Origin of the sequence: Moorena sp. SIO1G6, from assembly GCF_010672795.1 — a bacterium.
In the GTDB taxonomy this organism is placed as follows: Bacteria; Cyanobacteriota; Cyanobacteriia; order Cyanobacteriales; family Coleofasciculaceae; genus Moorena; species Moorena producens.
In genome coordinates, this window is the sequence record NZ_JAAHFZ010000048.1 from 1 (window position 1) to 45,731 (window position 45,731).

Genomic DNA, 45,731 nt, shown 5'->3' on the forward strand with positions numbered 1-45,731 from the left:
ATAAAAATGTCAAAAAAGTCTAACACCGGGATGTAACCGCAACTATTAAACCCTTGGTTTTCGGCTTTAATTTAAGTTACATAATAATCCCTGTCGGTGTTACCCTAATTTAAGTCTAACAAATAATCAGAGTTTTTGGTAGACTCTGCGACATTTTCTCTAGCTGTTTACTAACCTTTACCAGATTCACTGGCCTTCTGGCACCTTTGGAAGTGAGGTAGTGCCAATTGAGGAAACCATGAGTGCTCTCAATAGGTTGAAAGAGCAAGGCAAAATTCGGGCAATTGGAGTCTCCAATTTTTCCCGCAGCCAGTTAGCAGAAGCTTCTCAGTACGGACGAATTGATAGCTTGCAGCCTCCCTACTCTCTGTTTTGGCGTCAGGTGGAGCAAGATGCTATGCCTTACTGTGTAGAGCACAATATCTCGATTATTGCCTATTCTTCCTTAGCTCAGGGATTATTAACTGGCAAGTTTGGTCGAGAGCACAAGTTTCAGGAAGGGGATCATCGCAGCAAAAATAAGTTGTTCAACGGTGATAACTATCAACGAGCACAGCAAGCATTAGCTCAGCTACGACCAATTGCAGAGCGTCATCAGTGTACCCTGGCTCAGTTGTCTCTGGCATGGTTGATGTCTCAGCCACAAACTAATGCGATCGCAGGATTCCGAAATAGTGCCCAAGCTATTCAAAATGCTCAAGCTGTTGAGGTTAAGCTATCTGCTGATGAGCTACAAGACATTGATCAGATTGGACGGTTGGTTACAGACCATTTAGATGATAATCCAGTGATGTGGAATTTTTAAGGGACTGGTTAAACCTGACTTCTTGACGTCAGGTTTAACCAGTCATATGAGCAATTTTTTCTTGCGCTTACCCTGGGTGGGTTAGGCGGCGAGTATTTTAAACGCTCACTTTGTCTTGATGCAGTTAGCGACTGCATCAAGACGGGACAGTTGAAGCTGAGGTAACTCGTTTTTCGCTTCTATTTTCCCCACACCCCAAACCCCTTCACCCTAAAACCTGTCTGCTGTTTAGCCTTGTTGTCACCCCCTCAGGCGGCTTGGTCCAACTGAAACCTGGAGAAGGTGGAGAGAAAGAGTACCCTTTCGGGTACCGTCAAATTCCAGAGAGCTTTAGCAACATCGTAGTTAAGAGTTCAATCTGTATGAACTCCTTTTCTAAATTCATAGAGATTCACTATGGCAACTAACAACGAAGATTTAATGCGGGCTCTTCTGGGAAAGCTTTACCAGACGCTTACCGCAGGAGACAGTAATACACCAGTCAACGCGGGAGATGATTTTTTTGCCTGGTGTAGTCCTGGCATTCCTTGGGAAGAAGAAGATCTTGAATTCGCCTACAAAGGAGTACTAGGTGGTCAAGACATCAATGAGGTGTTAGACGAAGCTCAAGACTTTGCTAACTTGGTTAATTTTATTCCTGATGTTTCAGGGATTTATGACGGCGAGCAACAAGCTACCGCATTCAAGCAAGATGGAACTTTGTTGTGGGATGTTTACGATGAAGTTTTGCTGATGAGCCAGGTGGCGAGCTATCCTCTCACAGATAGTGAGAAAAGAAAGTTAGAAAATGCTCAAAAACTTTTGACCACCACAGAAAGGCAAATAGTTGGAGTTGATGATAATTTTGAACCCATTTACGAAGAAGTCACAGTGGACTCTCCTATGCTGGAAGCATACATGGAGAAAATGCAAGGCTACGATGAAGCTTTCATTGGGTATAATAATGCACGCATTAGTGCCCTCAACAGTGATAGCCGGGAAGATGTGCAGTCTTGGGCTCTAAATTCCTCAGTCTACCGCCGTCGAGTGAGCACAGCTTACAAAACCTGGGTTTCAAGAGGGTTTAAAAACACCATTGAGGCTGCCCAAAACCACATTGAGCAGATTACTCAGCGAGATGCCACATTTCTAAAAGATAGGTGGCAAGAGTTATTCCGAAATGCCAAAATGGAAAACCCCAGAAGTGGTAGCTCTTTCTACTTCACTTCCCTGATTCCTGGTGACTTTACTCAAAAGCGGTGGACAGAATTTAGCTTTGCTGAAAATAATGTATCCAGCTATGGAAAAAGTAAGGTAAATGGTTGGTCTGGGGGAGCCTCAGTCTCATTTGGCTTATTTGGTGCAGGTGCATCAACCAGTGGGCAAACCAAGGAGACTAAGCATCAAATTGACGTTTCCAACTTCAAGATGAAATGTGAGCTGATTGAGGTTCCGATCTCTCGACCATGGCTCTCACCAAGTTTTCTCAAGAGTAAAGGATGGCGATTCAGGAACAATGATTTTCTCTCTGATGGTAAGCGTCCCCCTAGTAAGGATAGTAAGCTACCAGCTTATACTACATCTGTTATTTTTGTGCGGAATCTGGAAGTGGATTTTGATGAACTTCACCAAGCTGGAAGCACTTACACTAAGACAATAAAAGCTGGTGGAGGAGTTCGCTTCGGTCCTTTCCGCCTAGGTGGAAGTTATACTCGCCGAGTAGGTGAGCGTAAATTTGAGTCTAAACCTACAGTTGAAGAATTGCGAGTTTCTGGTATGCAAATTATTGGCTTCCGGTGTGCCCTTCTACCAAAAGCACCAAATCCTGACCCCAGCATTCCAGACTGGACATAAGCCGTTTTAACCTAATAGACAACACTCTGACGAACGTCGATTTGAGAGTGTTCTCTTAAGTCCATAGATTTCACAAGTTATGGTGTGGGGCTTTTGACACAATGCTTATCAGCACTAGTCCAGGGTCATAATTGACAATACTAGTGCTATAAGCAGTTTAAAAAACCTATTTGTCCAAAGTCCAATATGGTAGGAAAATTTTTATATGAATAAAAATCCGAGCGTAGCTGCGCTCCTAGCAAAAATTGAAGCTTTTCTCACTCAAACAGATTCGCGATTAAGTCCTACCGGAAAAACTTTTGTAGCATTCCTCATGCCCGGGTTGCCGATTTCACTACAGGATTTAGAGTTTAATCTTGCACCCAACAAGTCAAACCTTACTCGCGATGAAGCCATCATGATGGCCTCTAACTATGCTCACTTGGTTAACCGTATCCCTGACCTTAGAAGTTGTTGGTCATCAGATGGAGGCTTACTTTGGCAAGAGTATCAAACTATCCTAGACCAAGCAGTCCTAGCCTCTTCCGAACCCAGCCCAAATGAAATTAATAAATTTGAAAACGCCAGCAATTTCATCCATCAAAAGCAAGAAATAACAGACTTGCTGGGAACACGTACCACCATCGTTGATTCTTCTTTTTTGGCAGCTTATAAGCAATATCAGCAAGCATTCATGCAGGCTGAATCTGAGTATCACGCCTTGCAACAAGCAGCTAGGAATTCAACAGATCCAGAAGCACAGCAAAAATGGGAATTGAATAAACAATTTTACCAGCGACGAGTCGAAACAGCTCGCAAAAAATGGATTACTAAAGGGTATAAAAATCAAGTTGATAAAGCATTAGCTTTTATTGAGCAAATTGGTAAACGTAATCCTCAACTTTTGTGGGAAAAATGGATAGAAAAATTTGAGATATCGAAGTTAACGGATTTAGAAAATAAAGATTTTTATTGGACTTATTTTTATCCCCCTTCTTTTGATAAACTTGGTGCTCAAGAGTATTGGCAGCAACTGAGCTTGGACTTTAGGGAACTCGAAACATCAGATTTTGGTAAAACAGTTGCCACTGAGGAATTATGCTCTAGTGATGAATCTCCAACTGACCCACTCAAAGTAAATCTGCTAATTTCACAGCTGACAGTAGAATTAATCCAAGTGCAGGTAGTGCGCCCCTGGATGAGTTCAAGCATTTTTGACAGTCGATTTTGGCAATGGTCTGATCAAAGAGAGCCACTTTCTGATGGTGACGAGTCCCCGAAGGGAAGCCTACCAGCTTATGTAACCTCTCTCGTGGTTGCTCGTAATCTGAACATTGAGTTAGTTGACTCGGAACAAAATGCAGCAGTGATGCAGGACATCGAAGCAGGGAAACCAGTTTATTGGGGACCATTCTCTCTAAAGAATGCCATTCTCTCTGGTTCCAATTTAATTCAATTTGATGGAATGCAGATAGTTGCTTTTGTATGTCAAAAACTACCGAAGTCCCCTAACCCCAACCCCACATTGACATGGCCAACTGACGTGTCCGAAGAGATAGTAGTTAACTGGCTTGACGGTGAATATAAGTTCAATTTTAATGCCAGTATCACTCAAGTTAGAGTCATTATTCATACTGGGGAAGGACTATCAACAGGTACTGATACCAATTTAGGAATCAGGATTAACGATGTTACCTATGAGGTTAGTAGTCACATTCAGTTCAAAATTAATCAAGGAAATTGGTGGAGTCTGGAAAATCCTCAATACCCCAATCCTGAAAACCTTGATACAGCTACATACGGTCCTTTTGATACCGAAGGTTTAACAGTTAAAAATATATCCCAGGTTCCGATTGAATTCCAGCCTGAAACTACTCTTCCCTTGTGGGCTTCGCAGATAGAGTGGCTCCGCCTAGAAGTTAAGGTCGAAGAGTATGGGTGGCTCGCTTATAAACAGTGGCAACCTGGCTGGTCAGATTCAAGCAAAGGAACAAATTATTGCCAACTTCAATAACAGGATATTTCGGATAGTTCTTATTTGTGAAGCACTCACTGTCCGATAGGTTGGTCAGGGGTGTTGTAGAACAAGCAGGACAATCACCTTGGATTTAAGTTGAGAGAAGATATTCCAATGAACAATAATGCAGTAATAGCACTGATGACTAAGCTGGAACTCCTTTATAGTGAGAGCGAAGACACTTTCTTAACGTTCCAGAATCCTACACTGCCAGTCTCTCCCCGTGATCTGAGCTTTAGACTAACTCAAAGTGAATCAGACTTAACACCTCAAGAAGCATTGAATGCCTCTGCTGACTTTGCACGTTTGGTTAACCTGATTCCCGCATATAGCAGTATTTGGTCATCGGACGGTCGTATGTTGTGGGATGAATACAAAATTCTTCTTAACCAGGCTTTGGTTGCATCGCAAACTCTTACGGAAGCTCAAAAGGCTGAGTTGCAAGCAGCTAGAGATTTACTTTACGACAAGAAACAAGTAACAGACGTACTAGGGACACGGGAAGAGTTAATCGATTCTCCGAAGCTGGCTGCTTATAAGCAGTATCAAAATGCATACTTAGATGCTCAAATAGAGTATAACGAGCAAAAACTCACTGCAGAAAACTCAACAGATCCTCAGGTAAAGCAAGACTGGTTGTTGAATGAACCAACATACAAGATTAGGGTAAACCATGCTTATTCAGATTGGATAGCTAAAGGATATAAAGAGGAAGTTGAAGAGGCATTTGCAGATATTGAACGACTTACGGGAAACAACCCTCAGATCGCATGGGCGGATTGGAAGCAAGCTTTTCGGCAGTCTCTTCTCACTGATTTGAATAATCAAGATTTCTATGAGACACACTTCTGGCCAGGGGATTTTTTCCAACCAAACTCCCAAACTCAGTGGACAACAGTCAACTTAGATGCCAGTGAAATTGCTGCTTTGACTGCCAAAGCTCCGGATTCCATTCGCCGAATGATTAGTCGTTCTGGCTCTACAACGGATGATTCTCAGGCATTAGACCTTGACATTTCCCATCTCTCGGTAGAACTAACTCGGGTTGAGATTATACGTCCTTGGTTCACCCCAAGCATTTTCAGAAGTAGATGTTGGAAGTGGCCTGATGCCAGGGAACCACTTAGTGATGGGCAAGAACCTCCCCAGGGAAGTTTACTTGGATATACCGTTTCAATGATATTTGCTCGTAATCTCGACATCAAGTTGAAGCCAAACTCAGAATCAAATAAACAGATTGTTAGGAAACTTCAAGTTGATCAACCTCTCTATATGGGACCGTTGCGTCTACAGCCAGTTAATTCAAATATTGATCTACAATCTGTATCAACACTTAAATCAGCTCATCTGGCTCCCCTATCTTTGAAGGAAGCTACTAACTCTAATGTAAATAGGAAAGTTCAGTCAAAAACTGAGGAAAAAATTACCTTTGATAAATTTCCTGACGGTACACCTATTCCTACTGAGAGTTTTCTGCGTGGTGATGAATTTCTTGCTAAAGGTATTCGCGTGGCAGGAGCTCCTGAGACTTCCTATTGTGCCAATGCGACTGTAACTGCAGTACGACGTGCCGGGACTTATGGTGTCCAATTTCCATTTTTAACTTCCGCAAGTCCAGGCCAGATAAATCGTTGTAACACCATTCCCATTGCGATCACTTTTACTCGTCCTGTTCGCCAAGTAACTCTAAACTTCGCTGGGGCTAGTGTGGCATACACCATGAAGGCCTATAACATTGAAGGGAGATTGCTAGGAACTGCTAAAAAAGAGGCAGTTTTCAGAGGAGGTACTTTTGATGTTACATTTAGTTCGTCAGACGCTAATATTAGCCGAGTTCTCTTTGGCTATCAAGCAGCAATTACTGCTATTAAGGAAATTCGTTACGAACCATCGCTGAAGGGCTCAGAAGAAGAGCCAAAGATAGAAGGGCTACAGCTAATAGCATTTCTCTGTAAAAAACTTCCAAAATCTCCCAATCCAGATCCAAGATTAAACTATTCTTGAATAATATATCCCTCTTTTGTCAGTCTTCGAGAAGCCAGTATCCAAAAGGTTGATCAGTCAGTCGATACAGGCAAAGGTAGTTCAAAAATCAGGTTTTATTTATCGTGATCAAACGATTGCTCTATCCCTTATCAATAAAAAATTAAAGAATTCTGTAACTTTGGTCATCGTTATGGCAACGAACACAAAAGGATCAGCAACGGGCTGATGAACTGGCTGCATTGCTACGGCAGCAAGGCATTGACCCGGAAGAATTCGAGAGAATTAACATTTTCATCAATTAGATAGTTAATACTCATTCCCTTGTTGCCTAGCTTTTATTATTGCTCTTAATTGGCGCAGTTTTTCCGAAACAGGAGGCGGATTGAGTCGTTGCTGCTCCCTCATGGTATGACAATGAAAGAGCCAGTTTTTCATATATTCGCTGACAGCGTTTTGATTTTGCAGGTAATAGAGGATAGTAGCGTAGACTTGTTCTAGGGTTAATGATGTATAAGCTTGAGCAATTTCTTCTGGGGTTTTATGACAGTCTAGATAGTCATATAATATGGTTTCAATACCAATTCTTGTTCCTTTGAGGCGAATATCAGTAGGAGCAAGAAAGTTGAAATAATCTGTTAAAGCTTGATTTGACATGATCATTAGGTAAATAAACTAGTAAGTTTTATTGTAAACAGAAGTCTTTAGGTTATTGATGTGTAAACCCCGACAGTTACGTAGGGTGCGTTAGGGAAGGGCGAGCCCTCATTTTATCGATAGCCAGGGTTAGGTTGCTGCCCGTAACGCACCACGGTGTCTACCTGTTTACCACTATCCCTAGGGCGAATAACCTTCACGATTATTACCACATAATCGCTCCAACAACTCTCTCGGAATAGCATCGAAATTTTCCAACAAAAAATCCATCAGAGCAAGATGTCGTAAAACCTCAGCAGCAGGAGCCTTATAGCGCTTAGTTCCAGCAAACCAGCTGTTAACTGTACTGATGGAGCGGGAGCAGATTAATGCTATGTCTTCTCGACTAACCTCCCATTTCGAGATGAACTCCTTTGGTGTCATGGCCAGTTGCCAGTGACTGTACATTTGGATCAGGATACGGTCTAGGTCAGTTAGGGGACGAGGATAGGATTTTGGGCGAGGGGGTTTCTTCCCTGCTAGTTGTGCCAGGCGGTCTAAGTACCGCTGGTAATAGATAGCATGATCAGTTGAGCGTTTATTTGGCATGATGTAATTAGCTCCAATGTCCTTGGGGAATAAGCCGCGCTGTTGGAATGATGGTCTCAAGAAGCGCGGCTTTTTGTCCGATAATCATATCGAAACACCAGACATTTTTATTATTACTAATAAACCCCAAGGTGTCAAGATAATTTTTGACATTTTTAACAATTTTTAACAAATAAAATATTTTACTATTGGCAATTTTAACGATTAGCTATTAATGGAATTTATGGAGCAGTAATTTAATCAAGTAATATAGATTTTTTTAAAATAGGTAAGGTAAGCATATGCGCTACGCGCACGCTGCTTGAGGTGCCGTCAGCTTTCAGCCGTCAGCCATTCGCGAGCTGATAGCTGATAGCTGATAGCTGATAGCTGATAGCTGATAGCTGATAGCTGATAGCTGATAGCTGATAGCTGATAGCTTAGCTATCAACAATACATTTCGCCTCCAAAACCACCAATCCCTTAGTTTCAAACACCGAACAGGATGCCATCACTTGTTCCAAAGCAGGTTTTATCCCTTGTTCAAGTTGTTGAATAGCACGATTAGCGGCTGGCTGATACTGCTTCAACCACTTACGATCCTTAATAGCATCAGCCTTTAACTCGATTGGGTTTAGTACCCAAAAATCAATATCATAGGTTTTAATAAATTCCTTAACAACGGAGAGATTAGCACTATATTGGGCATCAATTAAATCTAGAGTTCGTTGTCGAAATTTCTGATAATATCCGACGTGGTAAGGAATAGCATATTCACTGGCTACCAAAACCGAACGCTGAGCAAAGGTGGGGATATTATTCATCTCTGGAGACAGAGAAGCAATTAAGCTATCTTTCGGTTGTTGTTGAAAAAAATTATATAAGGATGGAGTATTTCCGACTTTATAGGCAGTAATGGGAAAATCATTCACAAAACTAGGATATAATAGTAATGCTGCTGCAATTATGGTAGTAGTTGCAATAGCAATTATTTTAGGTATAGAAAAAATTTGCGAAAAACCAGAGCTAGAGAAACCGTTTTGGCTAGACTGGCTTGCCCATTTAACTACGCTATCAATCAGAATGATAAAAACTATACCAGCACTTAGCACCATGATCACTCTCAGACTATGTTGAGTATAACGACTAGGAAGATGTAATTTAAATAGCAAAACATGAGCAGCAACAAACATCCCGAGAGAGGCTAGTAGCATCTGGAGCAAAAGGGTAATTTCTTTACTGATCTGCTTGAATAACGGAAATTTATTGGGAAATAAGGGCAAGAGCAGCAGTAAAAATCCCGCGCCATTAGTAGCTGGAGTAAGAATCGAAGTCAGACGAATTCCGCTTCTACCTTTTAACCAAAACTTAGCGGGATCATCGTCATAAAAAAAACGCGATCGCCCCCCTGGAAAAAACTCTGGTAACTGTCTGGCTTCAGCGACAGAAATCACTGGACCAAACTCATTGGTTTTCAGGGCATAGGGTAACATAACCAAAAAGGCTACTATCAATCCCGCCAGACACAACCAACGTCGCTCTTGGGATAAGCCTAACTTACCATTGCGCCATTCAAATAGTCGTAAAACTAAGGTACCGGAAGAAATAAATACTAACTGGGGATAGAATAGACCTTGGAGTGCGATCGCACCCAAACAAAACCACAATGACCCCCGCACTAGGTAATACATAAACCCCAACAACAGGGGATAGACAAACGCCTTCGGTGTTCCAGACACCACTGTATCAGTCATGCCCAAGGCTTGAGACAGCAACAAAGTAGCACTAAAGGCAGCTGCTGGTACTGGCAATAATTCCAGACACACCCAAAAGCAATAGCTAGCGCTAACCAGATTCAACACTACCGGTAAGAGTTTGTTAAATAGCAATGGATTAACACCCAATGCTGCTATGACTCGATAAACTGTAGTGTAGCCAGCTGGAGCAACCGTTTGAAAGTAATCAGCAATTAAATCCTTAGGAAACAGCTCTGGATCAAGAAATCGCATCATCCAAAATATATGTTGTCGTGCATCATCTTGGACAATATACTCACCGCTAAAAGCTTCTCGTAGTGCTAGCAAGCTATACACTACGGTAAAGGTTAGGCTGAGGCTAAACCAAAAGATAACTTGAGGAGTAAATCGTTTGTTACAAGGAGTTGTGAGTAATCTCTCAATAGGGGCAATCATTTAGTCAAGGGAATAGGGAGTCGGGAATCGGGAATCGGGAGTCGGGAGTCGGGAGTCGGGAGTCGGGAATCGGGAATCGGGAATCGGGAATCGGGCAAAAATCTGGTGTATCTGATTACTATGAGAATTCTTATTCTAGTTCATTAATATCACCTTCAACCGGCTAACCTTGGCCAAAAGGCCACGCGATCGCGTTCAACCTTCAACCGGCTAACCTTGGCCAAAAGGCCACGCGATCGCGTTCAACCTTAAACCAAATAATCCTGATTGAGTGAAAAAAGGTAGGAAGAACAGTAGTGGTACGTTTATAGTTGGAATTCAAGGGGATAACGACGTTTGTGATGCTGTTTCTTCACGCTCCTTGTTTCGTAAGCATTCAGCTATCAGCGTGTCGCGTATCAGCTAATAGCTAATAGCTATCAGCTATTAGCTAATAGCTATTAGCTATTGGCCGTAGGCCAATGGCTTTTCCCCAGACTTTCAATTTTATTTTAAGCTGACGGCTGACAGCTGACAGCTGACGGCTGAATGCTTACCTTGTTTCTATCAGGGCTATCATTATGCCAATACAGGTGGTCAGATGTCCAAAATGGCTCCAATTAACCACTTGACATCAGCTATCCCACAGGGCTTTCTGGATGGGGAAGTTAATTCTTGGCATGTTGATAACCGATGAGTGGTTTCTGTTTTCAAGCTTGCCCAGTCCCTCTGTTTTTGTCAATCCTCTCTATGCCATTGGTATGAAACGATTATAGTATATTACCTACCGAGCCAATGAACATCAAGAATACCAATTCCAAAAATGAATCTTTCAATCTAATTCTTTGTGGATTAGCTTTCCAGTTTATTCCGTTATTCACGTTTGGATTAATTTTAGCAGCTTTTGAAGATTGGTCATCACCATTCCCTGGAGTTTTATTTCATTTAATTATCTCAACATTTATATATGGATATATACCTCTTCTCAAAGGATGCCGTCTATATAGTTACGACAAGGGATATGCAAGTAAGTGGGGATGGTTCGGATTATTAAGTATTTTGGGATTATCATTCCTATTACTTTTTCCGGAAAAGAGAACAAATTTTTATTCAGAAGGGTCATTGGGTAATGACTCAATAAATTTCCCCTTTAATAAGCTTAATATTCCTGAATTTTTATTATATTACTCGATAGCTTTCCCAATTTTAATTTTAACAATATTTATAATTATATTGTTAAGTATTGGATTATTATCCTTGGTAAAGGGCAGTGATTTTATTGATTTAAATGCTACCTGGGATATATTACCTGAATTATATGTCACCATTACATACTTATTTATAGGATTATTTTTATTTAGATATATCCGAATACTAGGATTCGATGTTGAAAAATTTGGGATTTTGAATTTTGGTAGTTTAAAGCCAATAATTAATTGGAAATTAATTATTTTAATAGTTTTTTAAAACTATGCTTTTGCTTGGGGCTTTAATTCCTTAATTTCATATTATATTTCATTTATTTACCCAGATTTTATTGAAAACTCGATTAATGAATTAGAATTTACAAATGTTATAGGGCTAATATCTTGGAGCTTTTCGGCGATTGTTTGTGCTCCATTGTTGGAAGAGGTTATTTGTCGTGGGATAATCTTGCAGAAGTGGGCAATGAAATGGGGGATAAAAGCGGGAATATTTACCTCATCTTTATTATTCGCCCTTTACCATTTTCGATTCGATATTGTATATTTGTTCATTGCCGGAACTATATATTGTGTTCTATACTTTAAAACTGGCAACTTAATACTCCCAATCCTTTGTCATAGTCTTCACAATACTATTGTGACAATTTTTATGATTGGACGCTACTATAGTAGCTCAAACGTTGACTTCGTTTCGGTAAACGATTATCGAGTTTCCATGGAACCATTATTAGGTCAAAAAGCAGTTGTAGCAGCTATATCCTTTGCCGTTATCATGTTTTTTTTATATCGAAATTTTCCTAAACAAGATGACATCCTTCCCTACTATAGAAATTCTAAGTGATTGATTAAAATTGTAAGGAATCCAACGGGTTAAATTCACCTGTCCTGTTTGGATTAGCGCTACCACCATCCATAAACAGGCATCTTGGTGGAACGGGCATCTTGCCCGTTTCATTTCCGGACGGACTATCCTAACTAGGCGCGACAAAGCGGAAAATGAGTGGGAGCCCAAAGCTGGTGCGTTACGGGGCGGACTATCCCAACCCTGGCCACGAGGCGAAAAATAAGGGCAAGTCCGCCCCTAACACACCCTACGCACCCTACGTAACTTCAACCTTGGCCTATTGGCCACGCGATCGCGTCAACCTTCAACCAAATAACCTTGGCCTATTGGCCACGCGATCGCGTTCAACCTTCAACCTGTTAACCTTCAACCTGTTAACCTTCAACCGCTTAACCTCCAACCGCTTAACCTTCAACCTTCAACCTTCAACCTTCAAACTTCAACCTTCAAACTTCAAACCTTCAAACCTTCAACCGCTTAACCTCCAAAAAAAAACCCCCAATCGGGGGTAGTGCATCAAAACTTTGTTAACCAAACTGTGGCGGAAACTAATTAATCAAATACACGATTACAAACAGAACAATCCACACCACATCAACGAAGTGCCAGTAGAGTTCTGCGGCTTCTACACCAAAATGCTCTTCACTGGAGTAGTGCTTTGAATTTAGCGATCTCAATAATACTAACACAATTAACCCGAGTCCGCAAGTAACATGAAGACCATGGAAACCAGTTAAGGCAAAGAAAGAACTGGTAAATAAGTTAGTAGTCAGACCAAAGTCTACATGAGTGTACTCATAGACTTGTCCTCCTAAGAACATCGCACCCATCAGAGCAGTGATTCCAAACCAGAGTCGCAAACCAGATACATCATTCTTCTTAATAGCACTCTGGCCCCGGTGCATGACGAAACTACTAGTAATCAGGATGATGGTGTTGATTGTTGGCACCAATAACTCTAATTCTGTACCCTCTGGAGGCCAAGCTGGCATAGTCGCTTTATAAATTAAAAAAGCGGCAAACATCCCCAAGAAGGTCATACTATCAGCAGCCAGAAACACCACCAAACCAAACATCCTAAAATCCGGATGCTCCTCGTGATGTACCTCTGCCGCCTCAACCTCATGATGATAGTTGAGGCTAGTTTTAGACGGATCTATCGTTGAGCCTTGCATAAATTCCTTTGAATTAATCTTGAGCTGACATTTGTGCCTGTTGAGCTTCGATTAGGGTAGGTTAGGAGGTTAAATTAAGAATTAAGAATTAAGAATTAAGAATTAAGAATGTAGAATGTAGAATTCTACATTCTTAATTCTACATTCTACATTCTACATTCTACATTCTGACAGACAACCTTGGCCAAAGGCCACGCTACGCGAACAACCTTGGCCAAAGGCCACGCTACGCGAACAACCTTGGCCAAAGGCCACGCTACGCGAACAACCTTGGCCAAAGGCCACGCTACGCGAACAACCTTGGCCAAAGGCCACGCTACGCGAACAACCTTGGCCAAAGGCCACGCTACGCGAACAACCTTGGCCAAAGGCCACGCTACGCGAACAACCTTCAACCTGCTAACCTACCCAACATCTCCTTTAACTTCAACCAGCAACTCCTCGACCTGTTTATCGGTGTCAACACTATAACTGTCGATACCGTATTCGTAAGGACCGGACCACAAAATTGGTTCCTCGTCAAAGTTCTCAATGGCAGGAGGAGAGGTAGTTTGCCACTCTAATGTCAGAGCTCTCCAAGGATTGCGACCAGCAATCTTACCACGGTTCAAACTCCAGATGATATTAATCACAAAGGGTATGGTAGAAACGGCAAGAAGATAGGAGCCAATAGTGCAGATCATGTTGAGGCTTTGAAACTGGGGGTCATACATAGCAACCCTACGGTTCATACCCAATAGACCAAGCTCATGCATCGGCAAGAAGGTCATGTTTAGACCAATGAAGGTCAACACAAAGTGAATGCGTCCTAAAGTTTCGTTGACCATTCGCCCGGTCATTTTGGGGAACCAGTGATAAACCGCGCCAAATAACCCTAGCACACTACCACCAAACAGAACGTAGTGGAAGTGAGCCACAATGAAATAAGTGTCATGGACATGGACATCAAAGGGAACGGAAGCGAGCATGACACCGCTAAGACCCCCAATCAAAAATGCCGAGATAAAGCCCATACCAAAGAGCATGGCACTATTTAAGTTGATTTTTCCGCCCCAAATCGTTGCCACCCAGCTAAACACCTTAATCCCTGTGGGCACAGCAATCAGCATGGTGGCAGCCATAAAGAACATCCGCAACCAACCAGGAGTACCACTAGTGAACATATGGTGCGCCCAGACAATTAATCCTAGGAAACAAATCAACATACTGGAGTATGCGATCGCACGATAGCCAAAAACCGGCTTACGGGCATGTACCGGTAGGATTTCCGAGATTACCCCAAAGAACGGTAGCACCATGATGTACACCGCCGGGTGGGAGTAAAACCAAAACATGTGCTGGTAAACAATTGGGTCTCCTCCCCCAGCCGGGTTAAAGAAATTGGTGCCAGCAATTAAATCAAAGGACAGGAAAATTAACGCTGCTGCTAGGACTGGAGTACCAATCAAAACTAGGATTGAGGTTCCTAACATTGCCCAGCAAAACAGAGGCATATCATGAATAGTCATGCTAGGTGTGCGCATCTTCACAATAGTAGTGAAGAAGTTAAGCGCCCCTAGCACTGAGGAAGTCCCGATCACCAGGATGCTCAAAATCCAAATTTCTTCACCCACCTGAGAACTAATCAAGCTCAAAGGGGGGTAAGAGGTCCAACCGGCTTCGGGAGCACCTACGAAAAAACTACTCATTAACAGCAAACCTCCCACAGCATTCATCCAGAATGCCACCGCATTCAGCTTGGGGAATGCCATATCCTTTGCCCCAATCATCAAGGGAATCAGATAGTTAGCAAAAGCAGCACCAGCTGGAATAATCCATAGGAACAACATAATTGTTCCGTGCATGGTGAACACTCGGTTGTAGGTTAACGGACTCAATAAATCCGGGTCTGGTGTTGCCAACTCAGTGCGAATTAATCCAGCTAATGCGCCACCGATGAAATAGAACACAAATGAGGTGACCAGGTATTGAATCCCAATAACTTTATGGTCGGTATTGAAGGTAAAGTAATCTTGCCAACGCCGCTCATGTTCTTCAACATGACCAGCATCCTTGACAGATTCCGGTTTTTCTACTTGCGTCGTCATGGGATAGTGGAGGTGTGATTGACTAAAAGGATAGGCAACAGCCAAAATTAAGAATTAAGAATGTAGAATTTAGAATTTAGAATTTAGAATTTAGAATTTAGAATTTAGAATTTAGAATTAAGAATGTAGAATTTAGAATTTAGAATTTAGAATTTAGAATTTAGAAGGTCGAATCAATAATTAAGAAGGTCTAAGGTCTAAGGTCTAAGGTCTAAGGTCTAAGGTCGAATGAATAATTAAGACTGTAGACTGTAGACTGTAGACTGAACTAATTCTTCATTCTTCATTCTTCATTCTTCATTCTTCATTCTTCATTCTTCATTCTTCATTCTTCATTCTTCATTCTTCATTCTTCATTCTTCATTCTTCATTCTTCATTCTTCATTCTTCATTCTTCATTCTTAAATGAACTTATTGGATAATTCCAGGATGATGGTGAGAGTGGTCTAGGTGTTGGAGAGTTTGGGAATCAATACCCATTTCAGAGGCATAGGGAGCCAAGAACTCACCCTCTGACATGGTAGTAGGATTAACAGCCACGGCTTTTTCCATGGTGTCTGCACTAGCGAATTGATTTTCCTGAACCCAGGCTTGATACTCTTCGGGTGTTTCAACGATCAACCGGGTTTTCATTCCTCCATGGTAGGACCCGCAGAGTTCAGCACAGATGATCGGGTAATCACCCACTCTAGTGGCTGTAAACCCTAGTTGACTAGTCCGACCTGGGATAGCATCTTGCTTAATCCGAAACTCTGGCAACCAAAAGGCGTGGATCACATCGTTAGCTTCGATATTCAGCTTAACCGGTTGTCCAACTGGGACATGCATCTCGCCAGAGATAACACCGGTTTGAGGGTAGGTGAAAATCCAGGCATACTGCATACCGGCCACATTAACCTCTAGGGGTTCACCTTGACCTTCTTGCCCTGGAGGCGTTCCAATACCTAGGGCAACTGTTCCTTGACCCGGAGCCATGGCAATCAGACTTTCATTCCCCTCTTGCCCAGATGGTGACATCTGATGATTGTGGGCAATTTCCTGGTGGTGGTGGTCATGAGAAGCCATGGGATCGAGACCTCCCATCGCGTTGTATACCTCAAAGCTATAGACAGCTAAGACAAAGACAATCACCGTCGGGATTGCGGTCCAAAGCATCTCTAGGGGGATGTTGCCATGGGTCGATGGCCCATCGGTTTGGTCATTTTTTTGTCTACGAAATTTGATGACTATTAGGATAAGTGCCCCTTGGATGAGGATAAATAGACCAGTGGAAATGGTCATCATCAGGTTGAACAGACCATCTACATCACCGGCTTCTGAGGAGGCGGCTACTGGCATAAGTCCATGATTCTGACCGTACCAGAGACTAATCAGGGTTATGAAAATGCCAGCAATAAGGGTTGAAATTTGGCTTGGAATGTTCACGAGGTTAGGGTTGAATACTTATATCAACAAAACTAACAGGGATTATCAAGGCAGGCGAGGCACCAACATACTTAGTGTCCTAAAATGTCAGGGCATGGCTATATTTTTAAGGAAAATCAGCCTTCTGGTGAGCTACTCCCCCCCATAGTTCCCACATTAGAGACAACAAAGACAACAATTCTGATGCTCTGCTAGCAGTGAGGGGCGTGAGTAGAGGATATAGAGCTAGCTTGGCTTGCTCTATTAACTAAGGTAAAGCAGTTAAACAATTGATTGGGTCAAACCTTGAGATTTTTAGACTTTTTTTTAGGATCACTAGCACAGCACCAATAAAATTTTCATAAAACTTAAGATTTTTTTCAAAAAAACTTAACATAGCTAAAAAAAATATAAAAAAGTAAATCAATAGTAAATCATTGAGTCTAAGTAACTGTGACCCTTTAGGGCAGGGGAATGGCAATCTGAAAAATCTCTAAAGCTTCAGAAATTAAGGAAAAGGCTGGTTACAGTGGTATAGGAATAGAGATGATCTTTGAGATTGGCAATCTTCTACCAACGAAAATGAGCCACTACTCAGGATTTGATTAACTTAGTTTGCATTTTCCTATTGCAGATGGCTATAGCTCAATCGGCTCTTGATCAGAATCAGAATGATGTAACCTCCAACAACCTTAGCCAGCCCCAGGCAAGGATTCGGAGCTTGGTGTGGAAAATTGCGATCGCTACCCTACTGTTGATGGCAGTAGGCAGTGCCACCAGGGTGATGAATGCTGGTCTGGCTTGCCCAGACTGGCCCTTATGCTATGGTCAGCTCGTGCCAAGCCAGCAGATGAATTTGCAAGTATTTTTAGAGTGGTTTCACCGCCTTGATGCTGCCTTGATTGGTTTTAGTGCGATCGCTCTCGCTAGCTTATCTTGGTGGCATCGGCGGGATTTACCGAACTGGCTGCCCTGGATATCCACATTTGCTCTAGGGCTAATTATTTTCCAAGGAGTCCTCGGCGGACTGACGGTTACAGAACTGCTCCGGTTTGATATCGTCACTGCTCATCTAGGAACAGCACTGCTATTTTTCTCAACTCTAATCGTAATTGGTACACTGCTGACCCCCTATCAAGGAACAGGTTCTGTTGGGAAGTTACCTTGGCTGAGCTTAAGCGCAGTGATTTTTGTTTATCTACAAAGTCTATTAGGTGGACTAGTCGCTTCCCGCTGGGCAGTGCATCAGTGTTTTGGCGGATCACAGCTGTGTACCGTGATGAATAGCCATATTGCTGGTGTGGTGCCAGCGACCGTAGCAACTGTCGCCGTCGTGGTGATAGCATCCCGGACACCAGCCCTACATCCAGTACTGCGAAAGTTAGCTAATCTCGCTGCTAGCTTGGTAGTTTTACAGATACTCCTCGGTGTTGCTACCTTCCGGTTAAGGCTACAAGTTGAACTACTAACTATCTGCCATCAAGCAGTGGGAGCAGCATTATTAGGAGTACTGGTAGGGTTTACAGTCTTCGCCTTACGTGACCGAACAAGTGTGGAGTGTCAAAGTCAGTATGACGTATCAGGGACAGTATGAAATATGAAGGATTAAGTCTGACGTGTCCAGTGTCATAGCTGGCAAATAAACTATCAAGTCCGGTTTTATCTGTTGTTTTTATCAGTTGTAGATCAGCTAAATAGAATCGGACCATTGATCCGCTAGGGTAAAACATCTTGAAACTATGATCTGGGGACCGTTATTTACTTGTTGGTCTACTTGTTGTTACTAACAATGCTACTGGAAAGGATCAGACCATAAGAAGTATAGCATGAATTGGTGACTCAGCAATCCCTATGTTGTTATCCTTCACACTTCACCGTTCATCCTTCATCCTTGATGCTTCCTCCTACCCTACGGGAACCCTAAGGACGAACATCCTTAACACTTGAGACTTTTTAGAGAAGGAATTGGTGAATTGAATGCTTGGGACTAGTTTAACCCGTCAACATGAAAACTTAAGAGAGGTTATTCAAAGTTACTATCAACTAACAAAACCTCGAATTATTCCACTACTATTAATTACGACAGCAGCAGGGATGTGGTTGGCATCCGATGGACAAGTCGATCCCATCTTATTGCTAGTTACCCTGGTCGGTGGTACTTTGGCCGCAGCATCTGCCCAAGTGCTTAACTGCATCTATGACCGTGATATCGACTATGAAATGTTGCGCACTCGCCACCGTCCCATTCCCTCTGGGAAAGTGCAGCCTCGTGATGCCTTGCTGTTTGCGATCGCATTAGCAATCCTGTCGTTCACCCTGCTAACAGTCTTCGCTAACCTCCTTAGTGCCTTACTAGCGCTATCTGGCATTATCTTCTATATGCTCATATACACTCATATCCTCAAGCGCCACACTGCCCAAAACATCGTCATTGGTGGTGCAGCAGGAGCAATTCCAGCGCTAGTGGGTTGGGCTGCGGTGACAGGAGAATTGAGTTGGGCCCCTTGGTTACTCTTTATCATCGTGTTCTTGTGGACACCGCCTCACTTCTGGGCTTTAGCCTTAATGATTCACGAGGATTACGCCAAAGTTGGGATACCCATGTTACCGGTAGTAGCCGGTGAAGAGGTTACTGTTCGTCAAATCTGGTATTACACCTTATTAGTCGTCCCCACTTCCCTATTGTTGATCTATCCCTTAGGAGAATCGGGAGTGGTTTATGGCATAGTTGCTATTCTTTTGGGCAGTATTTTTATCAAAAAAGCATGGTTGCTGCTTCAGGAACCTAAAGACAATCAACTTGCCCGGTCTATGTTTAAGTACTCAATTCTCTATATGATGTTATTGTGTACCGGTATCGTAGTGGATAGCTTACCGATGACCAGGGAAATTACTGCAACTGTAGCAGAGAATTCCCAAGTTTTGATTCAAGCAATTTCTACAGTATTGGAGCAGGTAAGTATTAACTTAGTCTAGGGTGTTGGCTGGTAAGCGATCAGCGATCAGCGATCAGCGATCAGCGATCAGCGATCAGCTATTAGCAAATAGGGTTGGTGAGTTAGCTCTGAGGTATAGCGATTCGCCAACCCTATTGAGATTTATACTCTAGGGAGCCTAAATCAATTGTGAGAATTTTTGTTCCCTGTTCCCTTTGCTATCCTACTTACCGCCGTAGTAAAAAGCCATCTCTTTGGACGCGGAAAATTTGTGGGTCATAACACCTAAAATTGGAGGGTTATGACTCCTATTTTTTTTGCCGCCCTATGCTGTCGGTTATAAGAGTGACTGTGCTATTAGGCATGGTCGGTGGAACATATTTGGCGATATGACCATCATGTGTTGTAAAAATTGGTATTATGGGCGATAAACAGCTAGGCAAGTCAATTGTTCTGTGTGTGGTACTTGGTCTCATTACTGTAATTCTGCACTTGGTACTTGGTCTTTTATGTGTGTGGTACTTGGTCTCATTACTGTCAATAATATAATTACGGGTTCCACCTGAAACCACGGTGAGATATAAGACTCAGTATCTTTGTGTTCAGTCGTTGGAACTGGGTTCTAGTTCTGCCCAATGATTGTCTAGTATTTTGGGTTGATCAGATTCAATTTCCCCCCAACCATAATTTGCAGCTATTCGTTGTTTGACCTCTAAATAGCACTCCAAATTATGGGTGGTTTTTGCGTTACCGTGGCAGATTACAGTGTTTGCTGGCTTTTCGTGTTTAAGCGAAATTGATCGCACCGGCTCTGATTAGTTCATCCAATGTTTCAATCATCCGTTGGTAGTCAATTTTGCCATCATCGTCTAAGAACCACGATTCATAAGACTGGCCTGTGTTTTTTAGTAGTTTGGCCTGCTCACGTTTCCAGCTCAAAAACTGTGCATGGGTTTTAAATGTGAACTCTGATAGACTAAATTCACTTTACTTACCCCCGTAGTAAAAAGCAATCTCTTTGTCTTTAAGAGGGATAAAATCAGCATCGAGCAGCATTTGATTGAGTTCTGCTTGAGAGATATGCTTCGCTCCAATCCGCACAATTCTTGATCTCATGGTATTGCTGACACCGCTCCGTTGCCGTTGAGCTTCCAATCCCATCACTTGGTTGTAAAGGTCTAACTTAGCTTTGGGGATTGGCGAGCCATCTAAATCAATTCCCTTTGCGATCGCGTCATCAACGGCATCAGCACCTGTAGTGGTTTGAGTCTGGGAATTTCCTTCGGTAGACATGTTAAGCTGATAGTAATAGATACGAGAGTATTTTACCAGGGTATCGGTTTCCTTAACAAAGGGTGGAATTAGATTCAAAAGTCCCCCTTATTAAGGGCAGGGCTGTTTCATTCTGGCAAAAACATAGATGGGTACCCACCCCTAACCCCCAGGAGGCAGGGCTGTTTCATTATCGCCAAAAATAGTTTGAATGCCAACTGCTATATTCCCTGCTCCCTTAATAATTCCTGTTCCATAAAAAACCATAATTCTGTACTTAATAAAATCCCACGGTATATGTATGTTTTCCCGCAATCTCGCCTTGATCATCGGCATCAACAACTACCAAAACGGCATTTCCCCCCTGAACACCGCCGTAAACGATGCCAAAAAACTAATAGAAATTCTCCGCGAGAAGCATGGCTATGAAGTCTGGGAATGCTTAGACGAAGTAGCCACCCTCTCTAACTTCAACAAATTTTTAGACCAAACCCTACCCGAACAAGTCACTGAAAATGACCGCTTATTATTTTACTTTGCTGGTCATGGAGTAGCTCTCAATGGGGATGATGGCCCGGCTGGTTACCTAATTCCTCAAGATGCCAAACTGGGGGATACTAATAGTTATCTGCCCATGACCAAGTTACATGATGCTTTCCATCAATTACCCTGTCGTCATTTCTTGGGTATCCTAGACTGCTGTTTTGCTGGTGCTTTTAAATGGTCAAGTACCAGGGATTTACTTACATCGCCAGAAGTCATTCACCAAGAGCGTTATGACCGTTTTATTACTGACCCGGCATGGCAAATCATTACTTCCTCAGCCTCGGATCAAAAGGCTTTAGATAACTTTAATTTAGATAGCGAACGCGGTCAAATCGGCAATCATTCCCCTTTTGCTAGTGCATTATTAGAAGCCCTAGAAGGTGCAGGAGATATCTATCCTCCTGCCACGAATGGTAAACCGGCTGGAGATGGGGTAATTACAGCCACAAAATTATATTTATATTTACGGGATCGAGTCGAAATTCCCACAGAAAAATGCCGTCTGCGCCAAACGCCTGGTATTTGGTGTTTAAACAAGCACGATAAAGGCGAGTATATCTTTCTGTCTCCAGGACATGAACTCAACTTACCCCCCGCACCACCATTAGATGAGTCGAAAAATCCCTATCGGGGTTTAAACTCCTTTGAAGAGGAACACAGTCAACTATTTTTTGGTAGAACATTACTAGTAGAAAAGTTACAGGATTTTGTCAAGACTCATCCCTTAACTGTGGTCTTAGGTGCTTCCGGTTCGGGGAAATCGAGTTTGGTGAAAGCCGGATTAATTCCCCAGTTGAAACATAAAAATACCGATAAATGGTCGATAGTGTCACCAATTCGTCCCGGAGAAACCCCCTTCCAAGCTCTCAATAAAGCCCTGGGTGAGGCCGGATTACCAAAAGTCGAGTTAGGGAACAAACAAAAAACTCTCACTCAAAGTATTGCGGTTTGGGTTAAAAACAATCCCAAATCCAAGTTATTAATCTTTATTGACCAAAGCGAAGAAATCATTACACTCTGTCAAGATGAGCAGGAGCGGCAGGAATTTTTTCAACAGATACTGGCAGCAATTCATGGCTATCGGGAGCAATTACGAGTAGTATTAAGCCTACGTTCTGATTTTGAACCCCAAATCCGAGATGCGGGCTTAACGTTGGCACCGGAAGTACTAAATCAATTGGGAACCACGGTACTGATAAATCTTTGGCAAAGTGGACGATTTATTGTACCAGCCATGACACGAGGGGAACTAAAGGAAGCGATAGAAAAACCAGCTCAAGCACGGGTAATGTATTTTCAACCCCACGAATTAGTAGAAGAATTAATTGATGAAGTGGCGGATATGCCCGGAGCATTACCCCTGCTTTCTTTTGCCTTAAGTGAACTGTACCTCAAGTATTTAAGGCGGCAACGGCAAGCACAATACAGCGGTATTACTATTGACCGGGCGTTGACTCAAGAAGATTATCAAGAATTGGGGGGAGTAATGCGATCGCTAACTCAAAGGGCGGATGAGGAGTATCAGAAGCTAGTTCAAGAAAATCCCGCTTATGACCAAGTGATCCGTCATGTCATGCTGCGGATGGTGGCACTAGGTGGGGGTGAGTTAGCCCGTAGGCAAGTACCTTTATCGGAATTGGAATATCCACCTCAGAAAAATGATTTAGTTAAAGAAGTAATTGAGCGTTTTAGCACAGCACGGTTATTAGTAGAAGGACAAGATGCTGAGGGGAATCCCTATGTAGAACCAGCCCATGATGCTTTAGTGCGGGGATGGCAAAGATTGCTGGGATGGAAGCAACAGGAGGAGGAAAGCCTACTTCTGCAACGGCGGTTGACTCCGGCGGCACAGGAGTGGGAAAGCCAGCAGAGGGCAAGGTTTCTTTGGCATACTAACCCACGTCTGGATTTGTTGAAAAAGGTACTCAATTCTGACCATAACTGGCTTAACCAAGTAGAAACTGAGTTTGTGGGGCGTAGCGTCCGGCGAAAAAGCTTAAATACTCGTCGGAATTGGGGTGTTGCGATCGCAGTCATGCTGGGGTTAGCTACAGGTTTAGTATTCTCCTTAATTGGTCAGAAAGATGCCCTGATCGGTCAAATTAAGGCTGATCGGCAAACAGCCGAAGCCAACTTAGAATTAGAGCAAGGTTTAAACGCTTTGCTTGCCAGTTTACGGGCAGCAAAATCTCTTCAAGATTGGCCGGGATACTTATCCTTATTCAAGCCAGACAGTAAGCTTCCACCTCAAGTGTTACAAACTTTGCGAAAGGTATTCTATTCAACTAGAGAATATAACCGCAGAGAAATGCCTCAAGGTTTTAAGAAGATGTTTTTTAAGCCTGATGGTACCTTAATGATTGCTACAGCAGAGGATGGTACTGTCCGCTTACAAGACTTCAAAGGCACACCACTACCCAAAGTATTTTCAGGACATGAGGGTCAAGTAGAACTTGATGTTAGTCCGGATAGTCGCTTATTAGCAACAACTGACAAGCAAGGGACTTTTCGCCTCTGGAACTTAGAAGGAAAACAGGAAGAGCCACGTCAGCTTACAGACTGTATTTCAGGGTTTACAGATACTGATGTAGGTCTATTTCCTACTGGTTTCGGTGTATCTGACAGAGGGATAAGTTTCAGTCCTGATAGCAAGAAGCTTCTAGCCTATTTACAAAGGGTAACGAAGAAGGGCAATTCCAGTACTATCTGCCTGTGGGAAACGGGAGATAAACCGAAGCTATTGAAACAAGAAGTCAATTTCCATAGTATTAGCTTTAACTCCAAGAACCAGCTAGTAGTAGCTAACCAATTTGGCAATACCCTCAGCTTGTCGGACTACAGGAGTGGTAATCAGTTGGCAGAGTTTAAAAATTTTCATCAGATACTATCGGGAAATCTGGTTTTTAGTCCTATTAGTCCTAATGGTGAATACTTAGCAGGATGGTTTGGACCAGATGAAAGAATTGCTTACTTTGGTAGTTTAAATAGCGAAGATTGGAATGAGTTTAAACCCATAAGGAGAGCTGGCAGTATCATTTTTGATACCGAAGGTCGTCTGATTATTGGGCAAGAGGGTGAGGGTATTATTAGTGTTTATGATGAGCCATATAAGAGTTATGACTCTTTGTCAGACGCCTTGGAATTTGAACTGAAAGGGCATCAAGGTGGTATTCGTGAGGTTATTTCTAGCTCGTCTAAGGGCAGACAACTTGCTAGTTTAGGTGATGACAATACTCTGGTCTGGTGGAAACTAGATCAGAAGCCATTAGAGGAGTTAGAGCTAATTCCGAACTTAGAAAGTATCAGCATCAGCCCCGATGGTAAGCAACTAGCTGTTGTCGGAAGTGATGACACTATTCGTCTGTTGGATTTGAAGGGTAAGGAGTTGAAGCGATTTCCCGATCTTAAAACAACAATAAGGCAAATCAGTTTTAGCCCTGATGGTACACAATTGGCTGGAGTTGGTAAAGATAATAGGATTCGCTTATTGGATTTGAATGGCAATGAGTTGTATAAATCTTCTAAAAAATTTAATAAAACAATTACCCAGCTTATTTTTAGCAATAATGGTGAAGATTTAATTGTTATTGAGGAGTTTGATGACTATAATCAAACTCTCCATCGGTTGAATTTGAACAATAAAAGCTGGGAAAAAAAATCTGAGCTATTCTTGGGTGAAATCGCTTTTAGCTCCGATGGCAAGCTGTTAGTGGCGCAGAATGCTTTCGAGGATCACTATGTAGAGAGAGGTAATATCTTTTTAAAAGAATTGGAGTCTGGTAAGGAATTAGTTAAGTTTAAGGGTGCTAATCTCAGCTTTGATAGTATCGGTTTTAGTACCCAGGGTCGCTTAGTCGTTAGTGCCGAGCGGCCTTATTTGGAGTATAATGGTTCTAATACGGAAGAAAAGGATTATACCTATGTATGGGATATGTCAGGAAAATTATTGACTGCTTTTAAAGATGGGCATCAAAGTAACGTTAATCAAAGTAGAGTCAAAAAAAGTAGAGTCAAAAGTATAAGTCTTAGTGCTGATGGCAGTTTATTAGCCACTCTTGACATATCCGGAACTGCCAAGTTATGGCGTATAGGAGGATTAAATGAACTAATAGTAAAGGGTTGTGATTGGGTGCGAGACTATCTTAGTAACCCCAATGTTGATGAGAGCGATCGCAATCTCTGCAAAAATGTACCCCCTCTTTAATCATTTGGCGTATATAGGGTTTATAAATGAAATGAAACAGCCCTACCCTTATTAAGGGGAACCAACGGGGGATCTCAATCAGGCATTAACAAAACTCAAATGCGACATTGGAAAGTATTATCCCGATTTATTCTGTTCATCCTCTCAGCAGTGATCGTACTGCTGAGCTCTGGCCTACCCAATAGTCTTCTTGCCTCCCAAGCTGCTAGTCCTCTTGCCCAAGTACGCATCAAGACCGAAACCGTAGTAGGTCAGCAGGATTTTTTCCGAGTTGGTAAATCCCACAAAGGTCGTTGGTGGTTTATTGACCCCGATGGCAAACCCTTCCTTTACCGGGGTGTCACCTCCGTCAACTTTGGCTATCCTGACCCCTATGTTCCGGTTGTAGAGGATAAATATGGTCAAGACCCCGCTGCCTTTCGGGAAGCTACCTTTGAGCGGCTGCGGAGCTGGAATTTTAATGCCCTAGGAGCATGGACACCACCTCAATTGTGGGATCAGGGTATGCCCTACACGGTTATCCTAAATTTCGTCAAAGCCGCTCCAGACAGCGAACTTAGGATTGATGATAAGAAGCTAAAGTTACCCGATGTGTTTGATCCAAAATGGATTGAAGGGATTGATGCTAAAGCTAAGGAAATCGTAGCACCGCTGGCAAATAGCAAGCTGCTAGTGGGATATTTTACTGACAATGAACTCAATTGGGCACACGCCGAAACACCAGACCGAAAGGTTAACTCAGAATTGTTGTTGACCAATAACGCTAAGGCATCCTTACTGCAATTTTGCCTTAGCCTCAATCCAGAAAAACCAGCCTATAGTGCGGCCTGGGATTTTGTTTTAAAGCGCCATGGTAATAGTCTAGAGCAGTTAGCTAAAGATTGGCAGGTCCCAATTGAATCTAGAGACACGATTGAAGAATGGACTAAGACAAAACAAGGGATTGTTTCTAAAGGCTACTTAGTGGATCAGAATGGGTTTCAGGCAGAATTTGCTCGACGCTATTTTCAGGAAACTGCAGCAGCAATCCACCGCTATGACCACAACCATTTAATCCTGGGATGTCGGTTTGGGGCACCTCCTTCTGATGCAGTATTTTCCGCTATCAAAAGACCTTGGGTAGATGTGGTATCTGCTAACAATTATCGCTACAACATGTATGAGCGGATAGACCTATACTACCAAGCTACAAAATTGCCAGTGCTCAACAGTGAGTTTAGTTGGGGACACACCAGGTTTACTCAACGAGCCTTACCAGATGAACCAGAAGACGGCTTTTCCGAAAGGTCACGGATGATGCGTAATGGCGCTAAGTCCTTAGCCAGGGCTTTGACTCATCCCGCTTTTGTTGGTTATACCTGGTATCGTTGGGTAGATTTGCCCGGTCATACACCCCCGATTAGTTTTGGTCTGGTCACTATTAAGGATGATCCCAATCTATCCCATACAACCTTACTGAAGCGATTGAATGCTAGAGCGGATGCGATCGCAACTACTGGTTTAGGCCGGTAACTAGACCTGTTGCAAATCCCTATATCTTTGGCAGTAAAGGTAAATCCATAACGTTTAACGTAAGCATTCAGCCGTCAGCCGTCAGCCGTCAGCCGTCAGCTTTGTGGCACAGGCTTCTAGTTTGTGCCACAGCCTTCGACGCTGTGACATAACTCAGCATTATTCGAATGCTGACCTGTTTGATTCAAAAGCCCCTCAAGTAGCACCATCCGTAGCGCATTAGCTGATAGCTGATAACTTATAGCTGATAGCTGATAGCTGATAACTTATAGCTGATAACTTATAGCTGATAACTTATAGCTGATAGCTGATAGCTGATAGCTGACTGCTTAACTACTTACTTGCTGTAATAAAAACAAAACGGTCAGGAAATTCAAGGATAGATTGTTGAGCATATTTTTCTGAGATTTCTGCTAAACCTTCCTCTAACTGTTGATCATCAAAGAATGAAAGTAAGGACATATAGCGATTCTCTACCATTTTCAAGTATTGCTCTTTAGGAATTGACTGAAGATATTCAACAAAATCAACTGAAACGTTGAAGCCGACTTTTTCTAGTAAACTAGTGAGGTCGTTATAGTTAGGCTGCCCTCTTTCATATCGATCTAAAGCTGCTTTGAATAAAGGATACTCAATAGTTGGAGGCAGAAGGATCAGCAAAAACATTCCTCCACTAGTTAGCTTTTGAAACAAACTACTAAATAGTAATTCTTTATTGTCTATATGATGAATTGCTTCCTTCATATAGACCTTATTATAACCTGAAGTTTCAGATACAAAAGTAATCGCATCTACTGCCCTAATTTCGTATTGGGGGCTTAAGGGAATTTGTGATAGCATCTCTTCAGAAGGATCCACGCATATAATCGGATTATCTAACTGTATTTCCTTAGGAATTGCTTGAGTAAAAAGTCCTGTACCGCAGCCTAAATCTACAAGACTATCTGTTGATGTTAAGCGTAAATATTCACTAATTTTTAACCCCATAAATCTAATGTATTCTTCTGAGTAACTCCACAAATCATCATAGATACTCCCGATTTTTTTATAGTGTTTTTGATTTGAGCTACTCATGGCTTTAATTCCTATTGTTCTGTATGATTATCAATATAGCGGTTTTTAATTGGTGAAGTACATGTTTTTAGGGAACAGGGAACAGCGGATCTGGGAACAGGAAAAAAATCCTGTAGAATAGGCATCTTGCCTGTTCGGCGATGTTTTGGGGCGGGCAGGATGCCCACTCTACCGGTGGAATAGGCATCTTGCCTGTTCGGCGATGTTTTGGGGCGGGCAGGATGCCCACTCTACCTGTGGAATAGGCATCTTGCCTGTTTGGCGATGTTTTGGGGCGGGCAGGATGCCCACTCTACTGCTATTCATTGAAAGATTCAACAACGCCCGAAGTCTACTAGTTAATCAACGGCAAACTCAGTGTATTGGCGCATGTTGGGGGAGTGGAAGCCAAGCACAATATCCTCAGCCGGAACACCCAGTTCAAGCAATTGGGTAGCAATGCCAATTTCGGTCCCATCATGCTCAATCCAGATTTTACCAAAAATAATGGGTCTAAAGCCCCGTCCTTCGTTCGACGGCTTTCTTTTTCAGCTAAAACTTGACAGTTTTCACAGAGCGTGTTAGGATGAATATCTAAGCAATAAACTAAAAACGTAGATAAATACTATCTAAAAATAAGTAGGCAACGTAAAAAATATGTATCAGATACATATTGCGTAATTTGGTCTAACGACTTAAGCGATGCAGCGCGGTCTTGGGGGTTTCCCCCATGAGCGACTGCATCAAGACAACGTCTATGAAAAAAATTAGATTAAAAAAGTATCTATCTATAATATAAAAAAAAGGTACGGTGGGGCACACCGAAACCTAGGTCATAGACCAAATACGCTTGGGTCGAGGAGACCTCTATTTTGCCTGGCTCCGGCCTGGTTAAACAAGTCACCTCGTTGTTCGCGTAGCGTGGCCTACGGCCAAGCAAGAATCCCCGTCCTTCCAGGGCGGGGAGTGTCAACATTTTTGATATCTAAGTGGAGGCTACATCCGTGGGTGCGACGGTTATCCTTCCAGCCAGTGTGCAGCAACAGATAATGATCTCGTTCTGTGTCCAAAACCGCCTGGGCTTCGATTTCCGGGAAGGTGCGCTTGCGATTGGCTCGTTCTAGAAGTAATTCCTGAATCCACTGACGATATTGTTCTACAGATTCTTCTACACCCATTGCCGAATAACCTCCTGAGTTTGGTCATAGATCAGTAAGTTGATTTGAGTCTTCTCAATTACTGATCTTACAAAGCGTCGCTGGAAGAAAGATTGGTAAATTGTTTCAGGAATAGCAAGGTAAAGATTACGTTGAGAATCAACTTCATTTAGGGCAAATTGATAATTGATGCATTGCCCAAGGGCAGTATGAAAATCGGAGACAAGGGATCGACCAATAAAGCTTTTGATTTCCACAGCAATTTTTTCTCCTGCTCGTTCCGCAGCGATTAGCTCTTCAGCAAGATCAATTTCAAAATCGACTTCCCCAACACTCAACTGATAAGGATCGGCGGTAATTACCCAGTTCTCTTTTTCTAGGGCAGTTCTCACTGCATTGTGGAAACGATCCTTTGCCATGAACTTTTACAATAAACAGGAAGCTTTTCTGGTAAGATTATATGCTAGATCGAATGTATTGATCATGCGATCGCACCAGCAAACCTTACTTTTAAATAGTTCACCGGTCTAGTGGTATATCCTCATACAGGAGGCTAGATAATGGCATTTGAGTTATTTTCACGGGTGGCCCTGGGGGAAGATTTTCCCAAGCATAAGTTGCAGCAAGGGGATATTGCAACGATTGTCGATCACCATCCAGTAGAAGACACAGAGGATGGTTATAGTCTGGAAGTTTTCAATGGAATCGGGGAAACGATCGCTGTTTTAGTGGTTTCCGAGTCACAAATTGAGCCATTAATGAAAAATGAGGTTCTGCATATCCGAATATTAGATGAAGCGGTTTGAAGCTACAACCGATCAATCTCATCAACGCTCAACCCCGTATATTGGGCAATATCCTTCAGGGGTAACCCTGCCGCCTTCATCTGTTTAGCAATCTGCTGTTTTTCTTGTTGTCTGCCTTCCTGAATCAAGGTTTCGGCAATACTATTCATATCCCGATAGACCTTCAGGCTATCTTGGTAACGAAATTGCTCCGCAGATGAAAAATTGGCAATCTCGGCAACCTCAAATAGCTGGGCAAATACATCCTCTTGCAACGGTTCAGGGGGTTCATTCAACTGGGCTAGGTGTTTGAGCAAAAATAACCACTTGTCAAAATGGGTTTCTAGTTGATCAACAGACTTAGTAAATTTGGGTAGTTCAACGTAGATAAATTTGAGCTTATCGTAGAACACTTCACACCGCTGATTTTTTAGCTCCACCACATGCAACAGTTCCGACTCGTGCTTGTGGTCATCAAAGAGAAAATCTAAAATGCCAACGGTATAAACTGCGGTGAGCTCATAATTCCAATATCCCTGTTGAGCCTGTTCTTGGATGGGGAAAGTAGAATAATAGACACTGCGATCGCTGAAAGCGGGACTTCGTCCATCTTTAAAGAAATTTTGCTTGGCCTTCTGCATTTCCACAATGAAGCGTTCACCGGTCTCGCTCTGACAATAAATATCAAAGATAGCTCTTCGATCTACTAAGGTGTTGCCCAAGAACTCCGGATTCTTAAAGGTGACATCCTGAATCTGATGATGGGGAGGCAACAGAGTATTCAAGAAGTCGATCAACAGTGCCTTGTTTGGCTCAGTGCCAAAGACGCGCTTAAAACCGAAATCGGTGAGCAGGTCAATGTATTTATCTGGCAACGGGAAAACCATATCAAAAGCCTCAGATACTGGGGTCAAGCAAAGCTATCAGCTATCAGCTGATGCGCTACCCCACCGCAAACTCGGTATACTGCCTCATAATCGGTGCCTGATAGGCCAAGACAATATCCTGCTTTGGTACCCCTAGCTCAACTAACTGATCTGCGATCGCAATCTCCGACCCATCATGCTGTATCCAAATCTTGCCATCTTTAATATCCACATGTACAGAACATCCATAAACACGTGTGGTGTTATTTTTCCAACCTGTATTAACGATCTGGTAATGATCTCGTTCCGTATCAAAAATGAGCTGGGTTTCCATAGCCAGATTCGCCGACTTAATACTGGCGCGTTTTTTAAGCAAGTCCTGAATATGCTGTCGATATACCTCTAGTTTATCCATTGAGTAATCCTTGGTTGGGAAATGTCATAAACTACAATAGGAACCTGATTAACCTTGATCGACTTTTGTATAAACGGATAAGTAAAAAAAACACTGTAAATATTGTTAGGAACCGCAAGATGAAGTGTTCGATCAGGCTCCTCATCTTCTAAAGCAAGACGATAGTTAATAAACTGCCCAATTGCACCATGGAATTCTGAAATTCTTGAAGTTGATAGAAAGCTTTTAACTTCAATAGCTATTTTTTCATTATTGCGTTCAGCAGCAATCAGGCGTTCTGCCCCCAAATCAATGTAGAGATCGGTAAAACCCAGATCAATGCGATAAGGATCGTGGGTAATGATCCAACCGTCATTGATTAGAGCATCCTTAACTAGATCATGGAATTGATCCTTAGCAGACATGGGGAAATAGGTACAGGTGTCAACAAACGTCTATTATATAGGTTAGCAAAAAGGGAATCAGCTTTTTTATGGGTTAATTGGGTCAAATACAGTTTCGATTTCGATCACTCCTGATATGAGAGAATTTTCCAGGCAAAAGAGATCTGAACCTAAAACTCTTAGTTATTAATTTTAGTTATTAATTTCATCAGTTACTTGCTCCTGGAAAGAATTAGAAGCAAAAAGACCGCGTCCCACTTTCTTCCACCTCCCTTCTTTTGCACCTCGACGCAATTCCGTAGACAAGGAGTTTTTAGCACGGAGTTGCTCATCATCAGATTTGGCATCAAATAGTCTGCTGACAATCTGTTCTCGGTTAACCGGAGCAGCAAAGTTATCTAAGATAATCTCTACCGCTTCGCAGAAGGTTTTACCTCTAAATTCTGGATATAACATATCTCTGGGATTGCGCTTATCACCCTCCTCATCCTCTTGGTTTTTTATTTGGTTTTCTTCAAATGATTTCTCCTCTAATTCATCATCAAAAAAATTGACTTTACCCACATTGCCATTTGAATTTACAGTGGTATTTTGTTCAGACAAATGATTGCTATTGACCTCAGTTTTTTCATGCAATGCAATCGCTATGTCCGCTACAATATCAATGTCATTGCTGGATAGTTCTGCTTCAAGCTTATCCTTAAAATAGGCAACATTTGCCCGCTTTTGCTCGACTAAATTATTTAATTTAAGAAGGTTTGCTTCCGCTTCAGCAAGTTCTTGCTGGGTTTGTTCTAGCCGAGTTTTGATCCAATTAATATGGTCTTCTTGAGCAGATTTAATATTCATGGTTGTGAGCTGAATGTTTTTTTATCAAGCTTTTACGGAAAGTATACCAGTCTTTTTTTAGTTTTGGCAATCGAGCAAAAAATCAATAAAAATAACAAATAGTTATTTTGCTCAACCCCTTAGTATCCTTCTGTCCCAATCCTGCTAAAGAAAGGTAGTCACAAGTACAGGACTTAGGCAAAACTGGTCAACAAATCCTATAAATAGTAGGATGCATTAATAAAAACCGCTACAGGTAGGGTTGCTGGGGAAGTCCTGACTCTCATGAGTATGTAATAGGATTGCCTGTTTGCCTCCGCTGCGCTCTACCTTAAAAAGCGATCGCTCTTGATTGCTGATCGACAACAAAGACGATCAGTGATTTATTCGTTTATATAGAAGCAATTAATCAACTATGAACCCAGAAGACTTTGAGGATAGCTTTCCAGGGAGGCTAGTATCAATAGGACACCATGAAAACCCTTGCTTTGCCTTTGTGCCCAATCCTCTCCCACCTAGACTGGAACTGGACACAAAAATTTTCAATGGCATGTCTGAGGCGGCTCTCGCTCTGGGGGAACTTGCGGGATTAGGACGTAGCATGGCTAATCCCAATCTTTTGATCAGTCCATTTATTCGCCGTGAGGCGGTTTTATCTTCTCGTATCGAAGGTACCCAAACTAATATTGCTAACCTATATGCCTACGAGAGTGAACAACTAACTTCCCCACCAAAATCTGATCCAAAATCTGATCCAAAACAAGTACTTAACTACGTACGTAGCTTGGAGTACGGTTTGAAACGCCTTGAGACTTTACCTGTATGTCTACGATTTATTTGTGAACTCCATGAACGTCTAGTCGAGGGTGTCCGTGGTGAAAACGCAACCCCTGGAGAGTTCCGTCGCATCCAAAATTGGATTGGATCACAAAGGGGAAATATGGAAGACGCTCGTTTTATTCCACCCCCTGTGCCAGAAATGTCAGGGTCTCTCAGAGACTTCGAAGCCTATCTCAACAAGGAGTGTGACTACCCACCACTGATTCGCATTGGTATAATTCACTATCAATTTGAAACAATACATCCCTTTTTGGATGGTAATGGGCGTATCGGGCGACTAATTACATCTCTATTACTATTACATTGGAAATTACTACCACTGCCTCTACTGTATCTAAGTGCCTTTTTTGAGCGTCATCGGCAAGATTACTATGACCTGATGTTAGCTGTCAGTCAACGTGGTGCTTGGCAAGACTGGCTGTTATTCTTTCTGCGTGGTGTTACAGAACAATCTCAAGATGCAGTGATCCGCTCCAAAAATTTACAAGATTTACAGCTGAGGTGGCGAGATAAATTAAGTCAAGCTCGTGCGTCAGCCCTACTGCCTCGTTTAGCAGATAGTCTATTTGAGTCACCCATCCTGACCATTCCTCAAGCACAGAAGATTCTTAATGTCACTTATCGCTCCGCACAGCAAAACGTTGAGAAACTGCTCAACGCCGGTATCTTAGAGCAAGTCAATTCAGGCTCTAAGATCAAACGATTTCGCGCACCGGAAGTTTTGCAAATACTTGACTAACGCCTGTTGAATTATACTTTAAGCCAAATAAGTATAATTCGCTTGACCAACATTATACTTAAGTTTCATCTGTCACAAGGGAGTATCAAGTTTCCCAGGACTTAGCCAGTAGCTCTACCTGTAGAGTCAGGGATTAATCCACCCTACTACTGATAGAGTTTCGTCTCTAGTTTGGCGTCAGTCCTTTACCTCAACGGCTTTTTGCTGACTTCTGGCTCCTAATCAAGACTTCGAGCATAACCAGTCCAAGATCCTCTATCTGCTTCTTCTGTGCAAGTCAGTCCAGCTGTCGATGCAGTGTTAATCAATAGTTACCTAATATCCTTGATTAATTTTAACGTATAACGCCCCCTATGTAACTTTAAATCCAGCTCTAATTTAGATGAACTAGTTAATTGTTTGCTATAACTAAAAAAAATCTGTGATCAGAGCTGCTGTTACCTTGTCACAAAATTAATCTGTCGTCTGATTTTTTATAGTGAGGATCAGGTCTATTAATAAAGCTTATTTTTTGCTGAGTATCACCTAAATTTAACCTTAAAAATCAGCAAAATTATTCTTATTAAATTTAAATTAGTTTCACTAGCTTTAGCTCATAAAAAGTATTGTATGATGATCATCAACAAGCAATTGATACTGCAATTGTTTGTTGGCCACTCTCTAGAAAGCTGATCGCCCTAGGCTCAAGGCTGAATGGTTAACTGCCGTTAGCCGTCAGCCGTCAGCCGTCAGCCGTCAGCTTTTAGGTCACCCTAAACGAACAGCCGTAAACTGAGGTAACAGAGATTAAACCAATGCTTACTTGTTTTATTCAAAAGCTGTGCGCTTAGCGTGCGCTAATCGCTGATAGCTGATAGCTGATAGCTGATAGCTGATAGCTGATAGCTGATAGCTGATAGCTGATAGCTGATAGCTGATAGCTGATAGCTGATAGCTGATAGCTGATAGCTTACCTGTACACTTATAAACTTTTGTTAATTTCATCACCAAACAAGCCATTTAAGATAACCAGAATCTCTAGATAATTTGATTACTATGTCTCAAGTTCAATTGCAACGGTCCCAACTCATGATAAGTACAAGAAGAAGCAGTCAATCTCGTCCCCGAAACGTCATGAAGGGTTTAAAGTTAGTTTCATTAACATTACTGGCAATGGTGATGGTACTGGTGGTACATGCTGAGCCCAGTTTTGCACAGGAATCCGCTAGTAGTGGAGGATTCAATCCCCAAGAAATATTGCGCAATGCTTTGCAGTGGATTGATAGTCTCGGACCCATCGGAGCGATCGCATTTATCGCAATCTATATCATTGCTGCCGTAGCGTTTTTGCCTGGGTCCATCCTTACCCTAGGGGCTGGGGTAGTATTTGGTGTTGTCTTAGGCTCAATCTATGTGTTCATCGGAGCCACTATCGGAGCCACGGCTGCTTTTCTGGTTGGACGTTATCTAGCTAGGGACTGGATTGCTCAAAAAATTGCTGGAAATGATAAATTTAGTGCCATTGATGAAGCAGTAGGTCAGGAAGGATTGAAAATTGTGTTCTTGACTCGACTATCTCCGGTATTTCCCTTCAATCTCTTAAACTATGCCTATGGTCTAACTGGGGTTTCGCTGAAAGACTACGTCTTAGGCTCCTTTGGCATGATTCCAGGAACATTAATGTACGTTTACATCGGTTCTCTGGCTGGAGACCTGGCCACTCTTGGTAGTGGTGACGCACCCACCAATCCCACTGTCCAGTGGGCAATTCGGATTATTGGTTTTATCGCCACTGTGGCAATAACACTTTTTATTACTAATCTGGCTAAGAAGGCTTTAGACAAAAGAGTTTCTAAGGAAACAGTTTAGAAGGTTAACAAGTTGAAGGTTAGCAGGTTTAAGGTTAGGAGGTTGAAGGTTGTTCGCGTAGCGTGGCCTTTTGGCCAAGGTTAAAGGTTATAGGTTAGGAAGTTTAAGGTTGTTCGCGTAGCGTGGCCTTTTGGCCAAGGTTTAAGGTTGTTCGCGTAGCGTGGCCTTTTGGCCAAGGTTTAAGGTTAGGAAGTTTAAGGTTAGCAGGTTAAAGTTAAAGGTTATAGGTTATAGGGATCCGTTTAGGAATTGTGATAATTTTTGTTCCCGATTCCCGATTCCCGATTCCCGATTCCCGATTCCCGATTCCCGATTCCCGACTCCCGACTCCCGACTCCCGACTCCCTACTCCCTATTCCCTCAAAAATTAATTTAATTTTGAACTATCAAAGGAGTTATTATAAATGTCAAGTTCTCAATACCAAAGAGTTACTGTCCCACCCATGGATGAGTATAACCAGAGGTTGGTTAACTACGTTCATCCAGGGGATTGGGTTAATCCGAAACCTGTTGATTGTTATGACTTAGTAGTTATTGGTGCTGGTACAGCTGGATTAGTTACCGCAGCAGGTGCAGCAGGTATCGGTGTTGGTTTGAAGGTGGCGTTGATTGAACGGCATTTGATGGGTGGGGATTGTTTAAATGTAGGTTGTGTCCCCTCCAAGTGTTTGATTCGGTCATCTCGGGTAGTGGCTGAGATGCGCAATGCGGGAGCCTTTGGGGTTAAAGTTCCAGATAATATTGAAGTAGACTTCCCCGCAGTGATGGAACGGATGCGTCGGCTACGGGCAGGGATTAGCCATCACGATTCTGCTCAACGCTTTAAAGATACCTATGGTATTGATATATTTTTAGGCAATGGTCGGTTTACCGGTGAGGATACCATTGAAGTAAACGATACTACCCTCAAGTTTAAGAAAGCGGTAATTGCTACAGGAGCAAGAGCAGTGCGACCCCGAGTTGAGGGCATGGAAGAGGCGGGGTATCTCACCAATGAAACGGTATTTTCTCTGACAGAACGTCCCAATCGACTAGCTGTTATTGGTGGCGGTCCAATTGGGTGTGAATTAGCTCAGTCTTTCCGCCGTTTAGGTTGTGAAGTAGTGCTGTTTCATCGCGGTTCTCACATTTTAAATAAAGAAGATGCTGACGCCGCCGATATTGTTCAAAAAGTCTTTTTAAAAGAAGGTATCCGTTTAGTCCTGGGTGCCCAATTGAACCGGGTCGAGAAGACAGAGGCAGGTAAAACCTTACACTTCAATAGCTGCACTGGTTTGGAAGAGTCGGTCACAGTAGATGAAATTTTGATTGGTGCTGGACGTGCGCCCAATGTAGAAGGGTTAAATTTGGAACTGGTCGGGGTAGAGTATGACCAGCGTAAAGGAGTTAAGGTGAATGATTACCTTGAAACTACCAATCCCAAAATTTATGCTGCTGGTGATATTTGCATGGACTGGAAGTTTACCCATGCAGCGGATTCAGCAGCACGGATTGTGATTAAGAATACTCTATTTTCTCCCTTTGGCTTCGGTAAATATAAGCTGAGTAACTTGGTGATGCCTTGGGCAACCTATACTGATCCAGAAATTGCCCATGTGGGGATGTATGAACATGAAGCTCAAGCCAAAGGGTTTAATGTTAATACTATTAAAATTCCCTTTAGTACTGTAGACCGAGCGATCGCAGATGGCGAAGAAGAGGGATTTGTAAAAATTCACCACAAGAAGGGGTCAGATCAAATCCTGGGAGCAACTATTGTAGCAACTCATGCAGGGGAAATGATTTCTGAGGTGACTACAGCAATTGTCCATAAGATTGGTTTGAGTAAGCTTTCCAGCGTAATTCATCCCTATCCAACTCAAGCAGAAGGAATTAAAAAAGCGGCAGATGCCTATCGTCGTACCCTCTTAACACCAAGAACTAAAACATTTTTAGAATTCCTGACTAAGCTTTCTTAGGGAAAAAGGAGCGTTGCTTAATCATTCCATGATTAAGCAACGGCGTTTTATCTGGAGATGATTGCCAGTAGGCATCTAGGAAGCTAAATCTTGAGTAAATCAGGAAACAACCCTACCATCAGGCATAACCGTACCCCATACTTCTGCATCCTTCCAGTCTACTTCAGCGAGATCCCCACCCTTGAAATTGGCAGCTCTCAAATCTGCTCCACTTAGGTTTGCTCCAGCAAGTTTCGCTCGACCTAGATTTGCCCTGTGAAGCTTGGCATCAGTCAAATTAGCTTTTTCCAATCCCGCACAACGCAACTTAGCCCCACTCAAATCAGCTCGGCTCAGGTTAGCCCCGCTTAAATCTGCTCGACTCAGATTCACACCACTAAGGTTGATACCACTCAGATTAGCTTGAACTAGGTTGATAGCACAAAAATCTCGTTCCCCTGCTGCATACCTTTCTTGGAGTTCTTTGCTATTCATGTCGCCTTACCCCGATTTTACTTTAGTTAAAGGTTTCTATTAAAGAGAGTAAAAATATTGCCCAACGTGACAAACTCAAACATTTTTTTTTCATAGCTAATAAACGCACAAAAGTGCCTGTGTACTAACAGTTTCACAGTCATCTTTGTAATTTAACTACAATTACTAGTTATTTATAGGGTGCATATCAATACCTGAAATTAGGCAAAAATCATAATAAAATTCCTACAATAATCACACTCCTCACAACCACACTCCTCACAACCACACTCCTCACAACCACACTCCTCACAACCACACTTACTTTATTGTTTAGAAAGATGAGATGGGGTGCATCTCATATTTGTAAAAAAGTTGTGTAGGGTGCGTTAGGGGGGGCTCATTTTCCGCTTCGTAGCCAGGCTTTGGATAGCCCGCCCCGTAACGCACCACCGTGTCAAACAGCAAAAATGAGATGCACCCGATGAGATGCTCCCTATCTAGAATTTTATTTTGCTCACCAATCCCGTTTATAAATAAAGTTTGCGAAGCTTATTGAGTGCTCGAAACTTTTTTTGCCGAATATTTTCTGCCGTATACCGGGGATAGCCCTTATGTTCTAAATGACTGGCAATTTCAGCACAGGAAAGCTTTTTAAAATAGAACAACTCCAAAATTTCTGAGTCTTGATCAGGAAGTTGTGTTATCTTCTCCCATACTTCCACGTTCTCTATATACTGCATAGGGTGAGTGTGACGGGCAAATGGAAGCACATTACTCTGACCAATCGAGAGTGAACTTTCCCACTGTTGGGAACTAATATCTAAAAACCTCTTATGATCACGGTGGAGTCCCCTTATGTAATTCAAGATAACTTTTCGGACCCAAGCTTTTGGATTAATAATTGGCTCTCTTAATTCACCCTTAATTATAACCAGGTAAAGTCCCTCATCAACGTCTAAATAGGACTCTAGTTTCCCGGATTCGATTAGTTTTTGGACAAGTAAAAAGACATCGTTTATAATGTCTTTATGGGTATACTTGCTATTAAGATTAAATTGGCACAGCCAAACTTTTATTTTAATCGATAGTGAATCTAAAAGGTTGGCAAGTTCTTCCTGTTCCATCATTTCACCCTGATCGGAGCAATTTTGATCTGTTTGGGGTTTTAGCATTTGAATTGTTTTCCTGATAATGCACACTGGTGTAAATGAAATCACTTATATCGTCGTCGATAGGGCAGGCTAGAAAAATATTTTCTGCTCTGCCCAATAACAAAAAGCTAGACTAAATTGTGATCAGCAAGCGCCAAGCCGATCATTTTCGCCTATCAACTAAATCAGGACGAGACTTATCCGGTTCACAATTTTCTAAGGGTTCACAGGATATAAGTCTTTGTTTGAAGAACCGAACATGCACAGTAACGAGTCTCTCTTGAGACTCGTTAGCAAGCTGGTGAGTCTGATGAAATCCAACGCAGACTAACTGACCTTCTATGAACTTTTTCTCGTCCTTTGTTCGGTAGCCCTGTTTTCCGTGCAAGTGCTCCACTGGATCATAAAAGCGGTGGGTAAGGGTTCCTTTGTAGACACGGATTATGGTAATTTTATCTTCGTGGACATGTATTTGTGAAAACTGACCCGGCTCCCAAGAAATAACAGAAATATTACCAAAAGGGGTCGTACAAACTAAGTGGGTATGGTAGTCACTCTTTTTAAAACTAATAGATTGCTCGATTAGCTTTTTACTCAAATTAAGCTTCACCGCAAGGTCTTTGAACCTCTCCATACTCATTTCTTGGGGCGCTATGGCATTTACCTGATAGATAAACTCTTCTAGGGAAAGGAGACCAGAGCCACCTGAAGAGGGAGAAGACTGCAAGGACTGGCTGATCAGCTGATCTACCTTGTCAATGCACTGGTCAAACTGCAGATCTAATACTGCCAGCTCAAACATTTGTGCCATTCTCTTACCATCTTCTTGCGTAAGCTCTTTTTGAGTCGCTAGCTGGTGATACTCTTGAACCAACTCAAAAAGCTCTGGCTGTTCCGAAAGATTATCTGGCTCACAGACTTCTCGCACTATTGTTTTGAGTTGTTCTTTGGAATCTTCTAAAATTTCACATTGACTAAACATAGTGACAAACTTCCAGGTATCTAATAGGCGTTCCTTGATCTACTTTTCAAAAGCGCTTGCTCTTGGAAAGCTTGGTTTCTATAAATAAGAGACCACAGGAAGCGAAGACGTGACGCAGAGTTTTGTAAAGAATTGTTACGGGTTATCACCACAGGTGCTGGCTAAAAACCAATACCGCCCCTGACCACCCATTCCACTGCTCCCTACCACAACGATAACTGCGCCTGTCCATAGCTAGCCATTCAGTTTTATCCAAAGATTCAGCAATGCCGAGAAAGCTAAAAACCAAAAGCAAAGAGGGTTTTTAGCGATGCAGTCCCTACTCCCTACTCCCTACTCCCTTAGCGATAGATAGTATGAAAAAAAATACCAACAGAGGAAAACTATGGCAACAGGGATGCTCGTTAACGGAAAATGGACTAACGAAGTCTATCAGCAAGACCCCCAAGGGCGATTCATGCGTAATCCCACCAAGTTCCGTAATTGGATTCGTGCTGATGGTTCCACAGACTATAAACCAGCCTCTGGACGCTACCATCTCTACATTTCCTATGCTTGTCCCTGGGCGCACCGCACTCTGATTATGCGAGCCTTAAAGGGATTGGAGGAAGCGATTACCCTGTCCATTGTTGACCCATTGATGGATAAAGATGGATGGGAATTTTCCGATGGGCCTGGTTGTATCCCTGATACAGTCAATGGTGCTCGCTATCTGCGGGAAGTTTATATAAAAGCTGACCCTAACTGTACCGGACGGGTGACAGTTCCAGTACTTTGGGATAAGGAAACTGGCACAATTGTTAACAATGAATCCCGTGAAATTATTCGGATGTTTGACATCGAGTTCGAGGGGATTGCTCAGTCGGATATCAGCTTTTATCCGGAGAATTTACGGGAAGAGATTGATAAAACGATTGATGCCATTTACCAACCTATTAATAATGGTGTATATCGAGCCGGATTCGCTACTACTCAGCAAGCTTATGAAGAAGGAGTAACTGACCTTTTTGATGCCCTTGACTATTGGGAAGGGGTGTTAGGTAAACAGCGTTATCTCTGTGGCGATCGCATTACTGAAGCCGATTGGTGTATGTTTACCACTCTGCTACGCTTTGACTCAGTTTACTATTTCCATTTCAAATGTAATTGGCAACGAATTCTGGATTATCCCAATTTGTGGAATTATCTCAAAGACCTTTATCATCAGCCAGGGGTAAAGGAAACCTGTAATATTGACCACATTAAGCAGCATTATTATAGGAGTCATCCCTTTATTAATCCCTCTGGTATTGTTCCAAAAGGACCACAAATTAGTTTTAGTGATTAAGGCTATCAGCCATAAGCTATCAGCCATAAGCTATCAGCTATCAGCTATTAGCGATCAGTTATCAGCTATCAGTTATCAGCTATCAGCCATCAGCTATCAGCTATTGGCTATCAGCTATCAGCCATCAGCTATCAGCTATCAGCTATCAGTTATCAGCCAAAGGTCTGTGGCCAAGCTACACTGAACACCTTTTGAATAAAATAAGCTGACGGCTGACGGCTGACGGCTGACGGCTGACGGCTGACCGCTGACGGCTGACGGCTGACCGCTGACCACTGACCACTGACCACTGACCGCTGACCGCTGATAGCTTACGTGTTAACTTATTCTTGATTCAAAAATGGAGACTTAGATTTGATTTTAAATACGGAATCTGAAAACTCACCAATAGAATCAGGGACAGATACAATTTCCGGTTCGGTGCGTTTTCCAAACATCAAGGTAGCCTTACTAGTCGAGGGAGAGAAAAGAATCTGTGTGATTTTGCTATAATCCCACCGTTTCTGATCATAGAGAGCAAGCACTTTCGTAAGATTATCTAAGGTCATCTCCTCCTTATTCTCGAACATAAACTCAACAGGACGATTAAAGACTTTGTCCAAAAACTTGCCGTAAAACTCATCAATATAGAGGTTTCGAGTTTGTGTCATCATCAGTACCTTACGCAATTCCTGACTTAACTCATAGGCTCCGTCTTTGGTGCAAATCACCTGCTCATTGATAGCAACCGATTTCCGAGACCGATTTTTGCGACAGGGATTATTGTTAGAAGACTGTACCACTCGTCCAGAGTTGAGGTCGTCCCCAAGTTGATCAAACTCATCAACCACTCCGCGTGTGCCTTGGATTATACGCCTGCCTTCACGAATGGTATTGGTTACTTCTTGGACATCTCGACGGATTTGGCGGAGCTCATCGAATAATCCAGCAATCTTGAAGGTGCGAACATTGCTATTGTCATGCTTCCCAGGTACTATTCCGGCTGTTGCGGGAAGCACTTGCCACATCACGGACGCTGACAACAGGTAAGCTGAACCTTGGAAAATGAATTTGTGAACCATGACTATGGAATCCTGACTTAAAGTGGTCCACTATCTTTTTCTTTTAGCAAAATGAAAATCCGGAAACTTATCAACAATTTTTCCGGATCTGGTTAACTTCCCCTTGTATAGCAGAAGTCAGAAGTCAGAAGTCAGAAGTCAAACTCTTGCGCTTCTTGATGCAGTCGCTCATGGGGGAAACCCCCAAGACCGCTTAGGTGCTTTTTCCGTTGGCGAATTAAATTCGCCACGGGTCGCACCTCTGCATCGCTTACAAAGGGTGTGAGACTTTTGTCATGTCCTAACTGCCCTGGCGACTGCTATATGATCTTCTCCGGTTGAATAGCTACACTTTCCACCCGACACCCGACACCCGACTCCTGACTCCCAATTCTAAATTCTAAATTCTAAATTCTAAATTCTAAATTCTAAATTCTAAATTCTAAATTCTTAATTCCCTACTCCCTACTCCCTCTCTCCTCGATTTCCCGTCGATAGCGAGGACGTGCTGGTATCCCCCAGCATACTTGCTGCTCTGGGATATTACTAAACACAGTGCTGCGAGCACCAATAACCGCATTGGCTCCAATTTGGACACCGGGGGCAACAAAGCAATCGGCGGCAATCCAGGCTCCATTACCAACACTAATCTCAGATGTGATTAAACCAAAGGCTGGGTCTTTCATATCGTGGCTACCAGTACAGAGGTAACATTTTTGAGAAATAACGCAATGACTACCAATCCGAATCCGATCCAAGCTGTAGAAAACCACATCATCTCCAATCCAACTGTAGTCACCAACTTCTACTTTCCACGGGTAAGTAAAACGAGCAGTGGGTCGAATGATGACATTAGTACCAATCTTGGCTCCAAATAGTTGTAGCAGCCATCGGCGGAAGCCATTGAAGTTATGAGGACTTAAGGGAAATGCGATCGCTTGCACCAACCACCAGAGTAAGATTAACCAGCCCGGACGTCCTCGGTCAAACCAAGATTGGTCGTACTGGCGTAAATCCACTAAGGGTGGTAAATCTAACGCTGGTAGTTTACTTAAGTCATTAGTCATAATCTAGAATGTAGAATGTAGAATGGAGAATGCAGAATGGAGAATGGAGAATGCGGAATGGATAATTCTTAATTCTTAATTCTACATTCTTAATTCTTAATTCTACATTCTTAATTCTTAATTCTACATTCTTAATTCAAAATGGATTCTCAGGGATTTGGAGAGACAACTGATGGCTTTGGCGTTACTGGTGTCTGTGCTGGTTCAGTTTTTTCTACATTCAGCTTACCGCTAAACTTTTGTAACTCATAGAGTTTGACACCAATTTGATACTCATACTGACTCAACAGGCGTCCATAAATGTACCCAGCTTTTCCATCTAAAAAGCCCAGCTGGATAAAGTAAAACAAAATAAACCGCAGTATTGGTTTAAACGGTAGTCTAACCCAGATTTTTTTCAGAAACCGCTTACGCTGCACGGCGCTTCCAAACAGATTTCCCCCGATGGTGCCAGAGTCATCTTTACCTGTTAGTAGATTTAGATAGACACGAGCTTCCCAATTGGAGTAGCGATTGTGCCGTTCTAGCCAATGGTAAATGTCCTTAAAGTCAATGTGCAGCATATCATTTTGAAGATAGCCAGCTTTGCCTTGTAGGACAACGTGTTCATGAACTTCGTTGTCTCCAGTATTGGGAATTCCTTCCGTTTTTAAGTTTTCGTAGCGACCTTTTTCGTGTTTAAATAACCGTAAATTCCAGTCTGGATATTTGCCACCAAAGCGAATCCATTTCCCTAGGAAGAATACTCTACGATTGATATAGTAGCCGTTATAATCAGCATTGTCGATTGCCACAGCAATTTCATCCCAAAGTTCTGGAGTAATGCGTTCGTCACAATCAACAATTAATACCCATTGATTGCGGAATTCAAGATTGTCTAAGCTCCAGTTTTTCTTTTTGGGCCAAAACCCATCAAAATAGAATTGAACTAGGTTTGCACCATATTCTTCCACAATTTCAATGGAGCGATCGCTGCTTTGGGAATCGACAACAAACACTTCATCTGCTCTATTAACACTCTCAAGACAAGCTGGTAAATTGGCCTCTTCATTTTTGGCTGGAATTAGAACTGATACCGGAAGTTTAGTGTTAGGGGATTTCATAATTAAACACCTGCAATTGTGGACGTTTTATGAAAAGTTTATTGGCCTAGAATAACTAACAGCAAGCCTTAACTAAAATTAAGGCTTATCAGTCAACAGTTAACAGTCAACAATCAACCAAAATTATCTGTGCTATAGCAAAGGGAACCTATTATCCAGTCTCATTAATGACTGGACTGATTGTGGGATAGAGAGGAGTTGCTCCTTTTTGACATCTCCCCCGGCTGAAGCACGGAGGATTCTACAAGGTTGTTACGAGGCGGATTAAAACCGCGCCTGTTCACTTCTTGTGCGGTACGATCTATTCAGTGACTTGAAAATTTCATACCGGTGTGGGAGTGTCAAGCTCCCTCTACCCACCTTAGCTAGGTCTATATTTAGCTGTGTGGCTACTTTCCTGGCAATGTTGGATTAAACTAAGCCGGTGAGTCGCCTCACCGACTCGTCTTCAAAACCGGACGTGAAAGTTTCCCTTCATCCGGCTCCTCATCATAGGAACCATTGTCATTGGTACCTCATTAAATCGGATTGTTATC

Annotated in this window: 38 protein-coding genes and 2 pseudogenes; 17 read left to right on the forward strand and 23 right to left on the reverse strand. The window is 42.4% G+C overall.

The annotated features are described in order from the left end of the window. Window positions 1-166 precede the first annotated feature (166 nt). The 4 genes and pseudogenes from F6K63_RS28495 to F6K63_RS28510 form a co-directional block, all read left to right on the forward strand. Window positions 167-805, forward strand: a pseudogene (locus F6K63_RS28495) (aldo/keto reductase); the annotation flags it as partial. A 396-nt stretch (window positions 806-1,201) separates the two neighbouring features. Continuing rightward, entirely contained in the window at window positions 1,202-2,638 is a 1,437-nt protein-coding gene (locus F6K63_RS28500) for a hypothetical protein (protein WP_287313801.1), read from the forward strand. A 205-nt stretch (window positions 2,639-2,843) separates the two neighbouring features. Further along, on the forward strand, window positions 2,844-4,631 hold the full coding sequence (locus tag F6K63_RS28505; RefSeq protein WP_287313802.1) for a hypothetical protein: 1,788 nt from the start codon (window positions 2,844-2,846) through the stop codon (window positions 4,629-4,631). A gap of 117 nt (window positions 4,632-4,748) precedes the next feature. Continuing rightward, complete coding sequence (locus F6K63_RS28510) at window positions 4,749-6,638, forward strand: hypothetical protein (protein ID WP_287313803.1); 1,890 nt, start codon at window positions 4,749-4,751, stop codon at window positions 6,636-6,638. Window positions 6,639-6,926: 288 nt separating this feature from the next. On the opposite strand, the gene F6K63_RS28515 is transcribed toward F6K63_RS28510, so the two are convergent. The 3 genes from F6K63_RS28515 to F6K63_RS28525 form a co-directional block, all read right to left on the reverse strand. Further along, window positions 6,927-7,274: a DUF433 domain-containing protein gene (locus tag F6K63_RS28515; RefSeq protein ID WP_287294353.1), complete on the reverse strand. Its 348-nt coding sequence runs from the start codon at window positions 7,272-7,274 to the stop codon at window positions 6,927-6,929. Between the two features lie 180 nt (window positions 7,275-7,454). Next, a complete protein-coding gene (locus F6K63_RS28520) occupies window positions 7,455-7,862 on the reverse strand; it encodes a hypothetical protein (RefSeq protein WP_287313804.1) in 408 nt (135 codons plus the stop codon). 419 nt (window positions 7,863-8,281) lie between these two features. Continuing rightward, window positions 8,282-10,033 (reverse strand): hypothetical protein, encoded by a 1,752-nt coding sequence (locus F6K63_RS28525; RefSeq protein ID WP_287294349.1) that lies wholly within the window; start codon window positions 10,031-10,033, stop codon window positions 8,282-8,284. A gap of 774 nt (window positions 10,034-10,807) precedes the next feature. On the opposite strand from F6K63_RS28525, the gene F6K63_RS28530 reads away from it, so the two are divergent. The 3 genes from F6K63_RS28530 to F6K63_RS28535 all read left to right on the forward strand — a co-directional run bounded on the left by F6K63_RS28530 (window position 10,808) and on the right by F6K63_RS28535 (window position 12,573). Continuing rightward, a complete protein-coding gene (locus tag F6K63_RS28530) occupies window positions 10,808-11,479 on the forward strand; it encodes a hypothetical protein (protein WP_287313805.1) in 672 nt (223 codons plus the stop codon). A gap of 117 nt (window positions 11,480-11,596) precedes the next feature. Beyond that, the gene (locus tag F6K63_RS37440; protein WP_353813113.1) at window positions 11,597-12,058 is read left to right on the forward strand and encodes a CPBP family intramembrane glutamic endopeptidase; all 462 of its coding nucleotides are present in this window, start codon (window positions 11,597-11,599) and stop codon (window positions 12,056-12,058) included. A 155-nt stretch (window positions 12,059-12,213) separates the two neighbouring features. After that, on the forward strand, window positions 12,214-12,573 hold the full coding sequence (locus F6K63_RS28535) for a hypothetical protein (protein WP_287313806.1): 360 nt from the start codon (window positions 12,214-12,216) through the stop codon (window positions 12,571-12,573). A 36-nt stretch (window positions 12,574-12,609) separates the two neighbouring features. Here the strand turns inward: F6K63_RS28535 and F6K63_RS28540 are convergent, their stop codons facing one another. Next, window positions 12,610-13,236 (reverse strand): cytochrome c oxidase subunit 3, encoded by a 627-nt coding sequence (locus F6K63_RS28540; RefSeq protein ID WP_008186856.1) that lies wholly within the window; start codon window positions 13,234-13,236, stop codon window positions 12,610-12,612. A 180-nt stretch (window positions 13,237-13,416) separates the two neighbouring features. On the opposite strand from F6K63_RS28540, the gene F6K63_RS28545 reads away from it, so the two are divergent. Continuing rightward, complete coding sequence (locus F6K63_RS28545) at window positions 13,417-13,707, forward strand: hypothetical protein (protein WP_287313807.1); 291 nt, start codon at window positions 13,417-13,419, stop codon at window positions 13,705-13,707. On the opposite strand, the gene ctaD is transcribed toward F6K63_RS28545, so the two are convergent. Next, window positions 13,641-15,323 (reverse strand): cytochrome c oxidase subunit I, encoded by a 1,683-nt coding sequence (gene ctaD / locus F6K63_RS28550; RefSeq protein ID WP_287313809.1) that lies wholly within the window; start codon window positions 15,321-15,323, stop codon window positions 13,641-13,643. The two genes, F6K63_RS28545 and ctaD, sit on opposite strands and share 67 nt — an antisense overlap. Window positions 15,324-15,734: 411 nt before the next feature. Next, complete coding sequence (locus F6K63_RS28555; RefSeq protein WP_287313811.1) at window positions 15,735-16,748, reverse strand: cytochrome c oxidase subunit II; 1,014 nt, start codon at window positions 16,746-16,748, stop codon at window positions 15,735-15,737. A 613-nt stretch (window positions 16,749-17,361) separates the two neighbouring features. Between F6K63_RS28555 and F6K63_RS28560 the strand changes: the two genes are divergently transcribed. Both F6K63_RS28560 and F6K63_RS28565 read left to right on the forward strand, forming a co-directional pair. After that, the gene (locus F6K63_RS28560) at window positions 17,362-18,321 is read left to right on the forward strand and encodes a COX15/CtaA family protein (RefSeq protein WP_287313812.1); all 960 of its coding nucleotides are present in this window, start codon (window positions 17,362-17,364) and stop codon (window positions 18,319-18,321) included. A gap of 383 nt (window positions 18,322-18,704) precedes the next feature. Then, window positions 18,705-19,703 (forward strand): heme o synthase, encoded by a 999-nt coding sequence (locus tag F6K63_RS28565; protein ID WP_287250031.1) that lies wholly within the window; start codon window positions 18,705-18,707, stop codon window positions 19,701-19,703. Window positions 19,704-20,449: 746 nt separating this feature from the next. Here the strand turns inward: F6K63_RS28565 and F6K63_RS28570 are convergent. Both F6K63_RS28570 and F6K63_RS28575 read right to left on the reverse strand, forming a co-directional pair. Then, window positions 20,450-20,602 (reverse strand): hypothetical protein, encoded by a 153-nt coding sequence (locus F6K63_RS28570; RefSeq protein WP_008186876.1) that lies wholly within the window; start codon window positions 20,600-20,602, stop codon window positions 20,450-20,452. A gap of 48 nt (window positions 20,603-20,650) precedes the next feature. After that, window positions 20,651-20,956, reverse strand: a complete 306-nt coding sequence (locus F6K63_RS28575; RefSeq protein ID WP_044493949.1) for a small RNA NsiR4-regulated ssr1528 family protein — start codon at window positions 20,954-20,956, stop codon at window positions 20,651-20,653. Window positions 20,957-21,236: 280 nt separating this feature from the next. Between F6K63_RS28575 and F6K63_RS28580 the strand changes: the two genes are divergently transcribed. Together F6K63_RS28580 and F6K63_RS28585 are read left to right on the forward strand one after the other, a co-directional pair. Further along, window positions 21,237-25,685 carry an nSTAND1 domain-containing NTPase gene (locus F6K63_RS28580; RefSeq protein WP_287313813.1) on the forward strand — a complete coding sequence of 1,483 codons (4,449 nt, stop codon included), beginning with the start codon at window positions 21,237-21,239 and terminating at the stop codon, window positions 25,683-25,685. Between the two features lie 99 nt (window positions 25,686-25,784). After that, a complete protein-coding gene (locus F6K63_RS28585; RefSeq protein ID WP_287313815.1) occupies window positions 25,785-27,197 on the forward strand; it encodes a hypothetical protein in 1,413 nt (470 codons plus the stop codon). 333 nt (window positions 27,198-27,530) lie between these two features. Here F6K63_RS28585 and F6K63_RS28590 read toward each other — a convergent pair whose 3' ends face one another. The 4 genes and pseudogenes from F6K63_RS28590 to F6K63_RS28605 all read right to left on the reverse strand — a co-directional run bounded on the left by F6K63_RS28590 (window position 27,531) and on the right by F6K63_RS28605 (window position 29,826). Beyond that, the gene (locus F6K63_RS28590; protein WP_287313816.1) at window positions 27,531-28,271 is read right to left on the reverse strand and encodes a class I SAM-dependent methyltransferase; all 741 of its coding nucleotides are present in this window, start codon (window positions 28,269-28,271) and stop codon (window positions 27,531-27,533) included. Between the two features lie 338 nt (window positions 28,272-28,609). Continuing rightward, window positions 28,610-28,750 (reverse strand): annotated as a pseudogene (locus F6K63_RS28595) (element excision factor XisI family protein); the annotation flags it as partial. 426 nt (window positions 28,751-29,176) lie between these two features. Continuing rightward, window positions 29,177-29,428, reverse strand: coding sequence for an element excision factor XisI family protein (locus F6K63_RS28600; RefSeq protein WP_287313818.1), 252 nt, complete (start codon window positions 29,426-29,428; stop codon window positions 29,177-29,179). After that, window positions 29,419-29,826 carry a XisH family protein gene (locus F6K63_RS28605; protein WP_287313820.1) on the reverse strand — a complete coding sequence of 136 codons (408 nt, stop codon included), beginning with the start codon at window positions 29,824-29,826 and terminating at the stop codon, window positions 29,419-29,421. Before F6K63_RS28605 ends, F6K63_RS28600 begins: the two co-directional genes overlap by 10 nt. Before the next feature lie 141 nt (window positions 29,827-29,967). Between F6K63_RS28605 and F6K63_RS28610 the strand changes: the two genes are divergently transcribed. Further along, window positions 29,968-30,213: a DUF4926 domain-containing protein gene (locus F6K63_RS28610; protein WP_287313821.1), complete on the forward strand. Its 246-nt coding sequence runs from the start codon at window positions 29,968-29,970 to the stop codon at window positions 30,211-30,213. Between the two features lie 2 nt (window positions 30,214-30,215). On the opposite strand, the gene F6K63_RS28615 is transcribed toward F6K63_RS28610, so the two are convergent. The 4 genes from F6K63_RS28615 to F6K63_RS28630 form a co-directional block, all read right to left on the reverse strand. Then, window positions 30,216-31,079 carry an Rpn family recombination-promoting nuclease/putative transposase gene (locus tag F6K63_RS28615; RefSeq protein WP_044493997.1) on the reverse strand — a complete coding sequence of 288 codons (864 nt, stop codon included), beginning with the start codon at window positions 31,077-31,079 and terminating at the stop codon, window positions 30,216-30,218. A gap of 55 nt (window positions 31,080-31,134) precedes the next feature. After that, the gene (locus tag F6K63_RS28620; RefSeq protein ID WP_287313823.1) at window positions 31,135-31,473 is read right to left on the reverse strand and encodes a XisI protein; all 339 of its coding nucleotides are present in this window, start codon (window positions 31,471-31,473) and stop codon (window positions 31,135-31,137) included. Continuing rightward, complete coding sequence (locus F6K63_RS28625) at window positions 31,461-31,877, reverse strand: element excision factor XisH family protein (RefSeq protein WP_287313825.1); 417 nt, start codon at window positions 31,875-31,877, stop codon at window positions 31,461-31,463. Before F6K63_RS28625 ends, F6K63_RS28620 begins: the two co-directional genes overlap by 13 nt. A 171-nt stretch (window positions 31,878-32,048) precedes the next feature. Beyond that, complete coding sequence (locus F6K63_RS28630) at window positions 32,049-32,705, reverse strand: hypothetical protein (RefSeq protein ID WP_287313827.1); 657 nt, start codon at window positions 32,703-32,705, stop codon at window positions 32,049-32,051. Window positions 32,706-33,099: 394 nt separating this feature from the next. Between F6K63_RS28630 and F6K63_RS28635 the strand changes: the two genes are divergently transcribed. The 3 genes from F6K63_RS28635 to F6K63_RS28645 all read left to right on the forward strand — a co-directional run bounded on the left by F6K63_RS28635 (window position 33,100) and on the right by F6K63_RS28645 (window position 38,069). Then, window positions 33,100-34,263 (forward strand): Fic family protein, encoded by a 1,164-nt coding sequence (locus F6K63_RS28635; protein WP_287313828.1) that lies wholly within the window; start codon window positions 33,100-33,102, stop codon window positions 34,261-34,263. 1,113 nt (window positions 34,264-35,376) lie between these two features. Beyond that, a complete protein-coding gene (locus F6K63_RS28640) occupies window positions 35,377-36,111 on the forward strand; it encodes a TVP38/TMEM64 family protein (RefSeq protein ID WP_287247916.1) in 735 nt (244 codons plus the stop codon). Window positions 36,112-36,515: 404 nt separating this feature from the next. Then, a complete protein-coding gene (locus F6K63_RS28645) occupies window positions 36,516-38,069 on the forward strand; it encodes a mercuric reductase (protein ID WP_044493955.1) in 1,554 nt (517 codons plus the stop codon). 99 nt (window positions 38,070-38,168) lie between these two features. On the opposite strand, the gene F6K63_RS28650 is transcribed toward F6K63_RS28645, so the two are convergent. From F6K63_RS28650 to F6K63_RS28660, 3 genes are all read right to left on the reverse strand, one after another. Next, window positions 38,169-38,543: a pentapeptide repeat-containing protein gene (locus F6K63_RS28650; protein WP_008186913.1), complete on the reverse strand. Its 375-nt coding sequence runs from the start codon at window positions 38,541-38,543 to the stop codon at window positions 38,169-38,171. 509 nt (window positions 38,544-39,052) lie between these two features. After that, complete coding sequence (locus F6K63_RS28655) at window positions 39,053-39,697, reverse strand: sigma-70 family RNA polymerase sigma factor (protein ID WP_008186914.1); 645 nt, start codon at window positions 39,695-39,697, stop codon at window positions 39,053-39,055. Window positions 39,698-39,839: 142 nt separating this feature from the next. After that, window positions 39,840-40,658 carry a cysteine dioxygenase gene (locus tag F6K63_RS28660; protein ID WP_287313829.1) on the reverse strand — a complete coding sequence of 273 codons (819 nt, stop codon included), beginning with the start codon at window positions 40,656-40,658 and terminating at the stop codon, window positions 39,840-39,842. Between the two features lie 385 nt (window positions 40,659-41,043). Here F6K63_RS28660 and F6K63_RS28665 point away from each other — a divergent pair, with 385 nt between their 5' ends. Next, a complete protein-coding gene (locus tag F6K63_RS28665) occupies window positions 41,044-41,985 on the forward strand; it encodes a glutathione S-transferase family protein (protein WP_287313830.1) in 942 nt (313 codons plus the stop codon). A 152-nt stretch (window positions 41,986-42,137) separates the two neighbouring features. Here the strand turns inward: F6K63_RS28665 and F6K63_RS28670 are convergent, their stop codons facing one another. The 4 genes from F6K63_RS28670 to F6K63_RS28685 form a co-directional block, all read right to left on the reverse strand. Further along, window positions 42,138-42,275 (reverse strand): hypothetical protein, encoded by a 138-nt coding sequence (locus tag F6K63_RS28670; protein WP_165691867.1) that lies wholly within the window; start codon window positions 42,273-42,275, stop codon window positions 42,138-42,140. A 33-nt stretch (window positions 42,276-42,308) separates the two neighbouring features. Continuing rightward, window positions 42,309-43,046, reverse strand: coding sequence for a hypothetical protein (locus F6K63_RS28675; RefSeq protein ID WP_287247744.1), 738 nt, complete (start codon window positions 43,044-43,046; stop codon window positions 42,309-42,311). Window positions 43,047-43,483: 437 nt separating this feature from the next. After that, on the reverse strand, window positions 43,484-44,092 hold the full coding sequence (gene hpsU / locus F6K63_RS28680) for a hormogonium polysaccharide biosynthesis acetyltransferase HpsU (protein WP_287247743.1): 609 nt from the start codon (window positions 44,090-44,092) through the stop codon (window positions 43,484-43,486). Between the two features lie 149 nt (window positions 44,093-44,241). Further along, window positions 44,242-45,195 carry a glycosyltransferase family 2 protein gene (locus tag F6K63_RS28685; RefSeq protein WP_008186922.1) on the reverse strand — a complete coding sequence of 318 codons (954 nt, stop codon included), beginning with the start codon at window positions 45,193-45,195 and terminating at the stop codon, window positions 44,242-44,244. Window positions 45,196-45,731 lie beyond the last annotated feature (536 nt).

Excerpts from the sequence above, each read along its gene's own strand:
- F6K63_RS28650 (WP_008186913.1), bottom strand. The coding sequence starts at position 38,543 with ATGAATAGCAAAGAACTCCAAGAAAGGTATGCAGCAGGGGAACGAGAT.
- F6K63_RS28590 (WP_287313816.1), bottom strand. The coding sequence starts at position 28,271 with ATGAGTAGCTCAAATCAAAAACACTATAAAAAAATCGGGAGTATCTAT.
- F6K63_RS28640 (WP_287247916.1), top strand. The coding sequence starts at position 35,377 with ATGAAGGGTTTAAAGTTAGTTTCATTAACATTACTGGCAATGGTGATG.
- F6K63_RS28505 (WP_287313802.1), top strand. The coding sequence starts at position 2,844 with ATGAATAAAAATCCGAGCGTAGCTGCGCTCCTAGCAAAAATTGAAGCT.
- F6K63_RS28625 (WP_287313825.1), bottom strand. The coding sequence starts at position 31,877 with ATGTCTGCTAAGGATCAATTCCATGATCTAGTTAAGGATGCTCTAATC.
- hpsU (WP_287247743.1), bottom strand. The coding sequence starts at position 44,092 with ATGACTAATGACTTAAGTAAACTACCAGCGTTAGATTTACCACCCTTA.
- F6K63_RS28535 (WP_287313806.1), top strand. The coding sequence starts at position 12,214 with ATGAGTGGGAGCCCAAAGCTGGTGCGTTACGGGGCGGACTATCCCAAC.
- F6K63_RS28520 (WP_287313804.1), bottom strand. The coding sequence starts at position 7,862 with ATGCCAAATAAACGCTCAACTGATCATGCTATCTATTACCAGCGGTAC.
- F6K63_RS28620 (WP_287313823.1), bottom strand. The coding sequence starts at position 31,473 with ATGGATAAACTAGAGGTATATCGACAGCATATTCAGGACTTGCTTAAA.
- F6K63_RS28610 (WP_287313821.1), top strand. The coding sequence starts at position 29,968 with ATGGCATTTGAGTTATTTTCACGGGTGGCCCTGGGGGAAGATTTTCCC.
- F6K63_RS28560 (WP_287313812.1), top strand. The coding sequence starts at position 17,362 with ATGGCTATAGCTCAATCGGCTCTTGATCAGAATCAGAATGATGTAACC.
- F6K63_RS28540 (WP_008186856.1), bottom strand. The coding sequence starts at position 13,236 with ATGCAAGGCTCAACGATAGATCCGTCTAAAACTAGCCTCAACTATCAT.
- F6K63_RS28585 (WP_287313815.1), top strand. The coding sequence starts at position 25,785 with ATGCGACATTGGAAAGTATTATCCCGATTTATTCTGTTCATCCTCTCA.
- F6K63_RS28635 (WP_287313828.1), top strand. The coding sequence starts at position 33,100 with ATGAACCCAGAAGACTTTGAGGATAGCTTTCCAGGGAGGCTAGTATCA.
- F6K63_RS28500 (WP_287313801.1), top strand. The coding sequence starts at position 1,202 with ATGGCAACTAACAACGAAGATTTAATGCGGGCTCTTCTGGGAAAGCTT.
- F6K63_RS28530 (WP_287313805.1), top strand. The coding sequence starts at position 10,808 with ATGAACATCAAGAATACCAATTCCAAAAATGAATCTTTCAATCTAATT.
- F6K63_RS28510 (WP_287313803.1), top strand. The coding sequence starts at position 4,749 with ATGAACAATAATGCAGTAATAGCACTGATGACTAAGCTGGAACTCCTT.
- F6K63_RS28615 (WP_044493997.1), bottom strand. The coding sequence starts at position 31,079 with ATGGTTTTCCCGTTGCCAGATAAATACATTGACCTGCTCACCGATTTC.
- F6K63_RS28565 (WP_287250031.1), top strand. The coding sequence starts at position 18,705 with ATGCTTGGGACTAGTTTAACCCGTCAACATGAAAACTTAAGAGAGGTT.
- F6K63_RS28525 (WP_287294349.1), bottom strand. The coding sequence starts at position 10,033 with ATGATTGCCCCTATTGAGAGATTACTCACAACTCCTTGTAACAAACGA.
- F6K63_RS28675 (WP_287247744.1), bottom strand. The coding sequence starts at position 43,046 with ATGGTTCACAAATTCATTTTCCAAGGTTCAGCTTACCTGTTGTCAGCG.
- F6K63_RS28655 (WP_008186914.1), bottom strand. The coding sequence starts at position 39,697 with ATGCTAAAACCCCAAACAGATCAAAATTGCTCCGATCAGGGTGAAATG.
- F6K63_RS28645 (WP_044493955.1), top strand. The coding sequence starts at position 36,516 with ATGTCAAGTTCTCAATACCAAAGAGTTACTGTCCCACCCATGGATGAG.
- F6K63_RS28515 (WP_287294353.1), bottom strand. The coding sequence starts at position 7,274 with ATGTCAAATCAAGCTTTAACAGATTATTTCAACTTTCTTGCTCCTACT.
- F6K63_RS28685 (WP_008186922.1), bottom strand. The coding sequence starts at position 45,195 with ATGAAATCCCCTAACACTAAACTTCCGGTATCAGTTCTAATTCCAGCC.
- F6K63_RS28580 (WP_287313813.1), top strand. The coding sequence starts at position 21,237 with ATGTTTTCCCGCAATCTCGCCTTGATCATCGGCATCAACAACTACCAA.
- F6K63_RS28575 (WP_044493949.1), bottom strand. The coding sequence starts at position 20,956 with ATGTCTACCGAAGGAAATTCCCAGACTCAAACCACTACAGGTGCTGAT.
- ctaD (WP_287313809.1), bottom strand. The coding sequence starts at position 15,323 with ATGACGACGCAAGTAGAAAAACCGGAATCTGTCAAGGATGCTGGTCAT.
- F6K63_RS28660 (WP_287313829.1), bottom strand. The coding sequence starts at position 40,658 with ATGTTTAGTCAATGTGAAATTTTAGAAGATTCCAAAGAACAACTCAAA.
- F6K63_RS28605 (WP_287313820.1), bottom strand. The coding sequence starts at position 29,826 with ATGGCAAAGGATCGTTTCCACAATGCAGTGAGAACTGCCCTAGAAAAA.
- F6K63_RS28630 (WP_287313827.1), bottom strand. The coding sequence starts at position 32,705 with ATGAATATTAAATCTGCTCAAGAAGACCATATTAATTGGATCAAAACT.
- F6K63_RS28600 (WP_287313818.1), bottom strand. The coding sequence starts at position 29,428 with ATGGGTGTAGAAGAATCTGTAGAACAATATCGTCAGTGGATTCAGGAA.
- F6K63_RS28665 (WP_287313830.1), top strand. The coding sequence starts at position 41,044 with ATGGCAACAGGGATGCTCGTTAACGGAAAATGGACTAACGAAGTCTAT.